Annotated in this window: 56 protein-coding genes (2 of these 56 running past the window's edge); 25 read left to right on the top strand and 31 right to left on the bottom strand. The window is 45.4% G+C overall.

The window, feature by feature from the left end; genetic code table 11:
* The 3 genes from acs to AAA938_RS11450 all read left to right on the top strand — a co-directional run.
* Positions 1-26, top strand: partial view of an acetate--CoA ligase gene (gene acs / locus AAA938_RS11440; RefSeq protein WP_338228865.1) — the 3' end only. The gene continues 1,867 nt to the left of window position 1, outside the view; 26 of the gene's 1,893 nt are visible here — the last part of the coding sequence; its start codon lies beyond the left edge, outside the window; it ends in the stop codon at positions 24-26.
* Positions 27-274: 248 nt separating this feature from the next.
* Complete coding sequence (locus tag AAA938_RS11445) at positions 275-2,218, top strand: DUF294 nucleotidyltransferase-like domain-containing protein (RefSeq protein ID WP_338228866.1); 1,944 nt, start codon at positions 275-277, stop codon at positions 2,216-2,218.
* Positions 2,215-2,886: a 3'-5' exonuclease gene (locus tag AAA938_RS11450; RefSeq protein ID WP_338228867.1), complete on the top strand. Its 672-nt coding sequence runs from the start codon at positions 2,215-2,217 to the stop codon at positions 2,884-2,886. Before AAA938_RS11445 ends, AAA938_RS11450 begins: the two co-directional genes overlap by 4 nt.
* Here the strand turns inward: AAA938_RS11450 and AAA938_RS11455 are convergent, their stop codons facing one another.
* Entirely contained in the window at positions 2,887-4,281 is a 1,395-nt protein-coding gene (locus AAA938_RS11455; protein WP_338228868.1) for a DUF4403 family protein, read from the bottom strand.
* A 67-nt stretch (positions 4,282-4,348) separates the two neighbouring features.
* Here AAA938_RS11455 and ytxJ point away from each other — a divergent pair, with 67 nt between their 5' ends.
* Positions 4,349-4,687: a bacillithiol system redox-active protein YtxJ gene (gene ytxJ, locus AAA938_RS11460; protein WP_338228869.1), complete on the top strand. Its 339-nt coding sequence runs from the start codon at positions 4,349-4,351 to the stop codon at positions 4,685-4,687.
* A 128-nt stretch (positions 4,688-4,815) separates the two neighbouring features.
* On the top strand, positions 4,816-7,689 hold the full coding sequence (locus AAA938_RS11465) for an outer membrane beta-barrel protein (protein WP_338228870.1): 2,874 nt from the start codon (positions 4,816-4,818) through the stop codon (positions 7,687-7,689).
* Between the two features lie 75 nt (positions 7,690-7,764).
* Here AAA938_RS11465 and AAA938_RS11470 read toward each other — a convergent pair whose 3' ends face one another.
* Positions 7,765-8,325, bottom strand: a complete 561-nt coding sequence (locus tag AAA938_RS11470) for a fasciclin domain-containing protein (RefSeq protein WP_338228871.1) — start codon at positions 8,323-8,325, stop codon at positions 7,765-7,767.
* 177 nt (positions 8,326-8,502) lie between these two features.
* On the opposite strand from AAA938_RS11470, the gene pheS reads away from it, so the two are divergent.
* A complete protein-coding gene (gene pheS / locus AAA938_RS11475; protein WP_338228872.1) occupies positions 8,503-9,531 on the top strand; it encodes a phenylalanine--tRNA ligase subunit alpha in 1,029 nt (342 codons plus the stop codon).
* A gap of 242 nt (positions 9,532-9,773) precedes the next feature.
* On the opposite strand, the gene AAA938_RS11480 is transcribed toward pheS, so the two are convergent.
* From AAA938_RS11480 to AAA938_RS11500, 5 genes are all read right to left on the bottom strand, one after another.
* Positions 9,774-10,652, bottom strand: coding sequence for an SMP-30/gluconolactonase/LRE family protein (locus AAA938_RS11480; RefSeq protein WP_338228873.1), 879 nt, complete (start codon positions 10,650-10,652; stop codon positions 9,774-9,776).
* A 126-nt stretch (positions 10,653-10,778) separates the two neighbouring features.
* Positions 10,779-11,666: a sugar phosphate isomerase/epimerase family protein gene (locus tag AAA938_RS11485; RefSeq protein ID WP_338228874.1), complete on the bottom strand. Its 888-nt coding sequence runs from the start codon at positions 11,664-11,666 to the stop codon at positions 10,779-10,781.
* 6 nt (positions 11,667-11,672) lie between these two features.
* Positions 11,673-12,464 (bottom strand): SDR family NAD(P)-dependent oxidoreductase, encoded by a 792-nt coding sequence (locus tag AAA938_RS11490; RefSeq protein WP_338228875.1) that lies wholly within the window; start codon positions 12,462-12,464, stop codon positions 11,673-11,675.
* Position 12,465: 1 nt separating this feature from the next.
* Positions 12,466-13,509: a zinc-binding dehydrogenase gene (locus AAA938_RS11495; protein WP_338228876.1), complete on the bottom strand. Its 1,044-nt coding sequence runs from the start codon at positions 13,507-13,509 to the stop codon at positions 12,466-12,468.
* Positions 13,510-13,512: 3 nt separating this feature from the next.
* Complete coding sequence (locus AAA938_RS11500; RefSeq protein ID WP_338228877.1) at positions 13,513-14,220, bottom strand: orotidine 5'-phosphate decarboxylase / HUMPS family protein; 708 nt, start codon at positions 14,218-14,220, stop codon at positions 13,513-13,515.
* Positions 14,221-14,365: 145 nt separating this feature from the next.
* Between AAA938_RS11500 and AAA938_RS11505 the strand changes: the two genes are divergently transcribed.
* Positions 14,366-15,391 (top strand): LacI family DNA-binding transcriptional regulator, encoded by a 1,026-nt coding sequence (locus tag AAA938_RS11505; RefSeq protein WP_338228878.1) that lies wholly within the window; start codon positions 14,366-14,368, stop codon positions 15,389-15,391.
* Between the two features lie 38 nt (positions 15,392-15,429).
* Here the strand turns inward: AAA938_RS11505 and AAA938_RS11510 are convergent, their stop codons facing one another.
* Together AAA938_RS11510 and AAA938_RS11515 are read right to left on the bottom strand one after the other, a co-directional pair.
* Positions 15,430-17,385, bottom strand: coding sequence for an alpha-amylase family glycosyl hydrolase (locus tag AAA938_RS11510; RefSeq protein ID WP_338228879.1), 1,956 nt, complete (start codon positions 17,383-17,385; stop codon positions 15,430-15,432).
* A gap of 24 nt (positions 17,386-17,409) precedes the next feature.
* A complete protein-coding gene (locus AAA938_RS11515; RefSeq protein ID WP_338228880.1) occupies positions 17,410-18,891 on the bottom strand; it encodes an MFS transporter in 1,482 nt (493 codons plus the stop codon).
* A gap of 309 nt (positions 18,892-19,200) precedes the next feature.
* On the opposite strand from AAA938_RS11515, the gene AAA938_RS11520 reads away from it, so the two are divergent.
* Positions 19,201-20,169, top strand: coding sequence for a sugar-transfer associated ATP-grasp domain-containing protein (locus AAA938_RS11520; protein ID WP_338228881.1), 969 nt, complete (start codon positions 19,201-19,203; stop codon positions 20,167-20,169).
* Between the two features lie 12 nt (positions 20,170-20,181).
* Here the strand turns inward: AAA938_RS11520 and AAA938_RS11525 are convergent, their stop codons facing one another.
* The 3 genes from AAA938_RS11525 to AAA938_RS11535 all read right to left on the bottom strand — a co-directional run bounded on the left by AAA938_RS11525 (position 20,182) and on the right by AAA938_RS11535 (position 23,393).
* Positions 20,182-21,513, bottom strand: a complete 1,332-nt coding sequence (locus AAA938_RS11525) for a hypothetical protein (protein ID WP_338228882.1) — start codon at positions 21,511-21,513, stop codon at positions 20,182-20,184.
* 80 nt (positions 21,514-21,593) lie between these two features.
* Positions 21,594-22,679 carry a dipeptidase gene (locus tag AAA938_RS11530; RefSeq protein WP_338228883.1) on the bottom strand — a complete coding sequence of 362 codons (1,086 nt, stop codon included), beginning with the start codon at positions 22,677-22,679 and terminating at the stop codon, positions 21,594-21,596.
* Positions 22,680-22,682: 3 nt separating this feature from the next.
* Positions 22,683-23,393: an SAM-dependent methyltransferase gene (locus tag AAA938_RS11535; RefSeq protein WP_338228884.1), complete on the bottom strand. Its 711-nt coding sequence runs from the start codon at positions 23,391-23,393 to the stop codon at positions 22,683-22,685.
* A gap of 80 nt (positions 23,394-23,473) precedes the next feature.
* Here AAA938_RS11535 and AAA938_RS11540 point away from each other — a divergent pair, with 80 nt between their 5' ends.
* Positions 23,474-24,808, top strand: coding sequence for an amidohydrolase family protein (locus tag AAA938_RS11540; protein ID WP_338228885.1), 1,335 nt, complete (start codon positions 23,474-23,476; stop codon positions 24,806-24,808).
* 172 nt (positions 24,809-24,980) lie between these two features.
* On the opposite strand, the gene AAA938_RS11545 is transcribed toward AAA938_RS11540, so the two are convergent.
* Positions 24,981-25,727 carry a hypothetical protein gene (locus AAA938_RS11545; protein ID WP_338228886.1) on the bottom strand — a complete coding sequence of 249 codons (747 nt, stop codon included), beginning with the start codon at positions 25,725-25,727 and terminating at the stop codon, positions 24,981-24,983.
* 101 nt (positions 25,728-25,828) lie between these two features.
* On the opposite strand from AAA938_RS11545, the gene AAA938_RS11550 reads away from it, so the two are divergent.
* Entirely contained in the window at positions 25,829-26,152 is a 324-nt protein-coding gene (locus AAA938_RS11550) for a Rieske (2Fe-2S) protein (protein ID WP_338228887.1), read from the top strand.
* Positions 26,153-26,156: 4 nt separating this feature from the next.
* On the opposite strand, the gene AAA938_RS11555 is transcribed toward AAA938_RS11550, so the two are convergent.
* On the bottom strand, positions 26,157-26,495 hold the full coding sequence (locus AAA938_RS11555) for a tRNA-binding protein (RefSeq protein ID WP_338228888.1): 339 nt from the start codon (positions 26,493-26,495) through the stop codon (positions 26,157-26,159).
* 69 nt (positions 26,496-26,564) lie between these two features.
* Here AAA938_RS11555 and AAA938_RS11560 point away from each other — a divergent pair, with 69 nt between their 5' ends.
* The gene (locus AAA938_RS11560) at positions 26,565-26,930 is read left to right on the top strand and encodes a hypothetical protein (protein WP_338228889.1); all 366 of its coding nucleotides are present in this window, start codon (positions 26,565-26,567) and stop codon (positions 26,928-26,930) included.
* Between the two features lie 77 nt (positions 26,931-27,007).
* Here AAA938_RS11560 and AAA938_RS11565 read toward each other — a convergent pair whose 3' ends face one another.
* The 6 genes from AAA938_RS11565 to AAA938_RS11590 all read right to left on the bottom strand — a co-directional run bounded on the left by AAA938_RS11565 (position 27,008) and on the right by AAA938_RS11590 (position 32,797).
* Positions 27,008-27,742 (bottom strand): 1-(5-phosphoribosyl)-5-[(5-phosphoribosylamino)methylideneamino]imidazole-4-carboxamide isomerase, encoded by a 735-nt coding sequence (locus tag AAA938_RS11565; protein WP_338228890.1) that lies wholly within the window; start codon positions 27,740-27,742, stop codon positions 27,008-27,010.
* Positions 27,743-27,905: 163 nt separating this feature from the next.
* Positions 27,906-28,907, bottom strand: coding sequence for a WD40/YVTN/BNR-like repeat-containing protein (locus AAA938_RS11570; protein ID WP_338228891.1), 1,002 nt, complete (start codon positions 28,905-28,907; stop codon positions 27,906-27,908).
* A complete protein-coding gene (locus AAA938_RS11575; RefSeq protein ID WP_338228893.1) occupies positions 28,907-29,818 on the bottom strand; it encodes a hydroxypyruvate isomerase family protein in 912 nt (303 codons plus the stop codon). Before AAA938_RS11575 ends, AAA938_RS11570 begins: the two co-directional genes overlap by 1 nt.
* Position 29,819: 1 nt before the next feature.
* The gene (locus tag AAA938_RS11580) at positions 29,820-31,133 is read right to left on the bottom strand and encodes a Gfo/Idh/MocA family protein (protein ID WP_338228894.1); all 1,314 of its coding nucleotides are present in this window, start codon (positions 31,131-31,133) and stop codon (positions 29,820-29,822) included.
* Positions 31,134-31,154: 21 nt separating this feature from the next.
* Entirely contained in the window at positions 31,155-32,111 is a 957-nt protein-coding gene (locus AAA938_RS11585) for a formylglycine-generating enzyme family protein (protein WP_338228895.1), read from the bottom strand.
* Positions 32,112-32,143: 32 nt separating this feature from the next.
* Entirely contained in the window at positions 32,144-32,797 is a 654-nt protein-coding gene (locus AAA938_RS11590; RefSeq protein ID WP_338228896.1) for a Tll0287-like domain-containing protein, read from the bottom strand.
* Between the two features lie 139 nt (positions 32,798-32,936).
* Here AAA938_RS11590 and AAA938_RS11595 point away from each other — a divergent pair, with 139 nt between their 5' ends.
* On the top strand, positions 32,937-35,753 hold the full coding sequence (locus tag AAA938_RS11595) for a YCF48-related protein (RefSeq protein ID WP_338228897.1): 2,817 nt from the start codon (positions 32,937-32,939) through the stop codon (positions 35,751-35,753).
* Between the two features lie 206 nt (positions 35,754-35,959).
* Positions 35,960-37,198: a cystathionine gamma-synthase family protein gene (locus tag AAA938_RS11600; protein WP_338228898.1), complete on the top strand. Its 1,239-nt coding sequence runs from the start codon at positions 35,960-35,962 to the stop codon at positions 37,196-37,198.
* Between the two features lie 14 nt (positions 37,199-37,212).
* On the opposite strand, the gene AAA938_RS11605 is transcribed toward AAA938_RS11600, so the two are convergent.
* The 5 genes from AAA938_RS11605 to AAA938_RS11625 form a co-directional block, all read right to left on the bottom strand.
* On the bottom strand, positions 37,213-37,737 hold the full coding sequence (locus tag AAA938_RS11605) for a GNAT family N-acetyltransferase (RefSeq protein WP_338228899.1): 525 nt from the start codon (positions 37,735-37,737) through the stop codon (positions 37,213-37,215).
* 73 nt (positions 37,738-37,810) lie between these two features.
* Complete coding sequence (gene prfA, locus AAA938_RS11610) at positions 37,811-38,884, bottom strand: peptide chain release factor 1 (RefSeq protein WP_338228900.1); 1,074 nt, start codon at positions 38,882-38,884, stop codon at positions 37,811-37,813.
* 124 nt (positions 38,885-39,008) lie between these two features.
* Positions 39,009-40,850: a glutamine--fructose-6-phosphate transaminase (isomerizing) gene (gene glmS / locus AAA938_RS11615; RefSeq protein ID WP_338228901.1), complete on the bottom strand. Its 1,842-nt coding sequence runs from the start codon at positions 40,848-40,850 to the stop codon at positions 39,009-39,011.
* A gap of 122 nt (positions 40,851-40,972) precedes the next feature.
* A complete protein-coding gene (locus tag AAA938_RS11620; protein ID WP_338228902.1) occupies positions 40,973-42,343 on the bottom strand; it encodes a DUF4270 family protein in 1,371 nt (456 codons plus the stop codon).
* Positions 42,303-43,115 carry a glycogen/starch synthase gene (locus tag AAA938_RS11625; protein ID WP_338220600.1) on the bottom strand — a complete coding sequence of 271 codons (813 nt, stop codon included), beginning with the start codon at positions 43,113-43,115 and terminating at the stop codon, positions 42,303-42,305. Before AAA938_RS11625 ends, AAA938_RS11620 begins: the two co-directional genes overlap by 41 nt.
* 124 nt (positions 43,116-43,239) lie before the next feature.
* Here AAA938_RS11625 and panC point away from each other — a divergent pair, with 124 nt between their 5' ends.
* The 6 genes from panC to AAA938_RS11655 all read left to right on the top strand — a co-directional run bounded on the left by panC (position 43,240) and on the right by AAA938_RS11655 (position 48,491).
* Positions 43,240-44,088 (top strand): pantoate--beta-alanine ligase, encoded by an 849-nt coding sequence (gene panC / locus AAA938_RS11630; protein ID WP_338228903.1) that lies wholly within the window; start codon positions 43,240-43,242, stop codon positions 44,086-44,088.
* A 24-nt stretch (positions 44,089-44,112) separates the two neighbouring features.
* Complete coding sequence (gene panD, locus AAA938_RS11635) at positions 44,113-44,460, top strand: aspartate 1-decarboxylase (protein WP_338228904.1); 348 nt, start codon at positions 44,113-44,115, stop codon at positions 44,458-44,460.
* Positions 44,460-45,461, top strand: a complete 1,002-nt coding sequence (locus AAA938_RS11640; protein ID WP_338228905.1) for a lysylphosphatidylglycerol synthase transmembrane domain-containing protein — start codon at positions 44,460-44,462, stop codon at positions 45,459-45,461. The genes panD and AAA938_RS11640 overlap by 1 nt, the downstream gene beginning before the upstream one ends.
* A 33-nt stretch (positions 45,462-45,494) precedes the next feature.
* Positions 45,495-46,181 carry a zinc metallopeptidase gene (locus tag AAA938_RS11645; RefSeq protein ID WP_338228907.1) on the top strand — a complete coding sequence of 229 codons (687 nt, stop codon included), beginning with the start codon at positions 45,495-45,497 and terminating at the stop codon, positions 46,179-46,181.
* Between the two features lie 102 nt (positions 46,182-46,283).
* Positions 46,284-47,423: an acyl-CoA dehydrogenase gene (locus AAA938_RS11650; protein WP_338228908.1), complete on the top strand. Its 1,140-nt coding sequence runs from the start codon at positions 46,284-46,286 to the stop codon at positions 47,421-47,423.
* Between the two features lie 138 nt (positions 47,424-47,561).
* A complete protein-coding gene (locus AAA938_RS11655; RefSeq protein WP_338228909.1) occupies positions 47,562-48,491 on the top strand; it encodes an AraC family transcriptional regulator in 930 nt (309 codons plus the stop codon).
* Here AAA938_RS11655 and AAA938_RS11660 read toward each other — a convergent pair.
* The 4 genes from AAA938_RS11660 to AAA938_RS11675 all read right to left on the bottom strand — a co-directional run bounded on the left by AAA938_RS11660 (position 48,474) and on the right by AAA938_RS11675 (position 50,612).
* A complete protein-coding gene (locus tag AAA938_RS11660; protein ID WP_338228910.1) occupies positions 48,474-49,229 on the bottom strand; it encodes a geranylgeranylglyceryl/heptaprenylglyceryl phosphate synthase in 756 nt (251 codons plus the stop codon). The genes AAA938_RS11655 and AAA938_RS11660 overlap by 18 nt on opposite strands.
* Complete coding sequence (locus tag AAA938_RS11665) at positions 49,216-49,593, bottom strand: hypothetical protein (RefSeq protein WP_338228911.1); 378 nt, start codon at positions 49,591-49,593, stop codon at positions 49,216-49,218. The genes AAA938_RS11660 and AAA938_RS11665 overlap by 14 nt, the downstream gene beginning before the upstream one ends.
* Positions 49,586-49,945: a phage holin family protein gene (locus AAA938_RS11670; protein WP_338228912.1), complete on the bottom strand. Its 360-nt coding sequence runs from the start codon at positions 49,943-49,945 to the stop codon at positions 49,586-49,588. The genes AAA938_RS11665 and AAA938_RS11670 overlap by 8 nt, the downstream gene beginning before the upstream one ends.
* 64 nt (positions 49,946-50,009) lie before the next feature.
* Entirely contained in the window at positions 50,010-50,612 is a 603-nt protein-coding gene (locus tag AAA938_RS11675; RefSeq protein ID WP_338228913.1) for a YkgJ family cysteine cluster protein, read from the bottom strand.
* Between the two features lie 162 nt (positions 50,613-50,774).
* Between AAA938_RS11675 and AAA938_RS11680 the strand changes: the two genes are divergently transcribed.
* Together AAA938_RS11680 and AAA938_RS11685 are read left to right on the top strand one after the other, a co-directional pair.
* Positions 50,775-51,503, top strand: a complete 729-nt coding sequence (locus AAA938_RS11680) for an LOG family protein (protein WP_338228914.1) — start codon at positions 50,775-50,777, stop codon at positions 51,501-51,503.
* Positions 51,504-51,508: 5 nt separating this feature from the next.
* Positions 51,509-51,889 (top strand): hypothetical protein, encoded by a 381-nt coding sequence (locus AAA938_RS11685; protein WP_338228915.1) that lies wholly within the window; start codon positions 51,509-51,511, stop codon positions 51,887-51,889.
* Here the strand turns inward: AAA938_RS11685 and AAA938_RS11690 are convergent.
* A complete protein-coding gene (locus AAA938_RS11690) occupies positions 51,876-52,379 on the bottom strand; it encodes a hypothetical protein (RefSeq protein WP_338228916.1) in 504 nt (167 codons plus the stop codon). The two genes, AAA938_RS11685 and AAA938_RS11690, sit on opposite strands and share 14 nt — an antisense overlap.
* Before the next feature lie 103 nt (positions 52,380-52,482).
* On the bottom strand, positions 52,483-53,046 hold the full coding sequence (locus tag AAA938_RS11695; protein ID WP_338228917.1) for an LOG family protein: 564 nt from the start codon (positions 53,044-53,046) through the stop codon (positions 52,483-52,485).
* Positions 53,047-53,238: 192 nt separating this feature from the next.
* On the opposite strand from AAA938_RS11695, the gene AAA938_RS11700 reads away from it, so the two are divergent.
* The 4 genes from AAA938_RS11700 to secDF form a co-directional block, all read left to right on the top strand.
* The gene (locus AAA938_RS11700) at positions 53,239-53,820 is read left to right on the top strand and encodes a non-canonical purine NTP diphosphatase (protein ID WP_338228918.1); all 582 of its coding nucleotides are present in this window, start codon (positions 53,239-53,241) and stop codon (positions 53,818-53,820) included.
* A gap of 31 nt (positions 53,821-53,851) precedes the next feature.
* Positions 53,852-54,472 (top strand): uridine kinase family protein, encoded by a 621-nt coding sequence (locus tag AAA938_RS11705; protein WP_338228919.1) that lies wholly within the window; start codon positions 53,852-53,854, stop codon positions 54,470-54,472.
* Positions 54,473-54,610: 138 nt separating this feature from the next.
* Positions 54,611-54,877 (top strand): hypothetical protein, encoded by a 267-nt coding sequence (locus AAA938_RS11710; protein ID WP_338228920.1) that lies wholly within the window; start codon positions 54,611-54,613, stop codon positions 54,875-54,877.
* Between the two features lie 81 nt (positions 54,878-54,958).
* Positions 54,959-56,796, top strand: partial view of a protein translocase subunit SecDF gene (gene secDF / locus AAA938_RS11715; RefSeq protein ID WP_338228921.1) — the 5' portion only. It continues 1,129 nt past the right edge of the window; only the first 1,838 of its 2,967 coding nucleotides appear in the window; it begins with the start codon at positions 54,959-54,961; the stop codon falls past the right edge of the window.

Consider the following 56,796-nt stretch of genomic DNA (forward strand, 5'->3'; position numbering starts at 1 on the left):
AGAAAATTATTGAGGGAAGAAAGTAAAGGAAGACGTTAGATTTTAGACACAAGATTTAAGACTTTACTGCCGCATACCCTGAAGGTTTTCCAGAATTTGAAACTTTGGAAAAATCCTCATAAGGGATATCAGAGGCCTTTAAAATGGTGGATAAAAATAAAAAAGTGTCTAGTAAATTCAGGACGAGACACTTTCGTCTTGAGTCTAACATCTTATGTCTAGTATCTAGCCTTTTGTATCTAGCTTCTTGTTTCTAGCCTCTTGCTTCTAGCTTATGAATGTAATCGTCAACCGTGTCGCTGAGTTTCTGAAAAGATTTCCTCCTTTTTCCTTTTTGGACAAGGAGGAGCTTTTCCTCGTGGCAGGACAGGTTGAAATTCATTATCTGGAAAAAGATCAGGTATTCTTTCGTCAGGGAGAACCAGCCAGACCCAACTTCTATGTCCTTAAAGAAGGGACTATCCACTTGGTCGAATCCACGGTGACTGGAGAAGAAATAAGGGAAGTATGCGATGAGGGGGATGTATTTGGCGTATTGGCACTTTTGGGCAAAAGGCCCTACCTGCTTACAGCCCAAATCATCGAAAACAGCCTGATCTATGCCATCCCGGTTTCGATTTTTGAAAAAATCCTGGAAAAAAACAGCCGTGTGGCTCTGTTCTTTGCTGCCGGATTTGCAGCGGGACAAGTCGTAGTCAGACAAGATCTCTCTCAAGGTCAAAAGGCAAGAAATGAACTTCGCTCTCCCTCCAATGATCATTCTCTGCTGATTTTTACGGATGAGTCTTCTTTGAGAATCAGCGAAAATGTACTGACCTGCGCACCAGAATTGACCATCAGTGAAGCTGCTTTACGGATGACCGAAGCTCAAGTGAGCAGCATTGTGGTTTGTAATTTGGAACACCACCCTCTGGGTATCGTGACAGACAAAGACTTGCGCACCCGGGTTTTAGCCAAAAAACTAGACCCGGCAAGTCCAATTCATCTTATCATGACCAGTCCGGTGATCACCCGAAAGAGGAAAGAAAATTTTTCCAACCTCTACCTCACCATGATCCGAAATCAGCTTCATCACCTCGTACTTACTGAAGACGGGACGGATCGAAGTGAGGTGCGCGGATTAATCTCCGATCACGACATTTTCCTGTCCATGGGCAACAGCCCCGCTATTCTCATCCATGCCCTGATCAATGCCAAAGAGCTCTCCGAAATGCGCTCCATTCGAGACCAGGCAGAGTCCATGCTGAAATACTATCTGGAAAATGAGGTAGCCATGGACTTTGTGGCTTCTGTCATGACGGAGATCAACGATGTGATTATCAAAAAGGCCGTAAAATGGTCTCAGGAAAAGCTGAAAACAGATTTCCCGGATTTTCCCGAAATCAAATTCACCTTCCTTTCACTGGGAAGCGAAGGAAGAGAAGAGCAGCTGCTCCGAACCGATCTGGACAATGCCATTCTCTATGAAGACGTACCAAAAGAGCTACAGGAAACAGCCAAAGCCTATTTCATTCAATTAGGAGAATCGGTGATTGAGTCCTTATTGGCCTGTGGATTTGAGCCATGCCCTGCAAAAATCATGGGGAGCAATCCAGACTGGGTTCAGCCTCTATCGGGATGGAAGGAATATTTTACGCAGTGGATCGTGACTCCCACTCCTGAAGCTTTGCTCAAATCCTCCATTTTCTTTGATTTCCGAGAGGTAACGGGTAGCCCCTCACTTGCGGAGGAGCTATCCGCACATATTTTTGAAGAAATCCGAAAACACAAAGCCTTCCTGAGTTTTCTAGGTCAAAATGCTCTCAACAGTCCTCCTCCACTGGGTTTTTTCAAAGACTTTGTGGTAGAAAAATCCGGAGAGCACAAGGATCAGTTTGACATCAAAGCCAAAGCAATGATGCCTTTGACCGACCTTGCCCGGCTGCTTATTCTCAGCCATGAGATAGTCGGGGTCAACAATACCTTTCATCGATTCCAAAAGCTCGCAGAGCTGGAGCCCAACTACGCCGATCTCTTCACTCAGGCAGGAACAGCCTACGAGATCCTTATGCGAATGAGGGCTTTGGAAGGACTGCAGCAAGGCAATAACGGGCGCTTTTTGAATCCGAAAACCCTCGGAAAGTTGCAAAGGCAATTGCTGAAAAATACATTTTCACCCATTGCAGAGCTTCAGCAGATAGTGGAAGTTCGATTTCAGTTAGATTATTTCCGAAGATGAGTTGGTGGAAGTTTTGGCAAAGTGACCCCAAAAAGCCGGATTTTATTCAGGCTTATCTGGAGAAAAATGCACAGAAAATCCCGGGAATACGAACTCTGGACCAGCTGGAATTTTTGGTATTGGATACCGAAACCACCGGCTTTGACCTAAAAAAAGATCAGCTGATTTCCTTTGGTGCAGTAAAGATCAAAAACAGAAAAATTCAGGTTTCGGAAGGTGTGGAACTCCGACTAAAGCAGGACAATCCATTAGGTCCGGCCATCAAAGTTCATGGCATCTTGAGAGATGAAAAAGCCCTTTCGCAGGAAGAATTCGCAGAAAAAACCATCCCGATTTTGGGAAATTCGATCTTGGTGGGCCACCATGTTCAATTTGACCTGGAAATGTTGCTTCAGGTCTTTCGCCCCTTTGGCCTTAACCAACTCCCCAATCCTGTGTTGGATACGCTGAGCCTTTGCATGAGACTAGATTATGGGCCCTTGGCCGATTATTCCCAGATCAAAGCTGAGGAATACAGTCTGGATAGCCTCTGTCAGCGCTTTGGAATCGAGGCAGATGATCGACACACGGCTTCGGGAGATGCATTTTTGACTGCCCAGCTTCTCCAGAAATTATTGATTTTGGCAGAAAAAAAGGGAATAGACACCTTTTCCAAACTCATCCGTTAGCTATTTCCAGCGAACTTCTACCTCGCCTGTAGCCATGAGATGAATGCTCAACCCCAGCTTGCCCGGATAAAAGCCCTCAGGCGCCATCTCCAAACCCACCACTTTCAAATCCGCAATCGGGGTCTGTAGCCCCAATCGATTTTCGATCCCTTCCAAACCCATGGCAAAGGTCTCTTCCAGAGGAAATCTCATTTTGGAATTGAGCTGACGGATGATTTTACCCCTTTTCAGTTTAGCGCCTAGCTTTGCCCGTCCACTTTCACTTTCCAGATAGAAGTCCACCTCCCGAAAAATCAGGGTCTTTTCTTCAGGGTCAAAATCAGGTTTCCCCACTAAAAAAAGCCTTCCGGTGATTTCTTTATCCTCTTTTTCCACTGCTATAAAATCCATCCAAATCCCCAACTTCTCCCCAAAAGCCTGAGTCTGGAAATTGCTGGGAGAAAAATAGGCAGACTTGCTGATGGGGATTCGTTGATTTTCAAAATTGCTGTCGAGCAACTCATTCAGCTCGGCATAGCCAAGGAACAGAGGCACCCGTATTTCAAGATAATTATCCTCCATCACATTATCGGAGAAAGAGGGAAGTGGAAAAGCACGGGAAGGAGCCGCTGAAGCTGGGTGTGGATTGACTTTGCCGCTAAGCCCAAGAAAAAGCTGATATCCCCGATCCACATCGACTTTTTCATGGATTTTTACGGAATCGGGCTGAATGGAAAAGGCCATTTTCTTCCCCAGCAAATCCACAAAAACCGGTTTTCCGGCCTCACTCCAGGCTTGATCCACAAGCGGTTTCAACTGCAACAGGTCTTTCTTTCCCTCCAGCTTTTCGGAGGCATAGGCGCTCACTTCTTTTTGGATTAGGGTACTTAGGTCAAGCTCCAAACCCATGAAGTTCAGCCCCATCTTCCCTCCCAAGTCCAGCAATTCAAAATCGGAAACGCCCAAGGCCCAATTGGGAAAGATCTTTGGGTCCACCTGAAAAACAGGGCTCAAAGACTGATTAATTGGGATTTTATTTTGAAAAAGATTCCTCAGTCCGCCAGGTTTCAAGCCCACTTCCCCAGTCACTTTTAGAGGCACGGTCAGTTCGAGTCGCGAAGAATCCACCCCTTTCACCTGAATCCATCCATCTCTGGAAAAATTCAAATCCCCCCGAACTCCACTGCCCAAATCCAGGCCTTCCTCCGCAAACAAAACCGGAGGAATCCGCTGATTGACCAGCTGACTCAATGTCTCAAAGGGAATCTCCAATGGGACATTGACCCGGGAATAAGCATTGGGCACCGGAGGGGAGGCTGGTGCAGAAGTGGGGTCCAATGTTTTGCAGCCGGATATTGCCCAGAGAATTCCCAAAAAAAATGCCCAAAAAACGCGTGTATTATTGAATCTTATCATCTGTTTTACCCAAATGGAACTAATTTTAACCAACAAGAATTGCCCCAAAAGTAAGGATTGAGAGAAAATGAATTGGAATAAACTTACCCTTCCCTCCCAATTGGAGGAAATCAAGGCCCTGAGCTTTGAAAAGCCTGTGCTGATTTTCAAACACAGCACCCGATGCTCGATCAGCAGCATGTCTCTGGACCGCCTGCTTCGTAACTGGAAGGAGGAGGACAAGGAAAAAGTAGAGCCTTTCTTTTTAGACTTGATTGCGTATCGAAACCTTTCCGATCAGATTGAAGACTTTTTTGGAGTACCCCACCAAAGCCCTCAGGTCCTTTTGATCAAAGACGGCACGGCCGTTTACGACAATAGCCATTTTGGAATTTCCTATCCGGAAATCATGTCAAAAATTTCTTAGGCAAAAACTGCTGTTCGATAGGCGAATTCGACCATTTATCCCCTAGATTTTCCGTTCCAATTTTTTGTCAAAAAAGGGGTTAAACCTTTCATTCATCAGATAGGTCAAAGTAAGAACTTTGCATATCTATGAAAAAACAACATTTACTTAGTTTATTGATTTTTAGCTTATTGCTGAATTTTTCAGCCATGGCTCAACGGCCTGCCGAGCAGTCACAGCAAGTCCGAAAATTGACCGGAAAAGTCATTGACGGCGTGGCCAAAACTCCCATGATCGGAGCAAATGTCCTGATCAAAACAATGACCGACTCCCTTCTTCGCGGCACGGTGACTGGCGCAGATGGAGGCTTTGAAATCGAAAGACCGAGAGTCCCTCAGGTGAAGGTGGAGATCTCCTTTTTGGGATACAAAACCATCTCTCAGGTCAATACCTTCAGAGACCCGGTGGACTTGGGTGAACTCGTTCTTTTGGAAGATGCTAAGGTCCTCGGAGAAGTAGTGATCGAAGGCGTCAGTGTAGTGGGTGAGCAAAGAGGCGATACCACTTCTTTCAACGCCAATGCCTTCAAGACACAGGAAAATGCCCAAGCCGAAGACTTGATCCGGAAAATGCCCGGCATCACCATGCAGGGAGGTCAGCTTCAGGCACAGGGGGAAAATGTGCAGCGGATTCTGGTAGACGGACGGGAGTTTTTTGGAAATGATCCCAGCATAGCCCTGAGAAACCTGCCTGCAGATGCTATTGACCGCGTGGAAGTTTTGGACCAGCGTTCAGACCAAAGCCGATTGACGGGATTTGATGATGGAAATTATACCAAAACCATCAATATCATCCTCAGAGAAGACCGCAAAAATGGCTCCTTCGGTAGAGCCTATGGTGGCTATGGTACAGATGACCGCTACTCAGCCGGAGGAAGTATTAACCTTTTCAAAGGAGATCAACGGGTTTCCATTTTGGGCCTATTCAACAACATAAACCAACAAAACTTTTCCAGTCAGGACCTGGCAGGAGTAAATGCCAATGCCTCTGGAGGCGGTGGAATGAGAAGACCCGGAATGGGTGGTGGTGGCCGATGGGGCGGAGGAGGAAATAACAATTTCTTCGTCGGCAATGAAAACGGAATTGTGACGACCAATGCCCTCGGTCTAAATTATTCCGACAAGTGGGGAAAGAAAGTCAACTTCTCCGGAAGTTACTTCTTTAACAATACGACCAATGCCCTGCAGCAAATCACCAATCGGGAAACGGTGGTGAATGAAGATATCCGCCAATTCTATCAGGAAAGCCTGATCAACACCGTGGATAATTTCAACCACCGGGCAAATGCAAGAATCGAAGCGGACATTAATGAGAAAAACTCAATCATTCTGACTCCAAGCCTTTCTTTCCAAAACAACCAAACCTTCAGCGACCGGGATGCTTTGACTACTGCAAGTACAGGAGACTCCCTCTCAGCCCTCCGGTCTATCAGCAATGCAGAAACCAAAGCTTTCACCCTTTCCAACAACCTGACTTATCGTTACAAATTTGACAAGCCAGGAAGAACGCTCTCCACTGAGATTTTCACCGCATGGAACAACAGGGATCAAACCTCAGACCTGTTGGCAGCCAGCCGGGACTTCCAGAGAAACCGATTGGATACCACGCTTCAGGAAACCATAGCCCTGAATGATGGATTCAACTATCGCGTAAATCTAACCTTTACCGAAAAGCTCGGAGAAAGCTCCATCGGAACCTTAGGCTATCAGATCGGCAACAATAAAACCCGGGCAGATCAAAAAACTTTTGTTTTGGATGAGGAAAGAAGACCGGTTTTGGATACGGCCCTTTCCAATGAATTTGACAACAAATTCATCACGCAAAGACTACGAACCGGCTATGCTTACAATAAGGGTGCATACAGTGTCAACCTTAATCTGGATTATCAAAATGCACGCTTGGACAATCAGGCCTTCTTCCCGGAATCAGGGGTGTTTAAGCGGGATTTCAACAACTTCCTACCCAGTGCAAACATCAACTATCGTAATCGGGAGACTGGATTCTCCTGGAGAGTCCGATACCGCACGGATACCGATGAACCCAGCGTAACGGAGCTTCAGAATGTGGTCAACAACCAAAACCCGCTTAACCTGAGAGTGGGTAATCCTGAACTGGGGCAGAGCTTCAATCACAACATCTTCGCCAATATCAGCAAGATCAATCTGGAAAAATCAAGAACCCTGTTTATGTTCCTGAATTACTCTGCCACAAGTGATTTTATAGGAAACAACACCTTTATCACGGCTCAGGATACCCTGATCAACGGGGAAGTTTTGCTGAGACCTGGTGGACAAATTTCACAACCGGTCAATCTGGACGGCAACTGGAGAACGACCTTTTTCCTGACCTATGGAGCTCCGATCAAAAAGGTAAAAACCCAGTTTAACACCAACACACGAGTCACTTTCAACCGGATTCCGGGAATCATCAACGGGGAGCTCAATCTCAACGACAACCTTTCCCTGAGCGAAGGAGTGACTTTCAGCTCAAACATCAGCAAAAACTTTGACTTCACCCTGCAAGTCACCGGTACCTACAACATCGTCAACTCCAGCCTTCAGCAAGATCTGGATAACAACTTCTACCAGCAGGAATCCAACCTGCGACTATACTTCTCACCTAACAACGGGAAGCTCTTTGTGGGCAACAACATCGGCCATACCTTTTTCCGAGGGCTTTCCGATGGATTCAATCAGAGCTTCTGGCTATGGAACATCGAGGGAGGCTATCGATTTGCCAAAAACAACAAGGCCGAGCTGAAAGTGGTCATCTTTGACCTGCTTAATCAGAACAACAGCATCGCCCGAACCGTGTCCGACGTGTCTGTGACAGACGTCTTTACCAATGTACTGACCCGATACGGAATGCTGACCTTCACCTACATCATCGGCAACTTCAAGGAACCAGAAACTCCTCAGCAGCCTTGGATGATGGGAAGACCTTCGGGAGGAAGGACTTGGTAAAAAAGGTAAAAAACTAAAAAAAGCCGCTTGGAAGGAATTTTCAAGCGGCTTTTCTTTTTCTCTGGACTGTTTGGTTTACATCTTGGGAAGCACCACCGTATCCACGGAGTGAATTACCCCGTTTGACTGCCATACGTCCGCGATGGTTACTTTGGATTGACCTCCGTTTTCGTCAGTGATGTAAAGGTCTTTGCCTTTCATCCAAGCGGTAAGTTTTCCTCCTTGGACGGTCGTTAAGGTTGCTTTTCCGTTTCCTTTTTTAATGGCATCGGCAATGTCCTTGGAACCCATCTTGCCAGCTACTACATGGTAAGTCAAGACAGCAGTCAATTGACCTTTGTTCTCTGGCTTCAAAAGGGTCTCCACCGTTCCTGCAGGAAGTTTGGCAAAAGCTGAGTTTTCAGGAGCAAAAACGGTAAATGGTCCTTTTCCCTGAAGCGTCTCTACCAATCCGGCAGCTTTGACGGCAGCTACTAGAGTCGTGTGGTCTGCGGAGTTGACTGCATTTTCCACGATGTTTTTGGAAGGATACATCGGCGCACCGCCTACTTCTACTGTTTTTTCCATTTGAGCGAAAGCCATGTGAGCTGACAAGAAAACGAAGGCTGCGAAAGCCACTTTAAATAGTTTGTTCATGATTTGATTTGTTTTGGTTTCGAATTTGGAAGCACTTACGCAGCTCAAATCCATCTTGGATTTTCCGGTTTGGAAAAAAATTTGAAAGATTTACCCGAATGGCTAGGACATCCCGGAAGGAGTTTTGCCCAAAAAAGCTCAAAAATGGTAGCTTTGTGCCTTCAAGATTTTCAACGCATGAGTCAGGAAAGAATCGAATCCATAAAAAAAGCCATTGCGGAAGCGATTGCACATACCCCCGAACAGCTCGAAGCTTACAGGATGAAGTTTATCTCCAAGAAGAGTGTCGTAGGCGAACTTTTTGCTGCCTTGGGCCAAATCCCAAATGAGGAAAAACGAGCCTATGGACAGCTGATCAACGGGGTAAAGCAATTGGCCGAAGCTAAATTCCAAGAGCTGATCGAAAAGGTCAACTCCGCCAATAAAAAGGCGAAAAGTGCCGATTTGGATTTGACTTTGCCTCCTTCTAACCAGTCTTTGGGCGGCATTCATCCCCTGACTGCTACCCGACAGCGCATTATCGAGATCTTCGAGCGCATCGGGTTCAACCTTTCCGAAGGTCCGGAGATCGAAGATGACTGGCACAACTTCACCGCTTTGAATTTCCCGGAAAACCATCCGGCTCGGGAAATGCAGGATACCTTTTTCATCGAGAAAAATCCGGACATCGCATTGAGAACCCACACTTCTTCGGTGCAGGTGCGCGTGATGGAAAACCAAAAACCACCGATCCGCACCCTTTCTCCGGGGCGTGTGTACAGAAACGAGGCGATTTCGGCACGTGCACATTGCATCTTCCACCAGGTCGAAGGACTCTATGTGGATGAGAATGTGGGTTTCGCTGATTTGAAAAATACGCTCTACCACTTCGCTAAGGAGATGTTTGGTAAGGAAACGAAAGTGCGGTTCCGTCCTTCTTTCTTCCCTTTCACCGAACCAAGCGCGGAGATCGATATTTCCTGTTTGATCTGCGGAGGCAAAGGCTGCAATGTTTGCAAGGGAACTGGCTGGGTAGAAATCGGAGGATCAGGCATGGTCGATCCAAATGTCTTGGAAAACTGCGGGATTGATTCTAAGAAATACACCGGATTTGCATTCGGGATGGGTATCGAGCGAATCGCGATGCTGAAATATCAGATCAAAGACTTGCGACTCTTCACCGAAAATGATGTGCGGTTCCTGAGGCAGTTTAGGCCCTTGTTATAGAAAAAAGGAAAGGCTGATCGAGAGATCGGCCTTTTTTGATTTAGATTTTCCCACAGATTCACACGGATGAAAATCACAGATTTTTGCACATATCTAAACTGGTTCAAGTCTCCTGACTTGGACCAAACGAGAAGACAGTCGAAAGATTGGATTTTTTTATTGCTCACAGATTACACAGATGACCACAGATAACTTTTTTGAAATTATTTATCTGTGAAAATCTGTGCTATCTGTGGGAAAAATTAAATTTTCGCCCGATATGACTCAACTCCCCCCTCTTCCACTTTCACCAAAAACACATCCCCACTTTGTGGGTATTTTTCCAAATCTTCCGCTGAAAGATTCTCCTGTGCCGTGGTAACTAGCATGACATCCAGATTTTCTCCCCCAAAGCAGCAGGAAGTCACATGAGGCACGGGCAGTTCGATTTTATCCAAAAGTTCACCCGATTGGGGATTCCAGCGGTACACACCCGAACCCGCATAATGCGCTACCCAAAGCATTCCCTCCCGATCGATGCACATCCCATCCGGGAATCCCAATCCCTCCGGAATCTCTATCGCAATTCTGCGAAACTTGATTTCCCCTGACTCGGGATTAAAGGAAAACTCCTGGATCTTTTTGGTCGGCGTATCGATAAAATAAAAGGTTTGATGATCGGGTTTCCAGGCCATTCCATTGGAAATGGTGAGGTTTTTCAGCTGAACTTCAGGCTGTAAGTTCTTGCCGATTAAATATAGCGAACCCGCACCTTCGGTGAAAAGCGTACTCAGCGTCCCGATCCAAATTCGACCTTGAGGATCCACCTTTCCGTCATTAAAGCGATTTAAAGTCAAGTTCTCTTCAACCGCGCAAAGCTCCCCGATTTCCTCGGTCTCCGAGTCGTATCGAACTAGCCTTCGGCCCAAACCCAAAATCAACTTCCCATCTTGTCCTTCCAAAACGACTGCTAATCGATTCGGAAAATGCCGGATTTCGAGTTTTTCAGAAGTTAAATGGTATCGATGTAGATTCCCCTTTTCTATATCTACCCAAAAGAAGCATCCAAGCTTAGCAATCCACAGCGGGCCTTCCCCGAGGAAGCATTGAGAAGGGATAGATTTTATTAGGGCATTTTTCATGTTGGTATAATTGAGAGATTGGAAAATTGAAAGATTTAAAAATTAGCATTCTCCACAGTGATTACTCCATATGAAAAGGTCAAATAGGCGAATGTATGTCGTAAATCGTAAATCTAAATTCGTAAATCATTTATGCCAGTACTGCGCAATCTTCTTCTTCAAAAACGCCACGCTTCGCTCCAGCTGATCCATGCCGTCGACTCCGTCTTCGATACTGATCCAGTTGTTAAATCCAACACGCTTGAGTTCGGTGAAAATCGCATCGTAGTCATTCATTCCCTTTCCGATTTCCCCATGGCTGAGCATTTTCGCATACCCGACGGCTCCACCTTCCACTTTTCGCAGATCTTCAATCGTCCCGTATTTCAAAAAGCGATCACTCGCATGCATGGTCACCACCCGTTCCGAAACATCATACAATAAATCCAACGGATCTTCCCCTGCCAGATAGGTATTGCTTGGGTCGTAATTCACTCCAAAGTTCGGATGGTGAATGGAATTGACCAGCTTGGTGAAAATGGCCCGCTTTTGCGCAAACTCGGGGTATTCCCAAAAATCATCTTTGTAGTGATTTTCGATAATCAGCGTGATTCCCAGACTTTGGGCATAGGGCAAACACGCTTCGATGCAGTCCTTGGCGAGTTTGATTCCCTCTTCCACAGAAAGCTCGGGGCGGTACTGACCGGAAAGTACCCGGCAGTATTTTCCTCCCAATTCATCCGTCATGTCAATCCAGCGCTTTTGCTTTTGGATTTCCTTTTCCCGGAAAGCCTTATCCCGATGGGTAAAATCCGGAGAGCAGCACATCATGGGAATGACCATACCTTCGTTCTCGACCATTCGGCGGAACTTGGGCCAGTTTTTTTCATCCTTCATCTCCAAAAAACCGGCATACCATTCCAGTCCATCCAGCTTTAGCGGAGCAGCAAGCTTCACCCAATCGGCAATTTTCATGCTCCCATCCTTGCAAAGCTGCTGCATAAAGGCCTTGGGAAATGCGGCTAATTTGGGCATGATCTCTTATTTGAAGGTTTTATTGTCTTTGGGTAGATTTCTCCCAATCATCGGGTGCTGCTCCAAGGTGAGCACCTGTCCTGAGACCGGTCCGCTTTCGTCAGAAAGAAAGAAAATACAAGCGGCAGCAATCTCCTCAGGCGAAAGAATTCTCCCAGACGGAGCAATGATGGCCGGCAAGTCTTCGTACCAGGTTTCGGAAAGTCCGTGCTCCTTTTTCCGCTCTTTTTCGCGCTCGGTCAAGACCCAACCCGGATTGACTTGATTTACCCGAATGCCATATTCCCGCATGAGAGAATCTCCTAAATTGCCTGTCAGGGTCATGATTGCCCCTTTGGAAACTGAATAAGCCAGCAAATTAGGCTCCCCACTCCAGGCATTGATTGAACCGATATTGAGGACATTGCCACGGGTTTTGATAAGTTCGGGCAAGGCTTTTTGGATCAGGAGAAAGGGCGCGACCGTATTGATATCCAATACTTTTTGGAAAAAGACCCGATCCGTGTTGTGAATATCCGAAGCGATGACCCAAGCGGCATTGTTGACGACGGCATCGAGTTTCCCGAACCTTTTCACGGCTAGATTCACCAGATTCTCAGGGCAAGTCTCGGAAGTGATGTCTTCACAGTGGAACACCGCTTGTTCGGATCCAATCTCCTCTTCGACTTCTTCTCCGAGGTACTGCTCCAACCCATGCAAAACCACTTTAGCTCCCTCAGCAGCACAACGCTTTGCGATAGCTTTTCCGATCCCGGTGGTACTTCCTGTGACGATGATGACTTTGTCTTTGAGTCGCATGTTAGAAGGGTTTTAAAACTGATTTCACCACTTGACCGGTGTGCATTTTTTCAAAAGCCTCGTGCCACTCCGTAATCGGCCAAACACCTCCAATAATCGGTTTGACATTCAAGGCTCCACTTGCGAGGAGGGCGATCACACGCTCCCAAATCGGCCAGTTGTGGCTGAAACTTCCCTGCAATCGCACGTTTTTCTGCACGATGGGATCGATGGAAAAATTAAGCGGCTGAGGTCCCCATCCTACTTTGGTGATCTGACCATTTTGGCGAACCAGCTTCATGGCAATTTTCAAAGTGATGCTGTGTCCTGCCGCATCCACCACCACGTCAGCTCCCAGTCCATCCCGCTTTTTGGCCCAAACTTCTGCGGCATCTTCTCCGATCAGGCAATCACATCCGTAGGCATTCTTGGCAATTTCTAATCGGCCCCGATCCGCTTCCAAACCCAACACCGCCACTTCAGCCCCACAAAGTCGGGCCACCGCAGCACAAAGAATCCCGATCGTCCCCGGACCGATGACCACTACCCGATCTCCGGGTTTGATATGGGAATTTCCCACCAAGGCATTGAAGGCCACGCAGCAGGGTTCGGTGAGGCAAGCTTCTTCGAAAGACAAGTTTTCAGGCACGGTATGCAGGCATCGGGCAGGGACTCGTACAAACTGAGTCATTGCCCCATTCACTCCATAGCCAAAGCCTTTTCGGGTCGGATCAAGATTGTAGAGTCCGACTTTGCTCATGGGGTTTTGAGTGTCAATCACGGCAGCAGTTTCAGAAACTACCCGATCTCCGACTTTCCAACCGGATACCCGGGAACCCAAATCGGCGATTTTTCCGCCAAACTCATGACCCAAGACCACCGGATAATTCACCGGCCAACTATGGTCCGAAGTCCATTGATGCAGGTCACTTCCGCAAACGCCGACATTTTCGACCTCTAAGAGAATATCTTCTTCCCCGATTTCGGGAACCGGTATTTCACGGATTTCTACGGAATATTTTTGCTCGGAGTAATTGACTACTGCTGGGATTTTTGTGCTGGACATGGCTTAGGATTTTGTGGGGAAAACAGTGGTTTGGGAGTGGATAGCTTCACAGATCATTCGAAGGGAGGATTCCAGATCACCATCAGCGGTTTTAAAGGAATCCGCATCGATGGTCAGCGGTGCGCCTAATACGACCAAAGGAGCTCCATATTGAGGGCATTGGATAGCTTGCTCCAGGGAAAGTCCTCCCACCGCCTGCACGGGAATATTCACTGCAGCCACTACCTCCCGGAGTTGATCAAGTGGACTTGGCATGCGATGACCCGCAGCAGCAATACCTCTTCGCTCATCATAGCCGATATGATGAATCACGTAATCACAGCCCAAATCCTCCAAAAATTTCGCTCCCTCGACCATATCTGGGCAGATCATATTGTCGCCCATAACTTGGACACCAAAGTCTTTCCCAGCTTTGACCACACACTTGATAGTCTCAGCATGGGCACGCGCCATGACCACCACATGAGTTGCACCGGCTTTGGCCATCATTTCGGCTTCGAGATAGCCTCCATCCATGGTTTTGAGATCAGCGACGATGGGAATCCCGGGAAAGGCTTCTCTGAGTTTTCGGACACCGTGAAGGCCTTCGGCGAGAATGAGTGGAGTGCCAGCTTCCAGCCAGTCCACCCCGGCTCGGAGTGCCATTTCTGCCGTTTCGAGTGCTTCATCGATATTGGTTAAGTCCAAAGAGATCTGGACAATGGGTCGCATAGGTTTTGGGTTTAGAGTTGAATCTCAATATAAAATTTTTTGCCCCCAGAAGCATCCAGATAAGACGGTCAGAAGACCATTTCCAAAAAGATTGTCGATTTAATCACAGATTCTGATAAATTCCCTCACCCAAACTAGCCTCACCATGTCCGACAAACGCCGAACTACCCTGAAAGACATTGCCAAAGCATTGAATCTTTCCCCTTCTACAGTTTCCCGAGCTTTGAACGGCTACCCTTCTCTTTCGGAGGAAACCATACAACTGGTGAAAGACTATGCGGAAAAGCATAATTATGTCCCCAATCCCATTGCGGTCAATTTTCGGAAAAATCGCACCTCCATCATCGGAATGATCGTACCCCATATCGTTCATCACTTTTTCTCCACCACGATCAGTGGGGCCATGGAAACTGCCAAAAAGCAAGGCTACAGTATTTTGTTGGCACAATCTCAGGATCTCCTGAAAGACGAAATTCTGGCCAGCCAACATCTCTTGGGCATGGGGGTCGATGGATTGCTGATTTCAGTTTCCAATGAAACGAAAGAGGCTGAGCACTTGCAGGCCTTTTTGGATGAGGGAAAGCCTGTAGTTCAATTTGACAAAGTCACCGATCAGCTGGACGGCCCCAAGATAGAAGTGGATGACTTTGAAGGAGCCTACCAGGCAATGAGCCATTTGATCCGTCAGGGATACCGGAAAATTGCCCATCTGAGTGGACGAATGGAGGTCAAAAATGCCCATGAGCGATTCTTAGGCTATAAAAAAGCACTGAAAGACCATGGTTTGGAATTTAATGAAAAATGGGTAAAAAACTGCTTTGACATTTCCGAACAGGAAGGTTTTGAATTTACCCATGAATTGATGGAATCAGCCGATAGACCCGATGCTATTTTCTGCATCACGGACTTGGTGGCATTGGGCTCCATGAATTACCTCAAGTCCTCAGGTTACCAGATTCCCAAACAGATTGGTCTGATGGGGTTCAGCAACTGGATGCTTTCTGAATATACCAGTCCTTCCCTGAGCTCGGTAGATCAATTTGGAACCCAAATGGGCAGTAAAGCCGCAGCACTTTTGATTGATCTCTTGAAAAAACAGGAACTGGGTGCCAATGAAAGGCTGGAAGTGAAAACTGAAGTAATCATCAGAGGGTCTTCGATGCGGAGTTAAACAAATCAGGACAGGCCTTCAAAACCTATCCTAATTGATCAAGACTTGGGTTCAAAAATCCGGAATCCATAGGGCTCCAAGATCAGATATTCATGATCCGGCCCAATCTCTACCTCTGACTGAGTCCAATGATCCCAAAGTCTACCCGAGCCTTCTCCCTGCTCTCTGAAGGCATACCAAGTCAGGTATGCAGCTTGGTCTGAGAAGTTGAATAGACAATACATCCGCTCATTTCCCATTCTTCGGACAAATCCTGCCACATGAATATTGTGGGGACTCATCCAGGAAATATTGCTCAGGTCGCTAAATAGCTCGTGGGATTTTCGGATTTGAAGCAATCTTTTGGTTCCAGAAAAAACCTGTTCCTCCACCGTACCGGGTTCCTTTTTCCGGTTGACCTTTTCCCAATCAATCACCGGACGATGCATCCATCGGTTGTCGTAGCTTTTCCCGGGATCATTTTGATAGCTGTAGTCATTGGTATAGCCGACTTCATCTCCATAAAAAAGCATGGGCAACCCTCCCAAGAAAATGGAATGAGCCTGCATCATCAGGATTTTTTGAATGCTTTGATCGATTGCCGGACCATTTCCTTCGATCAGCGCTTTTTCCAATCCGCAGAGCGAAGCTAAGGTTCCTGAGATTCTGGCATCGCCTGTCTTGGGATTGGAGGAGAAAAGAGCACCCCTCGCGGGACTCATCCACTGATCGCCGGAGAAGGAATAATATTCTTTGAGAAACTTCCGGTGCTGATAGGGATCTTTTCCCGCCTGAGCGATCATGTAATCATCATAGCCCAATCCGATGTCGTCATGGCATCGGGTGTAGGTAATCCAAGAAGTTCCGTAGGGTTTTTGCAAAATCTCATGCTGGGCATTGAGCATCACGCGAGTTTCGCCCGAAGCAAGCATATCCCACTGAAGGGCCATTTGGGTAGCATTGTAGGCAAAATCACATTCCTGAGCGATGAATTCTCCCGTGCCGAAATACTTCATGATTTCCTTCGGAGCCACGATTGCCTCGCCCAAAATAGCCATTCCCGGAGTGGCCACCTGCACACATTGCTTGATAAGTCGGAGCAAAGTGTGGGCCTGAGGAAGGTTTTGGCAGGAAGTCCCCATCTGCTTCCAGATGAAGGCAGGGGCATCAATTCGTAGCAAATCCACTCCGAGATTCCCGTAAAACAGCACGTTATCCAGCATAGCCCGGAATACATGCGGATTGGTATAGTTCAGGTCCCACTGATAGCGGTGGAAAACGGTCATTACCCATTTTCCCATTTCTGCATCCCAAGTGAAGTTTCCGGGAGCACTTTCCGGAAAAATCTCAGGCATAGCCCGCTCAAACTCGTCGGGGATAGAGCGGTTTTCATAGGTATAAAAGAAATCCTGATAGTAGGATTCGCCAGTTTTCGCCTTTCGGGCCCATTCGTGGTGATGCGAGGTATGATTGAGCACGATGTCGAGCATGAGGTACATGCCCTTGCTGTGCATTTTTTTCCGAAGGGAAATCAATTCCTCCAGCGTTCCAAAGCGGGAGTCCACTTTTCTGAAATCCGAAACAGCATAGCCCCCGTCACTTTCTCCTTCCGGACTTTCGAAAACCGGCATTAAATGAAGAAAATTCACTCCCAATTCCTCCAAATGGGACAATTTGGAAGGCATGGTTTTCAAATTTCCCGCAAATCGATCCACATACAAGCTCATCCCGGCCAGCTGATTGCTGAGAAACCAAGTTCCAGTTTTGGCTTTTTCCTCATCTCGCTTGCGCAAGCCTTTTTCTCTGGACTGATAGGCCTTCACCAGGACTTTTAGCAAAGCTTCAAATTGACTTTCTGCCTCGGGATGGGCCGCATAGATTTCTCCATAAAGCCTATGAATTTTGGGCAGATGCTCATGAAGGGATTGAATAAAGGATTGGTCTTTTTTCTCATTAATTCCCTCCTCCAGAAAAATCTGTTGGACTAGCTGAGCAAGTAAAGATTCAGGGTACATTCGAATAAACTTATTTTCAGAGTTTTAATGTCCGGAGGAAACGATAACCTCCTCAGGATCGATATTTTTATTTTCCTTGATCAGCAAGGTGGCTGCAGCCGCGATCAACAATAAAACTCCGGCGAATGAAATCGCCATTCCTGCGTCATTGGCGAGGAAGTTTTTGGAGATAAAGCCGAAAGTCAGTGTCTGAAGGATCATGGGAATCACGATCATCATGTTGATAATGCCCATGTAAACTCCGTAGCGCTCTTTTGGGATTTCATTGACCACTAGCAGGTAAGGCACACCCATCATACTGGCCCAAGCAATGCCAAATCCGGTCATTGGAGCAAAGAGCAGGTATTTATTCTCTATCATCGGGAATGCAATCAATCCCAAGCCGGCCATGATCAGGCAGAGAAAATGGACGGTTTTGGGACCAAATTTCTTGGCCATTCCCACCAAAAAGAAGGCGGAAAGGAAGGTGACGATATTGTACCAGCCATTGACCAAGCCGGTCCACCCTACGGCTTCCTCATACTTGGCAGGATCACTGGAAGGAGTGGCATCCCAAACAGAAAGGGCGATGGATTTGGCGGCATTTTGCCAATAGCAAAACAGGGCATACCACTGGAAAAGGTACACCAAGGCCAGCTTCCACATCACCGGAGGCATTTGGATGATGGACTCGATGATTTCCAGGTTTTGGGCAAAAAGCACTTTGGCCGTGGGATTATTTTCCGCCCAATGGATAGTTTTCCGGATGATTTTCCGATCAAAAATCGAAGGCACCAAAAGGAGAAGAAATACCATGTAGGCAATCAGCGTAGTCAGAATAGAAAGGAAAAACTGAACCGCCGGATGAGGCATGCCCTTATTCCGCTCTTTGAGCGCCGCCAATTCCTCCGGAGAAGGGGGATATTCTGGGGTTTTGGACATACTCCACAAGACCGAAGTGATGGAGCAAACTGTTCCGAGGAAAAAAGAGGCATATACCCACATCGGGAGTGAGCCAATGGTACCTTTGAAGAAAATCTGAAAGACGAAAAGAGAAAGGTTGGCTAAGGTGATTCCCAAACCGGTGAAGAAGCTTTGGGTCAAAAAGCCCTGTCCATACTGATCCTCGGGAAGCGAATCCGCGATCAGGGCCCGATAAGGCTCCATGGCAGTATTGTTTGCAGCATCCAGCACCCAAAGCAAACCCGCAGCCATCCACAGCGAGCTGCTGAAAGGATAGAAGAACAAACAGATGCTGCACATCAGTGCTCCGATGAAAAAGTAAGGCTTCCTCCGGCCGTATTTGTCACTCCAGGTGCTGTCACTGAGTGCTCCGATAATCGGCTGAATCAAGAGTCCGGTCATGGGTCCGGCCAAATTCAAAATCGGAATCTCGTCCGGCGCAGCACCCAACATGTCGTAGATGGGATTGACTGCACTTTGCTGAAGTCCAAAGCTGTATTGAATCCCAAAAAACCCAACGTTCATGTTGATGATTTGGGAGAAGGATAGTTTGGGTTTTTGCATGAGGTTAAACGGGTTATTTGATGCCTTTTTCAGGCTTTGGGCTACAAAAAATAGGAAGAAAAGCCCGGTTAAAAAGGGGCAATCGGCGCAGGGAAATAAGATTTGGTCCTCAAACCCCTAGGAAATCGTTTGATTTTGGAAATATTTTTTTGAAAAAATTCCAAACTTTTCAAAATTCTCCGGTCTTTGGAGGTCAATATGATGCTGACTCAACAACTAAAAAACGCATTTAGAAAGTATAGGAAAAATCGTTGGAATCGGCTTTATGACATTCCTCACCATTTCAAAGCTGATCAAGCCTTAAAGTCATTGGCAAGCCAAAGAAAAACTATTTCTCCCGGTCAGGAATCCCAGTGTCTAGACTACGCAAATTCTGTCTTGGGTTCTAAAGCTTTTTCACCTTGGTTGAAAGTGTATACGGCATTTCAGGGAGAATTTAAAGAGGGGTGGATTCCGGATAATTACATCGGAAGAATCGTATCTCCTGCGATGAATGGGCCTTGGAGGGGAATTGGCCAATTCAAAACTTTAAGCAGGAGACTTGTCAATTCTCCATCAATACCAGATTTAGCCTATTTCATCAAGGGAAGTTGGGTTTCCCTAGAAGGTGAACCTGTGAACTTGAAGCAAGTGAAGGAGATCTGCTTCCAAGACTTTTCCCACGTCTTTTTGAAAATGGATTTTTCTCAGCAAGGAAATGGAATTATCAAACTCGACAAAAGTAAGTTTGACGGGCTGGATTTTTCCTCCCTTGGGGATTTTGTCCTACAAAAGCCCATTAAGCAGCACTCATTTTTGGAAGAAATAAGCCCAGGATCTGTTGCTACTCTTCGTGTAACCACGGTAAAACTTGCCGGAAATTCTGCTGTAAATAGACTTTCCGGACTGAGAATCGGAAGCAAAGGGGAGGAATTTATTACTTCGAAGAATTCGCTGAGGATTCCCATATTTCTGAAAACAGGAGATTTTTTTGAATCTGCATTAAAGAGTGACTGGTCTATACTTTCTTCTCATCCGGAAACGGGTGAAAAATTCAAAGGATTGACATTTCCTCATTTCCATAAAGTAGTAAGATATTGTGAGATGCTCCACGACCAATTTCCCCATTTTCAACTTATCGCATGGGATGTGTCCGTCGACGATTTGGGGGAAGTATTTATCATGGAATGGAATACCGATGAACCGGGGATTATTTATTCGGAAGCCACTATTGGTCCTCACTTCAGAGACTTAGGCTGGGAAAATTTATGGAAAAAGGCCCCGAATGGGGCCCTTTAGTGTCAATTAAAATTAATTCTGAAGTCTCGCCTGAATCTCCTGAATTAGCCCGTCATACTTTTTAAGGATCCGAGCCCAATCATCAAACTTCTCATCGTCCTTTACTGTGACTTGATTTTTCCCGTCGAGAAATGCCTCCTGAGAAATCAACTTAACGGAATAAGCTTCCTGATTTGAATTTCCTCCATTACTTACTACCAAGCGGGTTCGTATGATGCTGGATTGGAAGTTTTGGACCTGCCAGGAAGTAGTCAAATAGCGAGTGTTAAAGTCTACCGTTTCAAGAATATCGAAATAACCTGTTACAATTCCGCTAAGAATTTTCCATGCATCTTCTGGAGTATGGATTGGATTGATTGGAACAGTGATTCTGACATTTGCCAAATCAGAAGAAACTGAAGAGGTATAGGCCTCATCTACCTGCATTTCCAAGAAGTCTGCGGTAGGCGGTTCCTGCATATTGGCTTGATTACAGTAGTTTTTGATGTACCGGATAAAGCCATCTTTGCTAACGCGAACTTCCACACAGGCATTTTTTGGAACTTTCAGATCATAAGATCCATTACCGACTCTTTTTCCTGCGATCTCAATCGAGGCATCATTGGGAGCAGTGGTAATCTTCACCAATCTGTCTTCCAGAGTGACTTTGTCTCTTACCGGAGGTTCAGGGTCTCCGTCTTTGTTGCAATGAACTTTCTCATAATTTACAAAACCTTCCTTGGTCACGGTGACAGTCACACAATCTCCAAAAGGGATTTTGATATCCTGATTTCCTCTGCCCACTGAGGTGCCGTTGGCGGAAACAGTAGCGTCTGCAGGCGTAACTTCAAGCCTGACTTGTCGGTCTTTGAGGACGAAATGCTCTTTGAATGGAGGGGTTTCTTTGTCTGCTTGATTGTAATAGACTTTGGAAACAGGGGCAAAACCCGGCTTTTTGATCTCAACGGTCAAAAAGCGGTCTTTGGCGATATAGAGAAAAATGGCTTTAGTTCCAATCACCCTTCCGTCCACATAAATCTCTGCGTCAAAAGGCTCTGCTGTAATATCCACCTGTCGGGTATCCAAAGTGATTCTTTGCTCCTTATCCCATTTTAGGTCTTTGTTATATTCTTTGATGACACTTTGGTAGCCGGGCTTGACGATTTTTACCCGGTTTTTAGAATCTTTTTCCAACTTTATTTCGACTGTTCCTGTGCCTAATTCCTGTTTATCAGAATCATCATAATCATTCAAGAGAATAAATTTGGCATCGCTGTGATTCGCAGTAAGCTGGATTTTTTGGGAGAAGGTGAAAACAGTAGAGGCAATAAAAAGAAAGGCTGTAAGTAAAGATTTTGAATGCATAAGATACTTGTAAGGGTGTAAAAGACCCTGCAAGAAATTCAATTTGAATTATTTATGCAAACCGAGACGAACGATAAAGTTCAATTTTTCTTGCCTTTTACCCATGCTTTCTTCAAAAAGTTCAACCAATTGCCGTGCATGACCTTTTCTACATCCGTCTCGGCATAGCCCCTTTTTCTAAGTAAGTCAGGGATCTTTTGCAAATCAGCTATGGTTTCCAAATCATGTGGACTTTGCTCCCTGCCAAAAGCCCCATCCAAATCTGAACCGATTCCGATGTGATTGGCATTCCCGGCAATCTGACAGATGTGGTCTAGGTGATCGAGCACCGTTGAAATAGTCACATTTCGCTCTTTGGGTGTACTTTTTCCCCGCACCCAACCCGGACTGAGCATCCATGCATCAAAGGCCCCACCGATGACGGCTCCTCGATCGATTAAGGCTTTGATCATCTCATCTGAAAACTGTCGATTGTGATCGACCAAGGCTCGGCAATTGTTATGGCTGGCCCATACCGGACCTTGGTATATTCCCAAAGCATCCCAAAATGCCAAATCGCAAAGATGCGTGGCATCCAAAATGATCCCGAGCTCATCCATTTTTTTCACCAGCTCTTTTCCCTGATTACTCAAAGGAGCAGAAGAATCGGTTCCAAAGGCATATCGTCCCGGTCCGTAATGTGCGGGACCCAACGCGCGAAGACCGCTTTCGTAGGCTTTTTCCAAGTAATCGAGATTTACGATCGAGTCCGCACCCTCCAATGAAAGGATAAATCCAACCGGCTTTTGGCTTTTATCCACACCCTGATTCCAGTTGGCCAAATGAGCCTCCAACTCACTCCAATTCCGGATTTGGGTCATTTCTCCCTTTTCTACCATCGCTCGATACCATGCCAACTGACCTTGTGTCTGCGCCCAAGCCTGTTCGGGCGAATGCCAACCCGGAAGGTGATTGTCCGGCGCCACGAATCGGGCGATCTGTGTGGCCACCACAAGTCCTACATTTCCTTTGCGCAGCTCAGGCAGAGAGACTGTCGCATTTCCTCGGTCGGGTTTGTCAGTCAGGCCTTTTTCACGGGCATTGATCTCGGAGACGGGACGGGTGAGGTCTCGATTCCACTCGAGGGCATTCATACTCAGGTCGAGGTGCGCGTCTAACGTAAACATAGCTTAGAAGGCTTGAAGGACAAAAACAGTGGGGATTTTATGCAGGTCGACGGGATGATTTTTCCAGTCGGCAATGGTCTTGGTTTGGATAAATTCATCCGCAGCCGTGAGATTCTTGGCGATGCAAAGCTTGGTTTGCGGAGCCAAGTTAGAAAGTAAATCTTCCAAGAGTTGGTTATTTCGGAATGGCGTTTCCATAAAAATCTGAGCACGTTTTTCTCGGATGGATTCGGCTTCCAGTTTTTTCAAGACGGCGGCTCTTTCTTTTTTATCAATAGGCAAATAGCCGTGAAAAGCAAAAGACTGCCCATTAAACCCAGAACCCATCAGCGCCAAAAACATGGAACTGGGCCCGGAGATCGGCACGACTTGAATGCCCTTTTGGTGGGCATAGGCTACCGCCATGGCTCCCGGATCAGCAATACCTGGACAACCCGCCTCCGAAATCACCCCGATATCTGCTCCGTTCATCAGAGGCTGCATGAGTCGATTGATGGATTCGGGAGGGGTTCCTTTATCCAAGACTTCCATGTGTACCTCTTCCAGATTAACCCCCAACTTCAAGCTGGAAATATATCTCCTCGCGGAGCGGGGATTCTCGACCAAAAAGATTTTGGTATGGGCGATGACCTCCTGAACTTGAGGAGAAATAACCCAGTGTGCGGTGTTTTCAGCCAAGACATTGGGAATCAAGAAAAGCTTTCCTTTGGGCATTGGAACATGTTTGAAATGGGCCGAAAGTTAAAATTTAAAGCCCAAAATCTTTACCTTTTACAACAATGAACCTTCAAAAAATGAAAAAGCTAATCATCCTACCCTTCCTCTTTCTTCTCTCATTAGTTGCTGGTAATGCCCAAAATCTCAAAGCCCTTGTAGGCGGTACCTTAATCGACGGATTTGGAGGAAGGCCAATCCGTAATTCGGTGATCCTCATCGAAGGCGAGCGGATCAAAGCAGTGGGGCAAGTGGGAAGTTTAGCCATTCCACAAGGAGCGGAAATCATCTCCACCGAAGGGATGAGTGTCCTTCCCGGACTTTGGGACATGCATGTGCACCTCATGCTGAATGGACACAGCGACTACACACATTGGGACAGCACCTACATCGATGTGTTTGAGTCGGTTATTATGCCTTCTTCTGCCCATCAGTTGTTGATGGCTGGAGTGACGAGTGCACGAGACCTGGGAGCCCCACTCGAAGCGAGTATCAATGTCCGCAATCGAATCAATCGAGGCGAAATCCCCGGTCCCACGATCTATGTTTCGGGGCCTTTTATCCAAAAAGCACCCTATCCCGGAACGGAAGCCTTCCGCTGGGGAGTGAATGGTGCCGCTGATGCACGAGCTAAAGTCAAAAAACTCATCGATGCCGGAGTGGATGTAATCAAGCTGATCGATCAGGATCAGATGACTCTAGAAGAAGCCAAAGCCGTGGTCGATGAAGCACATAAGTACGGAAAAATGGTAGTCGGCCATTCTCACCGACCCGACGAAATCCGAATCGGATTGCAGATCGGCGTGGACAACTTTGAGCATACAGGCTTAAGTTCGGCGCCGGAGTATCCCGAAGACATCATGCAGATGATGAAGGAACGCGCCGCCAAAATGAACCTTGGGCCGCTCTTCTGGACTCCAACTGTCGAAGGTCTTTTCAACTATGAGTACGTCCGCGACAATCCCGAAAAGCTGGACGACACGTCATGGCACTTAGGCCTGCCGGATTCAATTATTAGGGATATCCGCGCCTCCTTGAGGTACCCAGGAAGGATGTCCTACTTCCAATTGACGCCTGTGAGAAAACCAACCTTGACCAGAAAGTTTGCTCAGCTAAGAGAAAGTGGAGTTGTCATGTTGGTGGGAACGGACAGCGGTATTCCGATGAAATTCCACAGCCAAAGTACATGGAATGAGCTGGATGTGTGGGTAAATCAATTTGGCATGGATCCTCTCCTGACGATCAAAGCTGCCACCTATTGGCCTGCTGTGGCTATGAAAGTCGATAAAGACTATGGGACCATCTCTGAAGGAAAGTACGCTGATATAATTGCAGTAAGAGGAGATGTGCTCCGCTACATCAACCTGCTCCAAGATGTGGATCTGGTGATGAAGCATGGGAAAAGAGTTAAGTAGCCGAAGGTTAATTGGTAGAGTGAAAAATGCAAAGAAGCAGTCTCAAAAGTGAAGTTTGTCACATTGAGCGATGTCGAAATATCGTCCAGAAAGCTGGAAATGGCCTTCGACTCCGCTCAGGCTGACAACGAAACGATTTATGAGACAGCTTTTTTCTTTATTAAGTCGATTTTTACTTGTTGGAAGGTTTGTAGCCTATGGCATAGGGAGTCCAAATTTCATAGATCGGGCTGCCGGTAGAGCTTAGTCCACTATGATGCCACTCTCCATCGATGACTTCGAAATCAAATCCCAAACTTGCACCGACTCTGTTATTATCTCTGGAGAAAAAAGTGATGTTTTCTGTGTATTTCCCGTCTTTGGCGGTGTAGGTTCCCCCTCCAGTGCCTGAGAATTCTCTGGTTTCAGAGTTGAACGCGACCCATTGAAATCTCCCTCCGCTGAGGATTTTAATCGTTCGTCGCGCTCCGGGTGTGGATCTTGAAATCTGATCGTCCCTTTTTCTTCCGGTGATCACCCAGTTTCCAGTCAATTCATCCTCAGCATCAGAAATTTTTTCCCATACCTCCACCAACATGCCATTGTTGGTATCCGCTGATAAGGTGAGCTTATTTCCGGAAAGTTCTGCTTTGAATGGGGTGGTGGTGCCTACTTGGAGGGGATTGAGCGTGAAAAAATCCAAGGTTTCGGAATATTTACCATTTGCGTAAGCATAGGGTCCACCCCCTGCACCGATAAAGGCATTGTCGCTGACATTTTTTACTCCAAAGGCAAAGTAATCGTCCTGATAAATCTTGATGTATTCCTGGTCGGTGACGGCTTTGCCATTTTGGCTTGTCAATTTCCAAGCCCCTTCTAGGCTCTGACCACTCACCCAAGTAAACAAGAACAGAAGCGGTAAAACAATTAATTTTTTCATGGCTAAGGCTTTTTAGATTGTTTTACTGAAATTCCCGATTCGGGGCCAGAATTCCAAAAGAAATTTGGTGATCGGAAAATTCGGGGCTAAAGCATGAAAAAATGAGGGAATTCCAGCTTGGGAAAAGCAAAGAGGGCGTTTTGGAAATGATTCCTGAGCGGAGAATCAAGAAAGTCATGCTTGGAGAAAGAGAAGTAGCTATTCTGAGACTAAAAGAAAAAATCTATGCCTTTGAACCCTTCTGCCCACACCGTGGAGCATCCTTGCTCACTGCCTTCACCAATGCGCAAGAGGAAATCATCTGTCCCCTTCATCAGTATCGGTTTGACTTAAAAACCGGGCAGGTGCGAAGCGGATATTGCAGAGACATGGAAGTTTACCCTTGTACCCTAAACGAAGAAGGACTGACTATCCAAATACCTTAGCAGATCAGTGGAGTTTGCTTCCGTTGGGCACAGGTCTTTCTACTGAGGCTAAAACAATGCCTCCTTCTTCAGCAGAGAATCCGGTAATGAGGATTTCGGACATAAAATCGGCAATTTGCCGGGGTTTAAAATTGCAAACACAGATCACCTGCCTACCAATCAGGCTTTCGGGAGTGTACCAATGGGTCACCTGTGCAGAGGACTTTTTGACTCCTAAATCGTCCCCTAAATCCACCCAAATTTTATAGGCAGGTTTTCTGGCTTTTTCAAAATTTTCTACCTGAATTATGGTCCCAATTCTCAAATCCACTTTGTTGAAATCTTCTAGGTCAATCGTTTGCATAGCCAATTTTTTTGCTAATTTTACAAACCTTTCTCAATTACCCCAGTTTAAATAAGGTAAATCCAACTCATGATGTCAAAGACAAACAACACCTTTTTGAAAAGTTTCGGTTTGTTTTGCTTGGTTTCTATTGGGATGGTTTCCTTTTCTCAGGAAGCTTTAGCCCAAGGAGAGCAAGAAAAGGTAGAAGAAAATGTTCCCCGGATTTTGGACAGACCCACATCTGTGGATGATCATACTTCCTCTCAGGACATTTCAACTCTTTTGGCACCAGAGGGTACTCGAGTAAAGCCGATTGTAAAATCAACAACTCCGGCTAAAAAAGATTCTCCAGAAAAGGATACCAAAAAAACAGATTCTCCTTCCACACTTTCATTTAATCTTTTCTTGTACGTGGTGGACAAATTCAAAGAAAACAATCAAAGAGCCGATTAATTTTAATCGCTTTTAAAACATAAAAAACCCGCTCAGATTCAATTCTAAGCGGGTTTTCTTTTTATCGATTTTTTTGATCAATTCTCTTTTAGAAAATTCTCTATATCCTTTAGGCTCATTCTTCCCTCATAGTATGCACGACCAAACACTGCCGCAGAAACTCCCAAATCTCTTAGCCTTCTGAAGTCGTCCACATTTCGAACCCCTCCGGATGCCGCCAAGTTGATCGTAGGGAATTTCTTCAAAATCTCTTCATACAGCTCAAAGTTTGGTCCTTCCATCACGCCATCTCTAGTCACATCGGAGCATTTGAGGTATTTCAGCCCTCGCTGATAGAAATAATCGATATGGTCAAAGAGATCGATTTCGGTCTTTTTAAGCCATCCTCTGATTTTAATTTTGTGATCTTGAGGATTGGTATCTGCCGCTAGATTGATTTTTTCTCTACCATAAGAAAGAATGAACTGGGCAAATCGCTCAGGATGATTTGCAGCCGCAGATGCAATGGTGACGGTCTTAGCACCGAATTCAAAACACTTGATTACATCACCATCCGTGGATACACCTCCTGTAAAATCTACCTTCAGATCTGTATATCCTGTGATCGCTTCGAGGATATGGTAATTCTTTGGCTCCGCCCTACGTGCCCCATCCAAATCCACCAAATGAAGCCGCTTAATTCCAATTCCCTCAAACACCTGGGCAATTTCCAAGGGATTGTTGGAAATGACTTCTTCAGTGGAAAAATCACCCCTTTGCAGGCGAACGCATTTTCCGTTGATCAGCCAAATAGATGGAATTATTTCAAACATAGGTTATTCGATTTTTTTGGTTAAGACTTGGAGCTTTTCTGTGCAGAGGATAAATATACAACCCCAAAATGATCCTAACTGCAATTCTTGCAGAAATGATTCATTTTTTAAATTAAAATGCGCTCTCTGGCTAAAAATTCTTAAAAATCCCTTCAAAAATTGATCAAAATCTCAATTTTGCAATACGTCCTCCCGAACCTGAGGTCCATATTGCACTCCCATCCACGGAATTTTTAACCGCATGAAACCCAGTCTTTGAAAATGAGGCCCAGGTATTTCCCAAATCCAAAGAAAAGTCCGACCCAGATGGCCCAACTGCGATAAGCATTTTTTTCCCCTTCAAAAAAGCTACTCCTGAACGATAGCCAAAAGGAGATACTTCAGGAATTTGGAAACCGGAGAAGTCCGAAAATAAAGCATTCCCCTCTCTGGATTCTGGCAGGGTATAATCTCCACCTACCATGATCAATCGGCCCTCAGCCTCTGTCATGGCAAAAACTCCCTTGGCACTTTCTCCCTGCGCCATCAGTGGAAGTGGGTTTACCTTCCAAGACATATCCATGATCGAATATCGGTGAAGGCGGCTGGAAGAACCTCCTGTGGCAAAAATCACTTCATTTGAATTGGCAATAAGTGAGGATGAACTTGCAGCGAATGCAGCTTCCCCATTCAGGGCTTCAGGTAATTTTTCTAAAGACTTCCAAGTCTTCCCTCGGTCTGAGCTAGCTAAGACCATCCATTTTCTTCCTACAGGATCTCCCAATACGTAGCCTACATCCCCAAAGAAATAGATTGCATCAAAAAAGGCCTCTTCTCCTTCCCTGTGGACTAGACTCCAAGTCGTCCCCCCATCCTCTGTCCTAAAGATCAAAGCAGGCTGTCCGGCAGATGCTGCTACTGCATTGAGCTCATCCCATGCATAAATGGACCTGAAATCCACTGTATCCAAACCTGCTATTACTCCATTTTCCCAAGTTTTACCTCCATCTTGGGTTTTAAGCCATGTGCCTCCACTACCACTTGCCCAGCAGATTTGGTCAGAAACAGGGGCAAGCCCTCGCAAAGAAGAATTCACCGGAGTTTTTACTTCTTCCCAACGGGGGCTTTGCCCAAAGAGAACTTGAGATAAGCCAAAGAAAAAGAGGACGAAAAGAAGCTTTTTCATCAAACGTCCACTTTCCTGTAGGCCTCAATCAGGGCTAATTCCCCTTCTTTTCCTGGCTGAGCATTGCCATGCTCCATCCCCAGAATTCCGTCAAAGCCTTTTTTATTCACCCATTCGAAGACATTGGAATAATTGATCTCACCGGTTCCAGGTTCCTTTCGGCCCGGATTGTCACCAATCTGTATGTAGGCAATTTCGCTCCAGGTCTTCTCCATGGTGGCAATCAGATTGCCCTCATTTCTCTGCATGTGATAGATGTCGTAAAGGATTTTGCATGAAGGACTTCCCACTGCTTTGCAAATCATGTACGTTTGATCTGCATGTCGAAGAAAGAGGTCTGGATTGTCACTCAAGGGCTCCAAAACCATAGTCAGGCCATGCGGTTCAAATATTTCTGCTCCCCGCTTTAATGCTTCGATCACATTACCCGTTTGCACCCCCATGGGAAGGTTTCTCTCAAAATATCCAGGCACTACAGTCATCCATTTTGCGTTGACCCGCTTGGCGGCTTCTACCGAATCACGGCAAGTTTTGAGGAAAGTATCCAAAAAGTCTTGCTTCCCAGTGGTCAAGGAGACTTTCCAGTTGTCACCTCCATCAATCACAAAAACCCCCATTCTCATTCCCAAATCGCTCAAGGTCTTCCCGATTAGCTCTTGGTCAGCTTCAGAACGCTTCAATAGTCCATTGTCCTCAAGCGATCGGAAACCCTGATCAGCCATAAAACGGAGCTCATCCACAATGCCTCCGGGAGCATGGTTTTTAAACATCCCAAAATGAGGGGCAAAATCCATGGTAAAAGGAGCTGCCTGCTTTTTGGAACTGGCTAATGCAGGAATGCTAACCGCGCCCGCTGCGCCAACTAGGGCTGAACCCAAGCCTATTCTTTTGATAAATCCTCTTCTTTCCATATCAGATGACTTGAGTTTTTCCTGGAATTGCATGTGGATAATACCCATCTGCATTTGGCAATAGTTTGGGCTGGGCGTCCCAATCCAGTTCTTCCGGGAAGAGATCCACGGAACCGTTGAGCGCCTCATCCCAGGTCAGTACTTTACCTGAGTAAGTGGCATATCTACCCATAATAGACGTCATGGTGGATTTAGCTGCATTTTCCGCATCGGCAAACTTATATTCTCCTTTCACTAAGGCTGCCCAGAGCTCATCGTGCTCTTGCTGATAGGGGTTAGGTTGATTTTCCCGGTCATGGGTGTAAATGGAATTTCCTTTCCAATCAGTCATTATGCCATGATTTCCCGCACTTAGGTAGACTTTACCTTTGGTGCCTTGGAAGGTTTCGTCCACCCGATTAGCCGCTCCGGGGAAATGGCGGCATTCCGAATGGATGACAGAACCATCCGCATAGGTAAAGGTGAGCACATGGTGGTCAAAAATCTCTCCATGGTCTTTTCCGGTTCGGATTTGACGTCCACCCGTACCTTCGGCTTTGATAGGATAAGCATTTTTCACCCAGTTGGCGATATCGATGTTGTGCACATGCTGCTCTACGATATGATCTCCGCAGAGCCAGTTGAAATAGTACCAGTTTCTCATCTGGTATTCCATTTCGGTCTGACCAGGTTGTCGCTCCCGAACCCATACTCCTCCGTCATTCCAATAGACTTGACCGCCTGTGATTTCTCCAAGATCTCCATTATGGATTCTTTTGATGACTTCCCGGTAATTGTTCTGATAATGTCTTTGCAGACCTACCACAACATTGAGTTTTTTGGCCTTAGCCTCTTCAGCGGCAGCTAAAACCTTTCGAATTCCAACAGCATCAGTAGCTACTGGCTTTTCCATAAAAATCTGCTTGCCCTGCTTGACCGCTTCCTCAAAGTGCTGAGGTCTGAATCCCGGAGGTGCCGCCAAAATCACGACATCGGCCAACGCAATGGCCTGCTTATATCCCTCAAATCCCACAAACATAGTATCTGGGGTAACTGCGACTTTTTCAGCTCCATATTTAGTGGAGATGGCTTTGTAGCTATTGTCCAGCCGATCCTGAAAGGCGTCTGCCATGGCTACCAATTGGATAGGGTGGCCTGTTTCAAAAGCTTGGAAAACTGCACCAGTTCCTCTTCCTCCACATCCGATGACTGCGAGCTTAAGGTGATTATCAGGAGCGGCATAGGCCCCCGGCACCAAGAAAGAAGGAGCCAGCATCCCGCCTGTCACCAAGGCGGAAGTTTTGATAAAGTCCCTTCGGGAATTCAGATTTTTCATATGTTAGGTTGTTTTAGGTTGTCAATAATCAGCTATAGGTTCTTGATTGTAATAGGCCTTAATTTCAGCGTCAGAAGGAGGATTAAGCGGTCTGACCACCCTCAAACCCATAAACGGTGCCTCTGGAAACCACCATTGACTCTTAGGAATCTGCGGGTCAATCCGCTTCCAATAAGGGTCAGAGGCAGATCGGAAAGCCGAGCCAATCTGCTCAGCAGGGGTTTTGAAACTTCCTCCTCTCACTGCATGGGGATACAAATTAACCGGAGCATTTACTGGATTATCCTTGGGTGACCTGCTGTAAAACGCCGGATCGTATTCGTCTAGAGTCCACTCCTGCACATTCCCGTAAATATCAAAAATACCCCAAGGATTGGGCTTTTTTGTACCAACCGGTTGAGTCTGCCCCCCGCTGTTTGAAGCAATCCAAGCATAGGATTCCAATTCTTGACTATCCTCCCCGAAGAAAAACCGGCTCTCCGATCCTGCTCTTGCAGCATATTCCCATTCGGCTTCGGTAGGAAGGCGATAGAAAATTCCTGTTTTCAGATACAGCCAATGACAAAACTGAATCGCTCCGAATTGGGTCATTCCCACGGCCGGCTTTCCTTCTTTGCCCATTCCAAAAGTCATATCCAAATAGGGCAAACTAGGTCTAGTGAGTCCATCCACTTGGGCTTCTACTCCTCCCTCAGTCATGCTTTCCTCAAAATTTTTATCCAAAAAAAGCTCAAACACATCCCAAGTGACTTCGTGGGCACCAATCCAAAAAGGATCAATTTTTACCTCATGCGCAGGATTTTGGTCAGAAAACTCAGGAGAATCTGAGCCCATTGTGAATGAACCTCCGGGAATAGGAACCATCTGAAACTCCAAGGCTGTCCCGGAAATCTGTTGAGAATAGGCCTCAAAATCTGCCTGTTCATTTAGCCGAAGGCTCAGAAAAGAAAAAAAGACGAGTATCCAGGTTTTTTTCATGGAGGAAGTTTAACTAGTTAGACTGGGGAAGATTACATTCTTTTGACCACTTCTTTTTTGGGGATTTTCAGAGACCACATTCCTCTCAAATCTCCCACTTTGTGACCTTTGGCTTGGTCTTCAGGATAAAGCTCAGCAAGTTTTGAAAGGGTCTCAGCATTGATGTCCTTTCCAGGATCCCCATGACAGCTAAGGCACAGCCCCCCAGGAATCACGATGGGTTTGGTGTAGAGAAAAACCTCCCCACCATCAATTTTTTGAATATTGGGTTCGCTTTTTATTCCATTTTCGGCATTGTATTCATACGCATCTAAAATAGGGGCCTCTTGTGCATCGGGTTGGTCTGCAGGGTTTCTATATCGGTTGGATGCCCGCTTGATGGACACGCCATGGACCTTGCCGACTTCAGTGAGGATAGGAAGGGCATTTATATTGCAAAACTCAATCGCTCCCGGCACTCCCTTTTCGGAAATGGCATTTTGAAGCTGAGAAATGAGCTGCATTTGAGCTTCGGTGGAAATGGAGTCTCCCCATATCATTGCCTCCTCGAGAATTTCTGCTTCTGAAAGCCTTTTCACCTCCATGTTTTTATTGACTTCTTCAAACACCTCCTTGGAAACCCTCTCTCCTCCCCCACAGGAAGAAATGAACATCAAAACCACAGAATATTTTATTATTTTTCTCATATCAACTCTATTTGTCGACTTAAATTAAGGTATTCTTGGCTTCATCCGAAACGAAAACGAAGAATCGGCGGTTTTTCCGCATCAAAATATTTTTCAAAGAATTTAGGTGTAAATTCAACCCAAGAAGCATCTAGGCTCCATGCGAATATTCTACCCTTTCCTTATAGTTCTTATTTTCTTCACAGGGATTAGCCAAGCCCAGACATTCACCAGGATGCAGAGCTGGGGTTTGGACTTTGAATCCATCTTCTGGATAGACGAAAATCGCGGAGTGATAGTGGGAGAGCGACTGATCGCCTATACTGAAGATGGAGGTTTGAGCTGGAAAGAAGTACTTCAGGAGTTTGATTTCCGGTTCAATGACGTGATTTTATTGAATGAAAATCTGGGAATTGCCGTAGGGGAAGGAGGGAGAATTTTCCGAACGTCCGATGGAGGGAAATCCTGGGCTGCCATGCAATCGGGAACGGATAAGGATTTGCTCGGCTTGGAAAAAACAGGAGAAAATCAGCTCCTGGCAGTTGGACAAGATGGACTTTTACTCCAATCTACTGATTCCGGTCAAAGCTGGTCTAGCCAGAATGCAGGATTTACCACCCAATTAAACCAAATCGCTTTTCAGGAAAATGGGTTGGGCTTAATCTGTGGAAATCAAGGATGGGTCGCCAAAACCCAAAACGGAGGTGCAAGCTGGGAAGTCCTTTCCACCGGAATCACCGAAAATCTAAACACCATTGAGATTGATCCATCAGGAAGAATTTATACTGCGGGAGAAGGAGGTACGATTCTATATTCTTTGGATACAGGAAAAACATGGACCAAAGTACTTTCTCCTGTGGCGGTGGATTTTCATCAGCTTGCCATCAGTCCCATGGATCAAAGGATCGTCGTCATTACCGGGGCTGAAAATACCGTAATCCGGTCTACAAACTCCGGGCAGACCTTTTCAAGAATCAATACTCCCACACAGGGGGTTGGGAGAACAATTAGAAGCCTCTCGTTTAAGCCTCAACTGGGAGTAGCCTATGCTGTAGGTCAGGATGGGTTCTCCATTTTTTCCAATAATTCCGGAGGGAGTTGGGCTTTTCGAATGGCGGGAGTAAGAAATAACTTTAAATCAGTGGACTTCAAAAATGCCAACTTTGGATTTGTCGCTGGGGAAAAAGGGCAGGTTTTTGTTTCCTCAAATGGATTTACGACACTAATTAACCGATCATTACCAGAGCAAACCGATCTCCTGTCCATGGATTTTTGGAATACAGGTTTTGGCTATGTCTCCTCCTCTGAGGGAAAAATGTACCGAACAAGCAACACAGGTTCAGCATGGGTTAATGTCTCCGCCCAGACTCCCGAATCAATCCTCGGATTTTACCTTTTTGCTCCTTCTGTACTTTATGTGACAGGGACAAATGGATATATGGCTCGCTCATTTGATTCAGGGGTGACGTGGGATGACAATATTGCTACCAATACAGAGGAAGACCTCAAAGACATCACTTATTTTGATTTTCAGGTAGGATTTGCCATCGGGAACAAAGGACAAATAAGCTGGTCCTTCGGAGGAAATGAATGGGAAAATCTACCAAAGCTGACCGATGAAGATTTGAATGCCTTGGCAAAACTGGATTCCAACACAGCGGTAATTGTTGGCAACAAGGGGGTTTTCTTGAAATCATTTGACAAAGCAAGAACTTGGGAAAGGTTCCCATTTCCTCAGGAAGTCGATTTATTGAGTGTGGATTTTTGGGATACCAACTTGGGCTTTGTAAGCGGAAAAAATGGAAAAACTTTTCAGACAAAGGATGGAGGGGCCACATGGTTTGAGATCAATTCGGAGACTTTGAGAGACCTAAATTCCATCAACTACGGGGATCCAGACAATATATACGCCGTGGGCGAAGATGGGACGATATTGAGGTATTCATGTGTTCCACCTGGGGATCTGGGTGAGGTCTTGGGTTCAGTCTCGACCTGTCTAGGATTATCCACCTACACCATTCCAGATTCTCCCCAAGCCGGATCAGAAATCATTTGGAGAGTCGATGGAGGAGAGATCACCAGCGGACAAGGCACTAATACCATTGAAGTAAACTGGACCCTTCCCGGCAGAAATGCCGTTTTGGTCAGCAGGGTCAACTTTTGCGGAGCAGGTGAGACTTCTTTTCTTGAAGTCCAAGTTTCAGAAATCCCTTCCAATAACACCCCTGTGACAGGTATGGGGGCGGTGTGCCTGGAAGAAGTGACCACATATTCTCTTCCCAACCGAGCTGGTGTCAATTATACTTGGACGGTGACTGGAGGAGAATTGATAAGTGGTCAGGGGACTAATGAAATCCAAGTTCGATGGACCAGTCCAGGATTGCAAAGCCTTTTCATCGTTCAAGAAAACTTCTGTGGAAAATCAGGGGAATTATCGACCCCGGTGCAGGTTTCGACCAAACCCGGACTACCCGCTGAAATCCAGGGAGAAGCTCTTGTTGGTCTAGGTGAGCAAAGCTATGAAATCCCAACTCTCCCAGGCTTGGACTACAGGTGGACGGTATCAGGAGGAGGAAGAATCCTTTCCGGCCAAGGAACAGGGCGAATCCAAGTAGCTTGGGAATCAGAGGGCGACTTTGAGCTGAGTGTGGAAGCTCAAAATGCCTGCAATTTTGGGCCTAAACGAGTACTTCCCGTAAAAGTGAACATCATCACGGGCAATGAATTGAATACCGGTGCCGGAAATCTGAAGATTTACCCCAACCCAAGCTTTACCGGAAATATAACGCTAGAATCTGAGCAACTTGACCAGTGGACCTCTGTGGAGTTCTTTACCAGTTCGGGTCAAAGGATCCGCGAAAAGTCTATTCAGAAAGGTGATACCTTCATTTCGGCTGATGGACTTCCAAAAGGGCTGATTCTGATCCAGCTTACAGGGCCAAAAGGAGTGATCCAAAAAAAGGTGCTGATTCTTTAAATATTTCAAAAAAATTTAAATCGGGAAGGGTGATTTTTTATGAAGCCAAACCAAATTTTATTTGGCTTTTATAGAATATTATCAATTTTATTTTATAAAAAATAAAATTTCTATTTGCAAATACCCCATATACAAAACTTTGTTTGGCTAAAGGCCTTTGCATTATCCAAAACTTTTTCTCTCATTTGGGGCAAGATATAAGCCCAATGAACTCAAGAAATTTTCAACCCGAAAGCCTGATGATGTCTTATGGCTACAAGCCTGAACTATCAGAGGGGGCAATCAAATGCCCAATCTTCCAAACCTCCACCTTCGTATTCAAATCCGCACAAGAAGGGAAGGAATTTTTCGAATTAGCCTACGGCAAAAGAGAAAAAAATCCCGACGAACAGCCCGGACTCATCTACTCCAGACTCAATAATCCGGATCTTCAAATACTGGAAGAACGACTCTGTCTCTGGGATGGTGCAGAAAAATGCGCTGTCTTTGAAAGCGGTATGTCGGCTATTTCCACAGTTTTACTGGAATTCCTTAGACCTGGAGACTCCCTTCTCTATAGCATGCCGGTCTATGGGGGCACAGACCACTTCATCAATAAAGTTCTTCCTCAATATGGAATCAAGGGGATCGGTTTTACCCCTAATGATTCGAAGGAGGAAATTTTAAATAAGGCAAAAAACAAAGGAGTTAAGCTAGTCTATGTCGAAACTCCGGCCAACCCCACCAATGCCTTATTTGACTTAAGCCTTTGCCGGGAAATAGCAGATGAACTTGCCACGAGTGATTCCCCGGTCTACGTGGCGGTGGACAACACCTACATGGGTCCCCTTTGGCAACATCCCCTGAAATTGGGAGCAGACTTAGTCTTGTACTCGGCCACAAAATACATTGGAGGACATTCGGATTTGATTGCCGGTGCTGTTTTAGGCAATGCGGCATTGATGCAGCGAGTGCTCACTCTACGAACTTTCTTGGGAAATATGGCTGGACCCTGGACCGGATGGCTTCTGATGCGAAGTCTGGAAACATTAAAAGTCAGGATGACTCAGCAGGCCGAAAACGCCTCCAAAGTAGCGGACTTTTTAGCTGCCCATCCCAAGGTGGAGAAAGTGTTTTATCTGGGCCATTTGGAGCCCGGAAGTGATCAATACCGAATTTTCAAAAACCAACTGACCAGCGCTGGGGCGATGGTTTCATTCAATATCCGTGGAGGAGAACAGGAAGCATTTAAGTTTTTGGATGGACTCAAGCTGTTTCATTTGGCTGTTTCCTTGGGAAGTACCGAATCTTTAGCTGAGCATCCTGCTACGATGACGCATAGTGACGTGAGCGAGGAAGACAGAAAAAACCTCGGGATTTCTGAAAAGTTGGTTCGACTCTCTATCGGAGTAGAAAATTACCAAGACCTAATATGGGATATTGAGCAGGCCTTGGGTCAAGTGTAAAAAAATGGGATGAGTTACTGCTCATCCCTTATTACTACATACTGAAATATGTCTCCGATTTTCCCTCTTTTGATGTAGGCTTTCTTGAGAATCGCCTCGGGAATATAGCCTGCTTTCTCGAGCACACTCATGGATTCTCCGTTGAAATCATACACTTGAGCAAATATCCGCTCAATGTCAAACTTCTCAAGAATATACTTAGTGTAAATCTTCACCGCTTCCGTAGCGATTCCTTTGCCCCAGAATGGCTCCCCTACCCAAAAGCCTAATTCCACATTGGTCCTTAACTCGTCTTTACCCCGCTCGGAACCGATAGCACCTACAAGTTTTCCCTCATATTCGATGGCAAAGTTTTGAGGGGGATTGAACTTTTGATTGTGCTCTATCCAGTGTCGGGCATCATGAATGGTATAGGGCTGAGGAAAACTGTCCCTGAGATTCATCGCAATCTTGGGATTGTTGGCAAGTGGATAAAGTTGATGGAAATGAGACTCATTCCAAGTGACTAAGTTGATGTCTCTTTCTCCGGCAATGATCATAAAAGTACAGCGGTTATGGGGCTTGAATTGTTCAATATAGGAGGTTTCCCTTGGTATGACAAGCGGGATTTGATCACTCGATCCCTCCTGCCTGCATTTTCTCCAAATTCTCTGCCATTCTCAGCGCGGAGATGAATTCTTCGATATGCCCGTCCATCACTTCAGGTAGATTATAGACTGTTTTGTTGATTCGGTGGTCAGTCACCCGGGATTGGGGATAGTTGTAAGTCCGGATTTTGTCCGAACGGTCACCACTGCCTACCATGGATTTTCTCTGAGCCCCAACAGACTCATTGTGCTTGGCCAGCTCAATCTCATACAGTCGAGAACGGAGTACTTTGAGTGCTTTTTCAAAGTTTTTGATCTGAGACTTTTCGTCCTGACAAGTTACGACCAGCCCCGTAGGATTGTGGGTCAAACGAACAGCAGAATAGGTAGTATTGACCGATTGTCCTCCTGGACCTGAGGAGCAATAGGTATCCTTGCGAATATCATTCATATCCAAATGCACCTCCACTTCGTCCATTTCAGGCAATACAGCCACTGAAGCAGCAGAGGTGTGCACACGCCCTTGAGACTCGGTAGCCGGTACGCGCTGCACGCGGTGCACACCGGACTCATATTTTAGCATACCGTAGACGTCCGCTCCGGATACCGTGGCTATGATTTCCTTGTAGCCTCCTGCAGTGCCAAAGGTCAAATCCAGCACCGTAAGCTTCCAGCCCTGCATTTCGCAAAAGCGCTCATACATCCGAAAAAGATCACCTGCAAAAATCGCCGCTTCATCTCCTCCTGTCCCTGCACGAACTTCCAAAATACAGTCTTTGGAGTCATTCGGATCTTTGGGAATAAGCAATTCCTTCAACTCAGCTTCCAGCTTTTCCTTTCTTTCCCGAAGGTCTTCCAGTTCCAATTTCGCCATCTCACGAAACTCCGGATCTTTTTCCTTGTCCAGAATCGCCTTGGAGCTGTCGATATTTTGAAGCACCAAGTCATATTCATCATAAGCAGCCACGATTTTTTCCAAGTCTTTATACTCTTTGGTCAGCTTGGCATACTTACTCATATCTGCCATCGAATCAGGCAGGATGATCAGCTGACCAACTTCTTCAAATCGTTCTTTAAGGGCTTGTAATTTATCGAGCATGGGTTTTTTCTTGGCTGCGCAAAAGTAAGGAAATTTATTCTTGGAGTAGAAAAAGGGAATAGGCCTCCAATAAAAAGAGCCTGATTTTCCATCAGGCTCTTGGTTTTTGATCTAGAAATCGGGTTTATTCCACCGTTACTGATTTTGCCAAGTTTCTAGGCTGATCCACATTGCAACCTCTCATTACCGCAATGTGGTAGGAGAAAAGCTGAAGTGGAACTACCGCTACCAAAGGCACAAAAGCCTCATGAACCTCTGGGATTTCGATGACATGGTCTGCCATAGCTTTGACTTGGGTATCACCTTCGGTCACTACAGCAATCACCTTTCCCTTTCTAGCCTTCACTTCTTGAATGTTGCTGACTACTTTTTCGTAAGAACTATCCTGGGTAGCAATAAAGATCACTGGCATTTCCTCATCGATCAAGGCAATCGGACCATGCTTCATTTCTGCTGCAGGGTAGCCTTCAGCATGGATGTAGGAAATTTCTTTCAGTTTCAGCGCACCTTCCAATGCCACAGGGAAATTGTATCCTCTTCCCAAGTAAAGCATGTTACGGGCATCCTTGTATTCTGAAGAAATGTATTTGATCAGTTCGTTGGACTGAAGGGCTTTTTCTACTTTGGAAGGAATAGCCGCTAGCTCGTGAAGAAGCTGAATGTATTTGTTTTCTGGCAGGGTGCCTCTCTGATAGCCCAACTTGAGGGCCATCATAGCCAAAACAGAAATCTGGGCTGTAAAAGCCTTGGTAGAAGCTACACCAATCTCCGGTCCTGCGTGTGTGTATGATCCAGCATGAGTGGCTCTAGGAATGGAAGAACCCACCACATTACAAACCCCAAAGATGGTAGCACCGCGTGATTTGGCCAGCTCAATGGCAGCTAGGGTATCTGCAGTCTCTCCCGATTGGGAAATCGCGATCACGAAGTCCTTTTCATTTACCACCGGATTTCTGTATCGGAATTCAGAAGCATATTCCACCTCCACAGGTACTCTGGCAAATTCTTCAAAGAGGTATTCGGCCACCAAACCAGCATGCCAGGAAGTACCGCAGGCGGTAATTATGATTCGCTCGGCATTCTGAAACTTGTTCATATAGTCTCTCAAGCCTCCCAAAACCAGTCTTCCTGATTTGGCATCTAGCCTCCCTCTGAGACAGTCTGCTATCGATTTGGGCTGTTCGTAGATTTCCTTGAGCATGAAATGTTCGTAGCCACCCTTTTCGATCGCTTCCAATTCCAACTCCAACTGATTGATGTAAGGGTTGGTGTGGACATTTTCAATGGTTTTGACTTGCAATGCTCCACCTCTGATCACTGCTATTTCATAATCATCCAGATAAACCACCTTATTGGTGTACTCAATGATTGGAGTCGCATCAGAAGCCAGAAAATACTCGTCCTCGCCCACTCCGATCACAAGCGGAGAGCCTTTTCTGGCTGCAATCAGCGTGTCAGGCTCTTCCATATTGATCAAAACGATGGCATAGGCACCCACTACTTTGTGAAGTGCCAATCGCAGTGCCTCCTCGAGAGAGCATTGGTTGTTGACATAGATATCTTCGATAAACTTCACGAAGACCTCAGTATCTGTCTCACTTTGGAAAGTGTAACCTTTCTGAAGAAGATCTTTTTTCAATACCTCGTAGTTTTCAATGATCCCATTATGAATCATCGCAAAGCGCTCGGAGGCCGAGTAATGCGGATGGGCATTGACATCATTAGGCTCACCGTGAGTTGCCCATCGGGTATGGCCGATTCCTATTTTGGATTGAAGCTGCCCGTTGGTCTGAAGATAATTCTCCAACTCAGCGACTTTTCCTTTTTTCTTGTAAACACTAAGTCCATTTTGGTCAAGGAGTGCAACCCCAGCTGAATCATAGCCTCGGTATTCTAATCTACGAAGGCCTTTGAGAATGATAGGCAAAGCTTCCTGCTGCCCTACGTACGCAACTATTCCACACATAATGAAAAATTCTTAAAAGTTGAATTATACTTCCGCAAAGAAACAGGTTTCGTGCCAAAAAAAATAATCCACTTCTGCAAAAACAGAAAGTGGATTACAGAGACTTTTTCGAAATCGATTGATTATCTCGTTCTGGAGTAAATCACCTGAACTTTAATTTTATCTTTATTGATCTTGTATTGCCTCATGGATCTGCGGAATTCAATCCCCTGAGCGGGAGTTTCTGCAAATAATAACCAATCTTGTCTTTGAAGCTGACCTCTGAAAATCGCATTGACATGAGAAGTGATTCGCGTACGATACTCTTTGTTTTCAGAATCGAATTGAAGTACAGCCGCTGAAGCAAAGAAATTGTTCGGAACAAGATTTCCGTTTTCATCCTCGATCACCTGAGGTTGACCATCTCCTTGCACATGCAATTCATTTTTTGCAGGAAGAGAACTTAACAAAACCCGGTTTTCGGAATCAATAAACTTCATCACCATGGCAGAAATGGGATTATTATCCTCATCCTGTGCCTCAATGGGACCAATATTCAGGTTGATCTGATTAAAAGTCACACCGCTTAGTGTATCCAGGAAGGCATCAATTGGACTGGTATCCACTTTCAGCGCCATGGCTAACCCGGATTTCATTCCTACAATAGGTCCCACGTCGTAAGTTTTTCCCTTATCGACAATGACTTGCGTTGGCGTGCCGGACCTATCCGACTTTATCCCATTAAAACTTCTCGAAGAGAAAGTAGAAATGGTAAAAGCAGAAGCTACGGTATCGCCAGCATAATGGAAGAAAAAGGTCAAGCTTGTATTTCCACCCAAGGCCACACCGATAGACGTATTATCTCCTTCCCGAGCTTGCAATGCAAAACCTGGGAAATAATCTCTGAATTCAAAAAGGGTTTGAAATTCCCGAGTATTTCTAAGTCTTACAAAGAAATCGTCAGCGAAGGTCTCGTCCACTGGAAAAACCAGAGTAGTATCCTTTACGTCACCAAAGGTTGCCTCCACCTCAGCAAAAGGAGTTGGCTGGTAATCCAATTGGTCAAAATTGTAATACAAGGTATCCAGAATCGGCTCAGTGAGCTGGTGAACCGAATACTTTTTAGGTTGGTCCAGATTGGATCCATTCACACTGACCACATCCAGGCTGAAGAAAGTGGAATCCAAAATGGCATCATTCCTTGGCCTGTCCTCGGTCACATCCAAAAACATCCTGCTGAAGGCAGTAGCTTCGGTCACTCCAAACAAATCATCCTGCTCATGACCTGCCAGCAAAATGGTAGAGTTGGTCGTATTGAACGAGTCCAACAAAATCATCTGGGCATCCAAAGCAAACTCCCGATAAAAAACACCGATTTGGTTATTATCAGGAGCTAGTTCGATACCGATCCGGGAGGGATCACTGCAGGAAGAATTTAGGAAAATAAGGGAAATGAGGGCCAAAAAGGCCCATTTAACCGGCGAGACTGGTGTAGATGCCGTATAACTCTTCATGAGCTTGCTGCTCTTCTTCAATACTGATTTCAAACTTTTTATCTTTTGAGAAATCCTCGATGAGTTGGTTTAATTCGGCAGAGACATCCTGACCTTTGATTACCATGTCGGCGTATTCCATACCCAGCTTGATAAATCCGGTGAAGTCTTTGCTTTTCAAAGGTGCTAAAATAGTGTCATCGATGTCCACCATCTTAACCTTGTTTAACAAATCGTCGCCAAAGGTATGGGAAAATCCATTGGAATAAATCCCAAAGACCGTTTTGGTGTCTTTAAAAAGTGGATCGTTCTTGTAAGTGGTTTTCAAATACATCGGGATCAAAGAGGTCATCCAGTCATTGCAATGCACGATATCCGGAGCCCAACCTAATTTTTTCACAGTTTCGATTACTCCTTTACAGAAGAAAATGGCACGCTCGTCATTGTCTTCGTAAAATTTCTCCTGCTTGTCATGGAATACGCTTTTTCTCTGGAAGTAATCTTCGTTGTCGATAAAATACACCTGAAGCTTGGCATTGGGGATAGAGGCTACTTTGATGACCAGTGGCTTTTCTTCCTCACCTACCGCGATATTGATCCCGGAGAGTCTAACTACTTCATGAAGTCGGTTTTTTCTTTCGTTAATCAACCCAAATCTTGGAACCAAAATACGAATCTCCATTCCACGCTCTTGCATGGCTTGGGGGAGTGTTCGTAAGAAATTGGCTACTTCAGAAGTTTGTAAGAAAGGGTTGATTTCACTGGCGACGTAGAGAATACGTAGTTTGGACATACTTATGGGATTTTAATGAAAGTGATAAACAACGGCACAAAGGTAATAAAAAAAAGCCTAAAAGCCTTGTAATTCTGGATATTAATCTAGTTTTGCCCCAATTTGGCCAAAATCCTGCCATCTCGTGAAACGAATCAATACCCCCTCTGAGTGGAACCCCTTATGGCTCAGCCATCTCCAGAAAAACGAAAAAATAGGTTTTGTTCCTACCATGGGTGCATTGCATCAGGGACACTTGGATTTGGTGCAGAAGTCTCTCGAAAATACCGATGCAACCCTCGTTTCGATTTTTGTCAATCCTACCCAATTCAATAATCCCGAGGATTTCAAAAAGTACCCCAATACGCTTGCAGAAGACTTGAAAAAGCTGGAGTCCGTAGGCGTGGATTATGTATTTGTGCCCAATGTGGAAACCATGTATCCGGATAAAGCTGAACTCAAGCTGGACTTTGGTTTTGTAGAACGGGTGCTTGAAGGAGAATTCAGACCGGGACATTTCAACGGAGTAGGCTTGGTGGTTTCCAAGCTTTTTCATGCTATCCGACCCCATGTGGCATTTTTTGGACAAAAGGATCTTCAGCAGGTTGCGGTAATCAAACGATTGGTTAAGGATCTTTCTTTTCCTATCGAATTGGAAATCGTCCCCACCCGCAGAGAGGAAGACGGATTAGCGATGTCCTCGCGAAATCTCCGGCTTAGTCCCGAAGAAAGAGAACAAGCCCTGATCTTAATTCACAGTCTAAAAAAGGCAAAAAAAGAACTTTTTGAAGGGAAATTCTGGTTGGAGGTCAAAAAGGAAATCGAGCAGGATTTTCTCCAGGTACCTTTGGCCAAGCTGGATTATTTCGAGTTGGTCAATCCTGACACATTTGAAAGTCAGTCGGAATTCAGCCCTGCGAAAAAATCCTCCATCTGTGTCGCAGCTTATTTGGGAGAAATCCGATTGATCGACAACCTGCCGATAATTCCTTAATTTCGCGCCGGAAAAACTAAACCAATGCAAATCCAAATTCTTAAATCCAAAATCCACCGGGTGAAAATCACCCAGGCTGAGCTCCACTATGTGGGTTCAATTACCATCGATGAAGACCTGATGGATGCTGCTCATCTGATCGAAAATGAAAAAGTTCAGATAGTCAATGTCAACAATGGCGAAAGACTGGAAACCTATGTGATCAAAGGAGAAAGAGGCAGCGGCCAGGTCTGTTTGAATGGACCAGCAGCCCGCAAAGCTGCCGTTGGAGATATAGTTATTATTATCTCCTATGCAGGAATGGAACTGGAAGAAGCGAAAAAATACCATCCTGTTCTTATCTTCCCCGATGAAAGGAATCGGCTGATCTAATGAACTCTACACTCAAAAAAGGAATCCAAATAGCACTCTCACTGGGGGTAGCTGTTTGGATTTTTTGGTTTTTGTACAAGGACATCGACGCTTCAAACCTTTGGAATCAGCTTCAGACGAGCAACTGGCTTTGGATTGGAGGATCTTTGGTTATCTCTTGGATTGGGTTCTGGCTAAGGGGCTGGAGATGGACCCTGTTGATTTCAAAAGAGGAGGGAATCCCCGTTGATTCTACCCGCTCCTACCACGCGGTCATGATTGGCTATTTGGCCAATCTTCTGGTGCCAAGAGCCGGAGAGGTGGCGCGTTGCGGAATTCTCACTCGCACCAATGGCGTTTCTTTGGGACACCTTTTGGGTACAGTCATCATCGAACGAAGCATTGATTTACTATTCCTAGTGGGTACCATTCTCCTGGCCTTTTTACTGGAAAATCAACTTTTCCTGGATCTTTCTTCCGGGCTCGTAGATTTATCTTCCTTGGGGGAAAAAGCCGCAAACAATCTGCCTTTGGTTTTGGGGGGAGCGGTCGTATTCTTTCTTTTCTTTTATATTCTTTTTCGAAGATTCCGAAATCATGGACTGATCAATAAGCTTCAGGGCTTTTTCCGTCAGATTTTTTCCGGAGTCAAAAGCATTTCCCAAATGCGCAATCCTCAAGGATTCTGGCTTACTTCAGTGGCTATTTGGGTCGTTTACTTTCTTACCATGTACTTTGTGTCGTTGGCTATAGAAAGCACTGCCAATTTGACACCGGGAGAAGTCCTTTTAGTCATGGTCATGGGGAGTATTGGCATGGTAGCGCCTGTTCAAGGTGGGATAGGGACCTTTCATGCACTCGTGGCCTACATTTTGATCCAATTGGGAGTGTCAGAGACAGACGGGAAAATCTTCGCTGCCATCATACACGGTACCCAACTTGTATTTATGCTTATCTTGGGTCTACTAAGCTGGCTAGCAATGATGAGAATCCCCGCTTGGATTAAACCTGACAAGGTCTAACTTCGTATTCATTCCGAATAAATTACCAAAACCATGATTATACTCATTGTAGTAGTATTTGCAATCCTAGGATTTGTCGTCAGCAGCAGACTGAAAAGCAAATTCAAAAAGTACTCTCAAACGCCTCTTCAGGCCAACCTATCAGGTGCTGAAATTGCCAAGCTGATGCTTGCAGACAATAACATTCACGATGTGCAAGTCGTCTGCGTAGAAGGTCAATTGACCGACCACTACAATCCGATGAACAAAACCGTGAATCTTTCTCCGGATGTATTCTACGGCCGAAATGCCGCTGCAGCTGCCGTTGCCGCACACGAATGCGGTCACGCCGTGCAGCATGCGACATCCTACACTTGGCTCAACTTCCGTTCTGCCATGGTACCCATTCAAAACATATCCGGGAAAATCCTGAATGTGGTTTTGATCGCCTCCCTTTTCGGAGGATTTGCACTTGGACTTCCTGTCCCTCTGATTGGATACATCGTGGTAGGCTCTTATGGAGTGATGACCTTGTTTACTTTGGTGACACTTCCTGTGGAGTTTGACGCTTCCAACAGAGCCTTGGCTTGGGTACAAAACCGAAATGTGGTCACCCGAGATGAATACGCCATGTCCAAAGACGCGCTCAAGTGGGCGGCGATGACTTATGTAGTAGCTGCGCTAGCTTCTCTGGCTACTCTCGCGTATTACATTATGATTTTCTTTGGCAACAGGGATTAATTCTAAGAAAAAATAAGTTTACTAAAGGGGCATTTTTGCCCCTTTTCTTTTTTTGGCTATCTTTTCGCCAAGAATATAACACCCGATAATTTAACTACTTCTATGAATTTCCAATTGACCGAAGAGCATCTGGCCGTAAGGGAAGCAGCGAGAGAATTTGCTCAGAGCGAACTACTTCCCGGAGTGATTGACCGGGACACAGAAGCCAAATTTCCCACAGAACAAATCCGAAAAATGGGTGAATTGGGCTTCATGGGCATGATGACCGACCCGAAGTACAATGGTGGAGGGATGGATACCCTGAGCTATGTCCTGGCTATGGAGGAGCTTTCCAAAGTGGATGCTTCTGCTTCTGTCTCCATGTCCGTGAACAATTCCCTTGTCCTTTGGGGCTTGGAAAAATATGGCTCAGATGCCCAAAAAGAAAAGTACATCCCCAAACTGGCTACCGGTGAGGTAATTGGGGCTTTTTGCCTTTCCGAACCGGAAGCTGGCTCTGACGCTACCTCCCAAAGAACCACCGCAGAGCTAAAAGGCGACCACTATCTGCTCAATGGAACTAAAAACTGGATTACCAACGGGAATACTGCAAGCATTTATTTGGTCATAGCCCAAACTGACCCCTCCAAAGGCCACAAGGGCATTTCAGTTTTCATCGTGGAAAAAGGCTGGGAAGGATTCGTCGTGGGAAAAAAGGAAGACAAATTGGGAATCAGAGGGTCCGATACCCACTCCTTGATGTTTACCGATGTGAAAGTCCCGGTCGAAAACCGAATCGGAGCAGAGGGCTTTGGATTTACTTTTGCCATGGAAACCCTAAATGGCGGTCGAATCGGCATTGCCGCCCAAGCATTGGGGATTGCAGCAGGAGCTTACGAATTGGCACTTGCTTATTCCAAGGAAAGAAAAGCCTTTGGCAAACCTATCAGTCAGCATCAGGCTATTCAGTTCAAACTAGCCGATATGGCAACTTCGATTGAAGCTGCCCGGCTTTTGGTGTACAAAGCAGCCTGGCTAAAGGATCAAGGCGAGGATTATGCCCATGCTTCAGCCATGGCCAAATTATATGCTTCCGAAGTCGCAATGAATGTAACTGTAGAAGCAGTCCAAGTTCATGGAGGATATGGTTACGTCAAAGAATACCATGTGGAGCGCTTGATGAGAGATGCCAAAATCACTCAGATCTATGAAGGCACTTCTGAAATCCAGAAGATCGTAATCTCTCGTGGAGTGTTGAAATAATAAAATTTAAAGGCTTTAGAAAAGGGTATAATTCAAATAAATTATATCCTTTTTTTTATTTTTATGACTTTCTGAAAAATATATTCCTGTTCTTTTCTGGAAAAGTGATATTTTTACCCTCTACCTAAATCTTACTCCATGGATTATTACAATAAAATCATTGAATCCGTACACATTCGTTTTTTGAAAGGCAACAACTACCGGGTAGAAAAGGCAGTGAAGATAAACGACTACCAGGAAAATGAAAACGCCCTGATTTTATTGCACCATGGAAACCTAAAATTCGGAGAAGATCAGGAGCTGGTCAATGAAGGAGAGATTCTTTTTCTCCCTAAAGGAAGAAAAACAGTCCTTACTATAGGAAGCAGCAGCAAAAGAGCCGAGATGGATTTTGAGCAGTTTTCGGACTCCAAAAGAAAATACCTGCAAAGCATCAGCTTCAAAGACATCAAAAGCATAGATGAAGACTGCATCTCCTTGATCAATTTTGAATCCAAGGTCTTCGATGTGGTTAACTTTTTTAATTCCCTGGATATTCCACCCTTCATCATTCGGTTCAATGACCGGATTGCCACGCTGATCGAGGATATCGTGAAGGAGCTTGAAAACGGAACGGTGGGAAAAGAAAGGGTACTCAAATCACTCACTGAGGTGCTGATGATCGAGCTGCTCCGGCATATTTTGAAAAACCGATTGTTTACCGAAGAGCTTTCCACCAACGCTACCTATTTCAAAGACCCAAGACTCATCGACCTATTCAATTACATCAAAACCAATCTCAATGGCGATCTGTCCAACAAAGTCCTGGCACAGGTAGCCAATGTATCGGAAGATTATGTAGGCCAATACTTCAAAATGCTCACCGGAATCAATCCTCAGGACTACATCGAATACCAACGAATGGAAGCGGCTGTGGAGCTACTCCGAACCTCCAAAAAGTCCATTCGGGATATCGGAAAAGAAGTGGGCTATAAAGACACTGCCTATTTCTGCAGACGATTCAAGATGATGTATGGTGTGCCTGCCGGAAAAATGAGAAGAAGGGACTCTTTAATTAGCTTCCAATAAGTGATTGTAAGCTTTTTTGAGCTCCAAAATCTCTTTTAGAAAATCAGGATCTTTTTCTACCTGATTGCCCAATACCACCAAATCTGCCCCGGCATCCAAGGCCATTTTCACTTTTTGTGGGGAGTCCAATCCTCCCCCTACAATCAATGGACTTTTTACCAAAGACTTGACTTCAAAAATCACCTCTTGACTCACAGGCGCTACAGCTCCACTGCCTGCATCCAGAAAAAAGCAAGTCAAGCCTAAGAACTTCCCGGCTAATGCCGTATCCGACACCAATTGAACTTGAGAATTGAGCAATGGAAGCGTCTGACTGACCGAATGGACGCTGTGCAGCTCCCCATTATTGACCAAGATATAAGCGGTGGGGATCACTTCCAGCCCGGAATCGTGAATTTGTCGGGCAGCTTTGACCTGCTGACCAATTAAGTATTCCGGATTACGTCCTGAAATCAGGGAAAGAAAAAGTAAAGCATCAGCTTCGGCAGAAACTTGTCCTTGGGACCCGGGAAAAATACAAACAGGAACCCCGGAAACTATACTTTTCACCTCTCGGATCAGATCACCCAAGCCTTCACCGGCAGAGTAGCTGCCACCAACTAGAATCAAATCCAAGGCGCTTAATTCAGGGAAATTTCGAAGCCGATTATCAATTCCCTTCTCCGGGTCAATCAACCACGCTACACCCTTTTTCCCCGATTTGGAAAGATCCTTAAGAAGCTTTTTAACTTTCTTCACTGTCTTTTACCTCTTCGGGCTGGGTAAAAAGAGCGCTGTAGATTTTGTCCTTGGCCAATGCCAATCCCAAAATCAAGACCCGCTGGGTCAGACTGGGCCAAAAAGTGGATTTTTTGGGTTCGGTAAGACGCTTCCGGATATCCTCATTCAGCAATCCCTCCCGGTCCAGCACTTCCAGGGCTTCTTGGGTTTTGTGCTGCTTTTTCTTTCGGGTAGCCTTGACCACTGCAAATGCCAAAAGGGCTCCCGTCGCCACTACAGCACCTACTTTCAGCCAATCCTCAGATTCTTTTTTCAGCAATTCAAGCTGTTTATTGAGGGTCTGCTCAAGTTCTTCAGACCTTTTTTCCAATTCCTTACTCATCGGTAGTTTTCTCGTTTTTTATGTTGGAGAAAAAGTTTTTCAATGCACCCTCCGTTCGCTGTCTCAACCTCAAGGAATCCCTACTCAGATACAGCACCAGTACCACCAACAAGTACATCAGAGCGACTATCAGAAATCCCAAATAAGGGCTTTGTGTCACCTGACTAAGGAAAAATGCCAGAGAAAGAGACAAAAACAGGAACACCAGCAGCAAGAGACTTCCGATGATCACCAACAAAATCAGACGGGAAAGAAAACCCAAAAACTCTTCCTGAATTTCCTCCTTAATGAGCCCGATTCGAGCTTCGACTATTCCTCTGAGGGTCTTGATAATTTCCCCGACATTGATCATGGTTGGATATAAATTGAAGGCTAAACTAAAATCGAATATAAGCCAAAACCCTTCACCAAAAAAATCATTGGGCAGTACCTTCTTCTCCCTGCGTATAAAATCTGTAGGTCAAAACTAGCTCTAAAGCCATCAAAATCGCCTGATTAATCGGATAAAGCTGATTGAGATGATCGTCGATGTCTGAAAGCCGTGTGTACCATTGAGAGGCCATGGGAATTTCCATAGTGTCATTGATCTTTTCTGAAACTACCCGATAGGCCTCCGCCTTTTCTTCCTTCAGGGGCTTACAGGTTATCAATTCCTTTCTCCCTGTCTTTTGGTTTCTACGAGCAGAGGCGGCAAAAAGCCTGCAGATCAATCCTCTTTGGGAATAATTTCCACAAAAGCCCTTCTTGCCGTCATCGCTTAGCTTACGATACACCACACAGGACCCCGGCTCCTCTTCCATTGCCAACTGTTTGGCGATTTCATCTGCGATTCCTTTGGACTCCAGATCAAATGCCAGCGGCAAAAACTCCAAAGGTGACGCTGGCACCTTGGGGTTGGAGCAGCAAAACCCGCAGCCCGATAGGCATCCTAGCCCTCCTTCCTGATGAAATGTCTTTGCTTCCTCCTCCAGTTCTGAAAATAATTCCTGAACTGCCCGGGCCTTCTCTACCAGACTCATACGATGTGAATATTGGGCAAAGTTAGGATGAGAAAAGGCGGATAAATCCTTCCGAACAAAGATTTTTTTACTCTGATTTACAGCTTTTTACAAGACTTAAGTCAAAAAGAATGACCAATATAGGCTGGGAATCGTTTTTTTAATGTGTTAAACAAGGACAAGATGAGTCATATCGATGAGAAAAAGTCGGAAGAAAGAATCCGACGAGCGTTTGAGGAAAGAAATTGGAGCGAGATAAAAAGTGAAAATTCCTGGGCCATTTTTAAAGTCATGTCAGAATTTGTGGAAGGCTTCGAAAAGCTGGCAAAAATCGGCCCCTGTGTCTCTATTTTTGGTTCTGCCCGAACCCCAAGAGACCATGAATACTACCAAGTGGCAGAGGAAATTGCAGCAAAGCTCGTCCGTCATGGGTATGGAGTGATTACCGGAGGTGGACCGGGCATCATGGAAGCAGGTAACAAAGGAGCCTATTCGGAAGGAGGAAAGTCTGTAGGCTTGAATATCCAGCTTCCCTTCGAGCAGTTCAACAATATCTACATCGACCGAGATAAGTTATTGACCTTTGATTACTTCTTTGTCCGCAAGGTCATGTTTATCAAATATGCTCAGGGTTTTGTGGTACTTCCGGGAGGATTTGGCACTTTGGACGAATTCTTTGAAGCGCTCACCCTGATTCAGACCAACAAAATCGGTCGATTCCCGATCGTATTGGTAGGCAAGGATTACTGGGGCGGACTGGTCGACTGGATCAAAAAGACCTTGCTGAGAGGCGATCCTAATTACATCAGTGAGTCTGATTTGGATTTGTTTACCGTGGTAGATAATGCTACAGAGGCTGTTAAAGCCATCGATGAGTTTTACAGCAAATACCTCCTCAGTCCCAACTTCTAAACCCAATGACGAAAAGCGGATTCCTTTTTCTTTTGATTTTATCTTTTGCGGGTTTCTCTTCGTACGGACAAGAGGCAGAAGCCAAGACGGTGGTGTTCAAAACCCGCTGCGTATCCTCCCTCGAAGAGCCTGGGAATCCGCTTTTTGTGATCTTTGTGGGAGATTTAACGGGGGAGTTTGAAGACAAGGATATCCGAGGGATTAATCCTGATCACATCAAAGAAATGAAAGTACTTAAGACGCCTGATGCTGTGAAGGAATATGGAGAGGCTGCCAAAAATGGAGCTATCCTGATTTGGCTAAAGGATGAAGCGCTGAATCAACTACCAAAAGCGATGGTAAAAGGGTTGTCAAAAATGAAGTCTGCTGACCTCAGCCCACTTTGAGCCTAAGCTCACCCTGTCTCTTGACCACTTTCAGTTCAAAATACTGATTGATAAAGCCCTTGCAGTTATTTTCTGCCCATTCTGCCCGAGATTCTGTATCGAAAAGCAGGGTCATCCTCAGCATGGTTTTGACATATTGCTCATGCTGTCCGAGATTTTTCACCCAAAAGAGAAAAGTTGATTCCCACTCCTCTTTGAATTTGTCAAAGTGACTTCTCCCATCAAAAAGTAATTCGAGTTGGTTATCCCCATTTCTGAATCGGTAGATGCCACAAAGCTGTCTGTAAATCAACCGAATCCTATCCGTAGGAAACTCAAACGTATCCAAAATCCGCTCATACGTCTCATCCATCAGCTGTAAGGGATTGTAAAGATGAGTGTAGGACTTTTTCAACTCATACACCATCTGATCGAGCAGTTCTTCCTCCAATGCAAATTGGGCTTGGCGCAAAATGTAATTTTTGTCTAAAGGAAACAGCTTATCGATCATTCAATCAGGGGGTTTGGGCAAAAATACTATTTCTCATTCAAAAAAAGGAAAAAAGATTGTCCTGAAAAATCCTGTTTTTCTTCTTTTTTCCCTTTTCCTGACCTCACCAATCTGAAGGCCTTGAGGAGCGATAGGCACTCATTTGATCCAATAGCTCCACCGGATCATCAGAGATTATGATTAAGTCCTCCTGCTCCGGATAGAGAAAGCCCTCCTCCATGGCATGATTTAGAAAGTCAATGAGCTTGTCGTAGTACCCATTGACATTGTAGAGAGCCAAAGGCTTTTGGATGTAGTGTAGCTGATTGAGTGTCATGATTTCAAAAAGCTCCTCCAGGGTACCTATTCCACCCGGCATAGCAATGAAACCGTCTCCCCGCTCAGCCATCAGCCACTTCCGATCCCGCATGGTCTCGACGATGATCAGCTCGGTGCATCCGGTGTGGGCTACTTCACGATCTACCAGTTTTTGAGGGATAATTCCCAAAACTTCCTTTCCCGCCGCCAGCATTTCATCTGCTATCACTCCCATCAAACCTACTCTTCCTGCACCATATACCAGAGAAAGATCTCTTTTGATCATCTCCTGAGCCAATGCCCTGACTCCAGCTTCGTAAATGGACCCATTGCCTTTTTTGGACCCGCAGTAAACCGTAATTTTTTTCATTTCATTCTGTGGAATTTGATTACTAAAATAGAAAGATCGAAGGATTGCAATTGGAAGGGAAGATAGATGAATTTATTTCTGAACAGAATCTCCTTTCGAAAAAGAAGAAAATTGGAGGTTTTCGCCTTTGGAAAAGTATTTTACCTTCATCTTTGAAAATCAAACACGAATTCCTCTTTCCCCCTCTCTGCCATGAAAATCTGTTTTGCGACCAACAACAAAAAGAAAATTGAGGAGGTAAAAGCCGCTCTTGGTCCTGAACATCACATCGTCTCGCTTGAGGAAATAGGATGTCATGAAGAACTTCCGGAGACAGGAAATACGCTTGATGCCAATGCCTTCCAGAAAGCCCGATATGTCAAGGAGCACTATGGAGTGGATTGCTTTGCGGACGACACAGGATTGGAAGTAGAGGCATTGAATGGGGCTCCGGGGGTGTATTCGGGAAGATTTGCAGGAGAACCCCGTAGCGATGAGCGAAATATTGAGCTTCTATTGGAAAGAATGAAGGATCAAAGCCATCGAAAAGCCCGGTTTAGAACGGTGATTGCGCTGATTTTGGAGGGGAAAGAATATGCCTTTGAAGGAGTGGCAGAAGGGGAAATTCTGGAAGAAAAAGTTGGCACTGGAGGGTTTGGATATGATCCTGTCTTCCGCCCCAAGGGTTTTGAAAAGACATTTGCTGAATTGACTTTGGAAGAAAAAAACCAAATCAGTCACCGGGGAAAAGCAATAAAATCATTAATTGAATTCCTCAGCCAAAGAAAATTCTGAGTAGTCCCAAAATGAATTAACTTTGCCCCTCATGAAAAAACCCTTCATCGTCGGTATCACAGGAGGCTCTGCCTCCGGAAAGACTCTTTTTCTGGAGCGATTGTTGAGCAGCTTTGATCCCGGCGAGGTTTGTCTTATCTCTCAAGACAACTATTACAAACCCCGGCATCTCCAGCCCATCGATGCTCAGGGGGTTCATAATTTCGATACGCCTCACAGCATAGATTTCGAACAGTACGCAAGCGATATCCGCAAAATCCAACAGGGAGAAACGGTGTATCGGGAGGAATATACCTTCAACAACGCAGCCAAAAAACCAAAAATGCTCACCTTCAGCTCTGCTCCCGTAGTGGTGGTTGAAGGGATTTTTGTTTTGTACTATCCTGAACTGGCAGATCTGTTGGATTTAAAGATTTTTATTGATGCCAAAGATCATATCAAGCTCAAAAGAAGAATCATCCGGGACAAGGTAGAGCGGGGCTATGATCTGGATGATGTGCTCTATCGGTATGAAATGCACGTGATGCCCACTTACGAAAAGTACATCAAGCCATTCAAAAATGAGGCTGACTTGATCGTCCCAAACAATCAAAGTTTTGAAAGGGCTTTGGATGTGATCCGTACCTACCTCAGAATCAAGTCACATACCTAAGCTAAAAAATTGGGCTGGAATCGCTTCGATTCCAATTATTCTCTATATTTGCCGCGCATGAAAAAGAACTTCGGCACATCTTCAAGCTTACTGAAACAGCGGCTCACTCTGCTGCTGGTAATGTTCTTGTGCTTTTTTGTGTCAAGCGTAGAATATCTGCCTACGGATGCCGAGCAGGTTCGAACCGAGCAGAACGCCGATAATCCCGATCAAACCATTATTAGTGTTGCTTTGGATGCAGTTGTACCTTTTGCGGTGCAAGTGGCCGACACCATATTTTATCTTATATACCAGATTTTCAGCTTTGAGCTGAAGCTTCCTACTCTTCAGGCAGTATCTGCCTCTATTCCCAATTCTCTGGTGGAGACGCTATTTGAGCGGATAATCTCCACCAAAGGGCCCTGATTTTTTTCTTGATTCATTTCCTTTTCCCTTGATGGGAAACCCATTCACACGTATTTCTTAACAAACAATTACTTATACCTTATGCAAAACAAAGGCATCATTGTGTTTTTGACAGTGGTCATTACAGCGCTCTGTCTGTATTATCTGTCATTCACTTTCGTATCCAATGGAATCCAACAAACAGCAACTGAATATGCTACGGATACCAATGGCAATATAGATTTCGGGAAAAGAAGAGCCTATCTTGACTCTATCTGGAGACAGCCCGTTTACAGCTTCTTGGGAGCTGATTTCACTTACCAAGAAGTAAAAGAAACCGAACTGGGACTTGGACTTGACCTTCAGGGCGGTATGCACGTGACCTTGGAAGTATCCCCTGTGGAGATTGTCAAGGGAATCGCCGGAAACCCAAGAGATGAAGCATTTAACAAATCAGTAGAAGAAGCAAGAGAAGAGGCAAAAACCTCCAATTCTCCTTTTGCAGATCTATTTTATGCAGCTTGGCAAAGAAACAACCCAGGTAAAAACCTAAGCAGCATTTTTGCAACTGCTGCCAATAGAGGAAGAATTTCTCTGGAATCCTCTGATTCTGAAATCCTCGACATCATCAATACTGAGGTAGAAAATGCCATCGACCGTTCTTTTAATATCCTAAGAACTCGTATCGACCGATTTGGTACTTCTCAGCCCAATATCCAGAGAATCGCAGGTTCTGGCAGAATCCAGATCGAATTGCCTGGTGCTGACAATCAGGAGCGAGTAAGAAACCTTTTGCAGGGTGTGGCTAAGCTTCAGTTTTGGGAAGTATTGGAGCTCAACGAATATGGAGGAGCTATCGAAACCATCAACTCAACCTGGGTATCTGACCAAAAAGCAACTACTACCGAAGAAGAACCAGTGGTAGAAGAAAATCTTTCTCCAGAAGACTCTTTAAAGAATGCCCTAGAGAAGCAATTGGAGGAATTGGATCCATTGAACTCTACCAATGATGTGTCTCCGGTCATCAGCTTGCTCAAGGCTAACTACGGTTTGGTGTACGATATGAGAGATACCCTCGCGGTCAATCGAATCTTGAAAAATGAGAGATATCAGGCCTTTTTGCCAAGAGACCTCAAACTTCTTTGGGGCGTTAAGCCGGTAACTGCGGAAGACGGCACAGAAATCATCGAACTCTATGCTGTGAAGACAGCAAGAGGAAGTGATGAAGCTCCTTTAGAAGGTGACGTAGTCACTGATGCCAGACAGACTTTGGATCAGACTTCCAGACCTGCCGTATCCATGCAGATGAATGCAGAAGGTGCCAGAAAATGGAGAAAACTTACCTCCGAGAATGTAGGCAGAAGAATTGCCGTAGTATTGGATGACTACGTGTACACCGCTCCTGTGGTGAACGGGGAGATTCCTAACGGTCAGTCTGAAATCTCAGGTAACTTCTCCCTTCAGGAAGCCCAAGATTTGGCAAATATCCTCAAATCAGGTTCTCTTCCTGCTCCGACTCAAATCGTAGAAGAAAGCATCATCGGCCCAACTTTGGGTAAAGAAGCTCAAAGCCAAGGTATTATTTCCATGGTAGCCGGTTTGGTTTTGGTGGTCTTGTTCATGATCGCTTATTACACCAAAGGTGGTTTGGTAGCTATTGCGGCTCTTGTATTCAACATCTTCTTTATTCTTGGAATTTTGGCTCAGCTTGGCGCCGCCTTGACTTTGCCAGGTATTGCAGGTATCGTATTGACCATTGGTATGTCAATCGATGCTAACGTATTGATTTTTGAACGAATCAAAGAAGAACTGAGAAACGGAGCTGGATTGCTTGCAGCAATCAATTCAGGTTACAATAAAGCCTTCTCAGCTATTTTGGATAGTAACGTGACTACCTTCCTTACCGGTGCCATTCTGTACTCTTTGGGCCAGGGACCGGT

It is taken from the genome of Algoriphagus taiwanensis (assembly GCF_036245645.1).
GTDB lineage: Bacteria > Bacteroidota > Bacteroidia > Cytophagales > Cyclobacteriaceae > Algoriphagus > Algoriphagus taiwanensis.

Excerpts from the sequence above, each read along its gene's own strand:
- AAA938_RS11695 (WP_338228917.1), bottom strand. The coding sequence starts at position 53,046 with ATGAAAAAAATTACGGTTTACTGCGGGTCCAAAAAAGGCAATGGGTCC.
- AAA938_RS11560 (WP_338228889.1), top strand. The coding sequence starts at position 26,565 with ATGATGTCAAAGACAAACAACACCTTTTTGAAAAGTTTCGGTTTGTTT.
- AAA938_RS11690 (WP_338228916.1), bottom strand. The coding sequence starts at position 52,379 with ATGATCGATAAGCTGTTTCCTTTAGACAAAAATTACATTTTGCGCCAA.
- AAA938_RS11470 (WP_338228871.1), bottom strand. The coding sequence starts at position 8,325 with ATGAACAAACTATTTAAAGTGGCTTTCGCAGCCTTCGTTTTCTTGTCA.
- AAA938_RS11585 (WP_338228895.1), bottom strand. The coding sequence starts at position 32,111 with ATGAAAAAAACCTGGATACTCGTCTTTTTTTCTTTTCTGAGCCTTCGG.
- AAA938_RS11705 (WP_338228919.1), top strand. The coding sequence starts at position 53,852 with ATGAAAAAACCCTTCATCGTCGGTATCACAGGAGGCTCTGCCTCCGGA.
- AAA938_RS11545 (WP_338228886.1), bottom strand. The coding sequence starts at position 25,727 with ATGAAAAAATTAATTGTTTTACCGCTTCTGTTCTTGTTTACTTGGGTG.
- prfA (WP_338228900.1), bottom strand. The coding sequence starts at position 38,884 with ATGCTCGATAAATTACAAGCCCTTAAAGAACGATTTGAAGAAGTTGGT.
- AAA938_RS11450 (WP_338228867.1), top strand. The coding sequence starts at position 2,215 with ATGAGTTGGTGGAAGTTTTGGCAAAGTGACCCCAAAAAGCCGGATTTT.
- AAA938_RS11550 (WP_338228887.1), top strand. The coding sequence starts at position 25,829 with ATGAGGGAATTCCAGCTTGGGAAAAGCAAAGAGGGCGTTTTGGAAATG.
- AAA938_RS11665 (WP_338228911.1), bottom strand. The coding sequence starts at position 49,593 with ATGAGTAAGGAATTGGAAAAAAGGTCTGAAGAACTTGAGCAGACCCTC.
- AAA938_RS11625 (WP_338220600.1), bottom strand. The coding sequence starts at position 43,115 with ATGTCCAAACTACGTATTCTCTACGTCGCCAGTGAAATCAACCCTTTC.
- AAA938_RS11465 (WP_338228870.1), top strand. The coding sequence starts at position 4,816 with ATGAAAAAACAACATTTACTTAGTTTATTGATTTTTAGCTTATTGCTG.
- AAA938_RS11515 (WP_338228880.1), bottom strand. The coding sequence starts at position 18,891 with ATGCAAAAACCCAAACTATCCTTCTCCCAAATCATCAACATGAACGTT.
- AAA938_RS11650 (WP_338228908.1), top strand. The coding sequence starts at position 46,284 with ATGAATTTCCAATTGACCGAAGAGCATCTGGCCGTAAGGGAAGCAGCG.
- AAA938_RS11595 (WP_338228897.1), top strand. The coding sequence starts at position 32,937 with ATGCGAATATTCTACCCTTTCCTTATAGTTCTTATTTTCTTCACAGGG.
- pheS (WP_338228872.1), top strand. The coding sequence starts at position 8,503 with ATGAGTCAGGAAAGAATCGAATCCATAAAAAAAGCCATTGCGGAAGCG.
- AAA938_RS11490 (WP_338228875.1), bottom strand. The coding sequence starts at position 12,464 with ATGCGACTCAAAGACAAAGTCATCATCGTCACAGGAAGTACCACCGGG.
- AAA938_RS11480 (WP_338228873.1), bottom strand. The coding sequence starts at position 10,652 with ATGAAAAATGCCCTAATAAAATCTATCCCTTCTCAATGCTTCCTCGGG.
- AAA938_RS11675 (WP_338228913.1), bottom strand. The coding sequence starts at position 50,612 with ATGAGTCTGGTAGAGAAGGCCCGGGCAGTTCAGGAATTATTTTCAGAA.
- AAA938_RS11600 (WP_338228898.1), top strand. The coding sequence starts at position 35,960 with ATGAACTCAAGAAATTTTCAACCCGAAAGCCTGATGATGTCTTATGGC.
- AAA938_RS11640 (WP_338228905.1), top strand. The coding sequence starts at position 44,460 with ATGAACTCTACACTCAAAAAAGGAATCCAAATAGCACTCTCACTGGGG.
- AAA938_RS11570 (WP_338228891.1), bottom strand. The coding sequence starts at position 28,907 with ATGAAAAAGCTTCTTTTCGTCCTCTTTTTCTTTGGCTTATCTCAAGTT.
- AAA938_RS11540 (WP_338228885.1), top strand. The coding sequence starts at position 23,474 with ATGAAAAAGCTAATCATCCTACCCTTCCTCTTTCTTCTCTCATTAGTT.
- AAA938_RS11580 (WP_338228894.1), bottom strand. The coding sequence starts at position 31,133 with ATGAAAAATCTGAATTCCCGAAGGGACTTTATCAAAACTTCCGCCTTG.
- AAA938_RS11525 (WP_338228882.1), bottom strand. The coding sequence starts at position 21,513 with ATGCATTCAAAATCTTTACTTACAGCCTTTCTTTTTATTGCCTCTACT.
- AAA938_RS11605 (WP_338228899.1), bottom strand. The coding sequence starts at position 37,737 with ATGATCATTGCCGGAGAAAGAGACATCAACTTAGTCACTTGGAATGAG.
- AAA938_RS11565 (WP_338228890.1), bottom strand. The coding sequence starts at position 27,742 with ATGTTTGAAATAATTCCATCTATTTGGCTGATCAACGGAAAATGCGTT.
- AAA938_RS11500 (WP_338228877.1), bottom strand. The coding sequence starts at position 14,220 with ATGCGACCCATTGTCCAGATCTCTTTGGACTTAACCAATATCGATGAA.
- ytxJ (WP_338228869.1), top strand. The coding sequence starts at position 4,349 with ATGAATTGGAATAAACTTACCCTTCCCTCCCAATTGGAGGAAATCAAG.
- AAA938_RS11505 (WP_338228878.1), top strand. The coding sequence starts at position 14,366 with ATGTCCGACAAACGCCGAACTACCCTGAAAGACATTGCCAAAGCATTG.
- AAA938_RS11645 (WP_338228907.1), top strand. The coding sequence starts at position 45,495 with ATGATTATACTCATTGTAGTAGTATTTGCAATCCTAGGATTTGTCGTC.
- AAA938_RS11590 (WP_338228896.1), bottom strand. The coding sequence starts at position 32,797 with ATGAGAAAAATAATAAAATATTCTGTGGTTTTGATGTTCATTTCTTCC.
- panD (WP_338228904.1), top strand. The coding sequence starts at position 44,113 with ATGCAAATCCAAATTCTTAAATCCAAAATCCACCGGGTGAAAATCACC.
- AAA938_RS11555 (WP_338228888.1), bottom strand. The coding sequence starts at position 26,495 with ATGCAAACGATTGACCTAGAAGATTTCAACAAAGTGGATTTGAGAATT.
- AAA938_RS11685 (WP_338228915.1), top strand. The coding sequence starts at position 51,509 with ATGACGAAAAGCGGATTCCTTTTTCTTTTGATTTTATCTTTTGCGGGT.
- AAA938_RS11620 (WP_338228902.1), bottom strand. The coding sequence starts at position 42,343 with ATGAAGAGTTATACGGCATCTACACCAGTCTCGCCGGTTAAATGGGCC.
- AAA938_RS11530 (WP_338228883.1), bottom strand. The coding sequence starts at position 22,679 with ATGTTTACGTTAGACGCGCACCTCGACCTGAGTATGAATGCCCTCGAG.
- AAA938_RS11655 (WP_338228909.1), top strand. The coding sequence starts at position 47,562 with ATGGATTATTACAATAAAATCATTGAATCCGTACACATTCGTTTTTTG.
- AAA938_RS11670 (WP_338228912.1), bottom strand. The coding sequence starts at position 49,945 with ATGATCAATGTCGGGGAAATTATCAAGACCCTCAGAGGAATAGTCGAA.
- AAA938_RS11700 (WP_338228918.1), top strand. The coding sequence starts at position 53,239 with ATGAAAATCTGTTTTGCGACCAACAACAAAAAGAAAATTGAGGAGGTA.
- AAA938_RS11495 (WP_338228876.1), bottom strand. The coding sequence starts at position 13,509 with ATGTCCAGCACAAAAATCCCAGCAGTAGTCAATTACTCCGAGCAAAAA.
- AAA938_RS11510 (WP_338228879.1), bottom strand. The coding sequence starts at position 17,385 with ATGTACCCTGAATCTTTACTTGCTCAGCTAGTCCAACAGATTTTTCTG.
- AAA938_RS11445 (WP_338228866.1), top strand. The coding sequence starts at position 275 with ATGAATGTAATCGTCAACCGTGTCGCTGAGTTTCTGAAAAGATTTCCT.
- AAA938_RS11680 (WP_338228914.1), top strand. The coding sequence starts at position 50,775 with ATGAGTCATATCGATGAGAAAAAGTCGGAAGAAAGAATCCGACGAGCG.
- glmS (WP_338228901.1), bottom strand. The coding sequence starts at position 40,850 with ATGTGTGGAATAGTTGCGTACGTAGGGCAGCAGGAAGCTTTGCCTATC.
- AAA938_RS11455 (WP_338228868.1), bottom strand. The coding sequence starts at position 4,281 with ATGATAAGATTCAATAATACACGCGTTTTTTGGGCATTTTTTTTGGGA.
- AAA938_RS11485 (WP_338228874.1), bottom strand. The coding sequence starts at position 11,666 with ATGCCCAAATTAGCCGCATTTCCCAAGGCCTTTATGCAGCAGCTTTGC.
- AAA938_RS11575 (WP_338228893.1), bottom strand. The coding sequence starts at position 29,818 with ATGGAAAGAAGAGGATTTATCAAAAGAATAGGCTTGGGTTCAGCCCTA.
- AAA938_RS11535 (WP_338228884.1), bottom strand. The coding sequence starts at position 23,393 with ATGCCCAAAGGAAAGCTTTTCTTGATTCCCAATGTCTTGGCTGAAAAC.